This window comes from Micromonospora lupini str. Lupac 08, assembly GCF_000297395.2.
Lineage (GTDB): Bacteria > Actinomycetota > Actinomycetes > Mycobacteriales > Micromonosporaceae > Micromonospora > Micromonospora lupini.
On record NZ_HF570108.1, the window covers coordinates 6862972 to 6903736 of the forward strand.

At 72.8% G+C, this 40765-nt stretch carries 41 protein-coding genes (1 of these 41 cut by a window edge); 13 read left to right on the plus strand and 28 right to left on the minus strand.

The window, feature by feature from the left end:
* On the minus strand, nt 1-27 hold the 5' end (the start) of the coding sequence (locus tag MILUP08_RS32530) for a DUF397 domain-containing protein (protein WP_039907034.1). The gene continues 156 nt to the left of window position 1, outside the view; only the first 27 of its 183 coding nucleotides appear in the window; its start codon is at nt 25-27; its stop codon lies beyond the left edge, outside the window.
* Nucleotides 18-830, minus strand: coding sequence for a helix-turn-helix domain-containing protein (locus tag MILUP08_RS32535; protein WP_007465969.1), 813 nt, complete (start codon nt 828-830; stop codon nt 18-20). Before MILUP08_RS32535 ends, MILUP08_RS32530 begins: the two co-directional genes overlap by 10 nt.
* Before the next feature lie 408 nt (nt 831-1238).
* On the opposite strand from MILUP08_RS32535, the gene MILUP08_RS32540 reads away from it, so the two are divergent.
* Nucleotides 1239-1526 (plus strand): hypothetical protein, encoded by a 288-nt coding sequence (locus MILUP08_RS32540; RefSeq protein ID WP_007465973.1) that lies wholly within the window; start codon nt 1239-1241, stop codon nt 1524-1526.
* Nucleotides 1527-1578: 52 nt separating this feature from the next.
* Here the strand turns inward: MILUP08_RS32540 and MILUP08_RS32545 are convergent, their stop codons facing one another.
* On the minus strand, nt 1579-2001 hold the full coding sequence (locus MILUP08_RS32545; protein WP_007465975.1) for a MarR family winged helix-turn-helix transcriptional regulator: 423 nt from the start codon (nt 1999-2001) through the stop codon (nt 1579-1581).
* Nucleotides 2002-2177: 176 nt separating this feature from the next.
* On the opposite strand from MILUP08_RS32545, the gene eno reads away from it, so the two are divergent.
* Entirely contained in the window at nt 2178-3497 is a 1320-nt protein-coding gene (gene eno, locus MILUP08_RS32550; RefSeq protein WP_007465977.1) for a phosphopyruvate hydratase, read from the plus strand.
* Nucleotides 3498-3514: 17 nt separating this feature from the next.
* Here eno and MILUP08_RS32555 read toward each other — a convergent pair whose 3' ends face one another.
* The 5 genes from MILUP08_RS32555 to MILUP08_RS32575 form a co-directional block, all read right to left on the minus strand.
* Nucleotides 3515-4924 carry a class II fumarate hydratase gene (locus MILUP08_RS32555; protein WP_193376594.1) on the minus strand — a complete coding sequence of 470 codons (1410 nt, stop codon included), beginning with the start codon at nt 4922-4924 and terminating at the stop codon, nt 3515-3517.
* A gap of 35 nt (nt 4925-4959) precedes the next feature.
* Nucleotides 4960-7938 (minus strand): AfsR/SARP family transcriptional regulator, encoded by a 2979-nt coding sequence (locus MILUP08_RS32560; RefSeq protein ID WP_007465981.1) that lies wholly within the window; start codon nt 7936-7938, stop codon nt 4960-4962.
* A gap of 255 nt (nt 7939-8193) precedes the next feature.
* The gene (locus MILUP08_RS32565; RefSeq protein ID WP_007465983.1) at nt 8194-9861 is read right to left on the minus strand and encodes a fumarate hydratase; all 1668 of its coding nucleotides are present in this window, start codon (nt 9859-9861) and stop codon (nt 8194-8196) included.
* Between the two features lie 114 nt (nt 9862-9975).
* On the minus strand, nt 9976-11424 hold the full coding sequence (locus tag MILUP08_RS32570) for an outer membrane protein assembly factor BamB family protein (protein WP_007465986.1): 1449 nt from the start codon (nt 11422-11424) through the stop codon (nt 9976-9978).
* A 79-nt stretch (nt 11425-11503) separates the two neighbouring features.
* Nucleotides 11504-12010, minus strand: a complete 507-nt coding sequence (locus MILUP08_RS32575; protein ID WP_007465988.1) for an Lrp/AsnC family transcriptional regulator — start codon at nt 12008-12010, stop codon at nt 11504-11506.
* A gap of 131 nt (nt 12011-12141) precedes the next feature.
* Between MILUP08_RS32575 and hppD the strand changes: the two genes are divergently transcribed.
* The 4 genes from hppD to hisC are packed head-to-tail and all read left to right on the plus strand — an operon-like array spanning nt 12142 to nt 16268.
* Entirely contained in the window at nt 12142-13347 is a 1206-nt protein-coding gene (gene hppD / locus MILUP08_RS32580; protein WP_007465990.1) for a 4-hydroxyphenylpyruvate dioxygenase, read from the plus strand.
* An 11-nt stretch (nt 13348-13358) separates the two neighbouring features.
* On the plus strand, nt 13359-14105 hold the full coding sequence (locus tag MILUP08_RS32585; RefSeq protein WP_007465992.1) for an RDD family protein: 747 nt from the start codon (nt 13359-13361) through the stop codon (nt 14103-14105).
* 37 nt (nt 14106-14142) lie between these two features.
* The gene (locus tag MILUP08_RS32590) at nt 14143-15168 is read left to right on the plus strand and encodes an RDD family protein (RefSeq protein ID WP_007465994.1); all 1026 of its coding nucleotides are present in this window, start codon (nt 14143-14145) and stop codon (nt 15166-15168) included.
* Nucleotides 15165-16268, plus strand: coding sequence for a histidinol-phosphate transaminase (gene hisC / locus MILUP08_RS32595; RefSeq protein ID WP_007465996.1), 1104 nt, complete (start codon nt 15165-15167; stop codon nt 16266-16268). Before MILUP08_RS32590 ends, hisC begins: the two co-directional genes overlap by 4 nt.
* Nucleotides 16269-16334: 66 nt before the next feature.
* On the opposite strand, the gene MILUP08_RS32600 is transcribed toward hisC, so the two are convergent.
* From MILUP08_RS32600 to MILUP08_RS32645, 9 genes are all read right to left on the minus strand, one after another.
* Nucleotides 16335-17411, minus strand: coding sequence for a hypothetical protein (locus MILUP08_RS32600; protein ID WP_007465999.1), 1077 nt, complete (start codon nt 17409-17411; stop codon nt 16335-16337).
* Nucleotides 17412-17436: 25 nt separating this feature from the next.
* Nucleotides 17437-17979 (minus strand): hypothetical protein, encoded by a 543-nt coding sequence (locus tag MILUP08_RS32605; RefSeq protein ID WP_007466001.1) that lies wholly within the window; start codon nt 17977-17979, stop codon nt 17437-17439.
* A gap of 58 nt (nt 17980-18037) precedes the next feature.
* Nucleotides 18038-18532, minus strand: coding sequence for a hypothetical protein (locus MILUP08_RS32610; RefSeq protein WP_051065861.1), 495 nt, complete (start codon nt 18530-18532; stop codon nt 18038-18040).
* A 305-nt stretch (nt 18533-18837) separates the two neighbouring features.
* On the minus strand, nt 18838-19248 hold the full coding sequence (locus MILUP08_RS36295) for an LPXTG cell wall anchor domain-containing protein (protein ID WP_007466007.1): 411 nt from the start codon (nt 19246-19248) through the stop codon (nt 18838-18840).
* Nucleotides 19249-19347: 99 nt separating this feature from the next.
* A complete protein-coding gene (locus tag MILUP08_RS32625; RefSeq protein ID WP_007466009.1) occupies nt 19348-20604 on the minus strand; it encodes an outer membrane protein assembly factor BamB family protein in 1257 nt (418 codons plus the stop codon).
* Nucleotides 20605-20688: 84 nt separating this feature from the next.
* Nucleotides 20689-21171: an SRPBCC family protein gene (locus MILUP08_RS32630; RefSeq protein WP_007466011.1), complete on the minus strand. Its 483-nt coding sequence runs from the start codon at nt 21169-21171 to the stop codon at nt 20689-20691.
* A gap of 140 nt (nt 21172-21311) precedes the next feature.
* On the minus strand, nt 21312-21521 hold the full coding sequence (locus tag MILUP08_RS32635) for a DUF397 domain-containing protein (RefSeq protein ID WP_007466013.1): 210 nt from the start codon (nt 21519-21521) through the stop codon (nt 21312-21314).
* Nucleotides 21522-21808: 287 nt separating this feature from the next.
* The gene (gene fahA / locus MILUP08_RS32640) at nt 21809-23005 is read right to left on the minus strand and encodes a fumarylacetoacetase (RefSeq protein WP_007466015.1); all 1197 of its coding nucleotides are present in this window, start codon (nt 23003-23005) and stop codon (nt 21809-21811) included.
* Entirely contained in the window at nt 23002-23871 is an 870-nt protein-coding gene (locus MILUP08_RS32645; RefSeq protein WP_039907041.1) for a hypothetical protein, read from the minus strand. Before MILUP08_RS32645 ends, fahA begins: the two co-directional genes overlap by 4 nt.
* A 94-nt stretch (nt 23872-23965) precedes the next feature.
* Between MILUP08_RS32645 and MILUP08_RS32650 the strand changes: the two genes are divergently transcribed.
* A complete protein-coding gene (locus MILUP08_RS32650) occupies nt 23966-25132 on the plus strand; it encodes a homogentisate 1,2-dioxygenase (protein WP_007466018.1) in 1167 nt (388 codons plus the stop codon).
* 178 nt (nt 25133-25310) lie between these two features.
* Here MILUP08_RS32650 and MILUP08_RS32655 read toward each other — a convergent pair whose 3' ends face one another.
* The 4 genes from MILUP08_RS32655 to MILUP08_RS32670 are packed head-to-tail and all read right to left on the minus strand — an operon-like array spanning nt 25311 to nt 28086.
* Nucleotides 25311-26339: a tetratricopeptide repeat protein gene (locus tag MILUP08_RS32655; protein ID WP_007466020.1), complete on the minus strand. Its 1029-nt coding sequence runs from the start codon at nt 26337-26339 to the stop codon at nt 25311-25313.
* Between the two features lie 10 nt (nt 26340-26349).
* Nucleotides 26350-26832 carry a 2-C-methyl-D-erythritol 2,4-cyclodiphosphate synthase gene (gene ispF, locus MILUP08_RS32660; protein ID WP_007466023.1) on the minus strand — a complete coding sequence of 161 codons (483 nt, stop codon included), beginning with the start codon at nt 26830-26832 and terminating at the stop codon, nt 26350-26352.
* A 16-nt stretch (nt 26833-26848) separates the two neighbouring features.
* On the minus strand, nt 26849-27544 hold the full coding sequence (gene ispD / locus MILUP08_RS32665; RefSeq protein ID WP_007466024.1) for a 2-C-methyl-D-erythritol 4-phosphate cytidylyltransferase: 696 nt from the start codon (nt 27542-27544) through the stop codon (nt 26849-26851).
* 56 nt (nt 27545-27600) lie between these two features.
* Nucleotides 27601-28086 carry a CarD family transcriptional regulator gene (locus MILUP08_RS32670; RefSeq protein WP_007073334.1) on the minus strand — a complete coding sequence of 162 codons (486 nt, stop codon included), beginning with the start codon at nt 28084-28086 and terminating at the stop codon, nt 27601-27603.
* 328 nt (nt 28087-28414) lie between these two features.
* Here MILUP08_RS32670 and MILUP08_RS32675 point away from each other — a divergent pair, with 328 nt between their 5' ends.
* Entirely contained in the window at nt 28415-29104 is a 690-nt protein-coding gene (locus MILUP08_RS32675) for a hypothetical protein (protein ID WP_007466030.1), read from the plus strand.
* Nucleotides 29105-29189: 85 nt separating this feature from the next.
* Here the strand turns inward: MILUP08_RS32675 and MILUP08_RS32680 are convergent, their stop codons facing one another.
* From MILUP08_RS32680 to MILUP08_RS32695, 4 genes are all read right to left on the minus strand, one after another.
* Complete coding sequence (locus MILUP08_RS32680) at nt 29190-29807, minus strand: hypothetical protein (RefSeq protein ID WP_007466032.1); 618 nt, start codon at nt 29805-29807, stop codon at nt 29190-29192.
* 32 nt (nt 29808-29839) lie between these two features.
* Nucleotides 29840-30889, minus strand: coding sequence for a type III polyketide synthase (locus MILUP08_RS32685; RefSeq protein WP_007466035.1), 1050 nt, complete (start codon nt 30887-30889; stop codon nt 29840-29842).
* 94 nt (nt 30890-30983) lie between these two features.
* Nucleotides 30984-32150: an acyl-CoA dehydrogenase family protein gene (locus tag MILUP08_RS32690; RefSeq protein ID WP_007466038.1), complete on the minus strand. Its 1167-nt coding sequence runs from the start codon at nt 32148-32150 to the stop codon at nt 30984-30986.
* A gap of 41 nt (nt 32151-32191) precedes the next feature.
* Nucleotides 32192-32965, minus strand: coding sequence for a class I SAM-dependent methyltransferase (locus MILUP08_RS32695; RefSeq protein ID WP_007466041.1), 774 nt, complete (start codon nt 32963-32965; stop codon nt 32192-32194).
* A gap of 46 nt (nt 32966-33011) precedes the next feature.
* Here MILUP08_RS32695 and MILUP08_RS32700 point away from each other — a divergent pair, with 46 nt between their 5' ends.
* The 4 genes from MILUP08_RS32700 to disA all read left to right on the plus strand — a co-directional run bounded on the left by MILUP08_RS32700 (nt 33012) and on the right by disA (nt 37668).
* The gene (locus MILUP08_RS32700; RefSeq protein WP_007466043.1) at nt 33012-33851 is read left to right on the plus strand and encodes a UbiA family prenyltransferase; all 840 of its coding nucleotides are present in this window, start codon (nt 33012-33014) and stop codon (nt 33849-33851) included.
* A 139-nt stretch (nt 33852-33990) separates the two neighbouring features.
* The gene (locus MILUP08_RS32705; RefSeq protein WP_007466045.1) at nt 33991-34812 is read left to right on the plus strand and encodes a hypothetical protein; all 822 of its coding nucleotides are present in this window, start codon (nt 33991-33993) and stop codon (nt 34810-34812) included.
* 85 nt (nt 34813-34897) lie between these two features.
* On the plus strand, nt 34898-36355 hold the full coding sequence (radA, locus tag MILUP08_RS32710; protein WP_007466048.1) for a DNA repair protein RadA: 1458 nt from the start codon (nt 34898-34900) through the stop codon (nt 36353-36355).
* 131 nt (nt 36356-36486) lie between these two features.
* Entirely contained in the window at nt 36487-37668 is a 1182-nt protein-coding gene (disA, locus tag MILUP08_RS32715; protein WP_007466050.1) for a DNA integrity scanning diadenylate cyclase DisA, read from the plus strand.
* Nucleotides 37669-37674: 6 nt separating this feature from the next.
* Here disA and MILUP08_RS32720 read toward each other — a convergent pair whose 3' ends face one another.
* The 3 genes from MILUP08_RS32720 to MILUP08_RS32730 form a co-directional block, all read right to left on the minus strand.
* Nucleotides 37675-38424 (minus strand): hypothetical protein, encoded by a 750-nt coding sequence (locus MILUP08_RS32720; protein ID WP_007466051.1) that lies wholly within the window; start codon nt 38422-38424, stop codon nt 37675-37677.
* A gap of 118 nt (nt 38425-38542) precedes the next feature.
* A complete protein-coding gene (locus MILUP08_RS32725; RefSeq protein WP_007466053.1) occupies nt 38543-39139 on the minus strand; it encodes a peptide deformylase in 597 nt (198 codons plus the stop codon).
* Nucleotides 39136-39648: a glycine cleavage system transcriptional repressor gene (locus MILUP08_RS32730; RefSeq protein ID WP_007466054.1), complete on the minus strand. Its 513-nt coding sequence runs from the start codon at nt 39646-39648 to the stop codon at nt 39136-39138. The genes MILUP08_RS32725 and MILUP08_RS32730 overlap by 4 nt, the downstream gene beginning before the upstream one ends.
* Nucleotides 39649-39744: 96 nt before the next feature.
* On the opposite strand from MILUP08_RS32730, the gene MILUP08_RS32735 reads away from it, so the two are divergent.
* Nucleotides 39745-40656 (plus strand): HhH-GPD family protein, encoded by a 912-nt coding sequence (locus tag MILUP08_RS32735; RefSeq protein WP_007466055.1) that lies wholly within the window; start codon nt 39745-39747, stop codon nt 40654-40656.
* Nucleotides 40657-40765 lie beyond the last annotated feature (109 nt).

Genomic DNA, 40765 nt, shown 5'->3' on the forward strand with positions numbered 1-40765 from the left:
GCGCCACCAGGCCCGGGTCAACTCCACGACTCCGCCACTTCCCTCAACAGCTCGATCGACTCCTGAGGTGGCAACGCCTCTCCGAGGGTCGCCTCCCAGGTCCACTGTAGGCGGAGCAGATCGACTGGTCGGTCGAGTTCCTGGCCACCTATCTGGCCACCAAGGTAGGCAAGGTCGCTGTGGTCGTCGAGCGTGGCAAGGATGAAAGGCCCGTTCAGACCGGGGTACTCCTCGGCAGATCGCGGCACGACGTGTACCTGAACCCGTGGATGCTCGGTCGCCAAGCGGGCCAGGTGCAGCGCCTGCTCGCACATCACCTTGCGACCGCCGACGCGCCGCCGCAGCACCGACTCGTCAAGTACAGCGACCACATGCGGCGGCCGGTCCTCGTAGAGGACCCGCTGGCTGTCCATCCGGTCGGTCAGCCGACGCTCAACCTCGTCGGCATCGAGCAACCTGTCCGATTCGAAGACGGCACGAGCGTAGTCCTCGGTTTGTAGCAGGCCAGGGACATGCAGCGGGTCGAACCAGCGCAGCGCACGCGCCTCCGCGAGGATCCTGCGCCAGCCGCGTAGCCAGGGCTGCGCCTTGTCGAGGCTGACAAGTTCGGTGGACATCCGGCCGAAGAGGCCGCCGGTGTCCAGGGCGCGGTCGACGAGTTCCAGGTACTTGGCGGTGGGCGCCTGTTGACCCAACTCGACCGCGCTGACCATCGACGGCGAGTAGTTCACCGCCTTGGCCAGCTCGTCCTGACTCCAGCCCCGGCGGGCGCGCGCCCGGCGCAGCTCCGCGACCAGGAACGCCGCCGCCGTCATCTGTCCATCGGCCATGCCCTGCCGCCCTCCACCCCGCCAGCGATCATCTCCAGCCGGCCACCACCGACGTCACCGCCGGCGAACAGGGCAGCTACGACGACGAGGCCAAACCCTTCCGACCGTAGTCGTCCGATCACCAGACTGTGAAGCGCGGCACCGCTCCCCGTCCCCCGGGCCCGGCGGTGCCGCACGGGACCGCCCGCTCCCCCGTGCCGGGCGGTCCCACCCCCGGACCAAGCCGACCGACCACACAAGATTCCGCTCGATGGTGGATGTAGTGGGGTCCTGGCGTTCGGACACCACTACATCCGGGATCGAGCACGATCTTGTGGGTCGGTGCCGACACCGGGGCGCCACGGCACCCGCCACCGGGCGCGCGGGGTGATAACGCCAAACGCATCAGCTCCAAAGGAAGGCCGCAGCATGCCCCGGACCGCCCTGGACGATCGCACTGCGACGCCTCGTCGACCGCACCTGCCGCTGCGTCCACTCTGGCTCTGCCGGGTCTGCGCCGGGCCTTGGCCGTGCGCGGTCGCGCGGCTCACCCTTCGGCAGGAGTACGCCCACGACCGGATCGCATTGAGCATCTACCTGTGCACAGTCCTGCACGACGCGGCGGCGGACCTGTACCGGCTCAACCCGCACGACGGTCCGGACCCCACGGCGCTCTACGTCCGCTTCCTCGGATGGGCGGCACTGCCCGACCGCTGACGCTCGCCGCCGAGAGCCGCGCCGAGGGCAGCCCTGCCATCGAGGGAAGCGCTCAGTGCCTGGCGAGCCGTTCCAGCAGGGCGGCGCTGCGGGCCAGCAACGCCCGCTCCTCGTCGGTGAGTTCGGCCTCGATGGCCTGGGCGAGCCAACCGGCCCGGCGGCTGCGCTCCGCTTCCAGCGCGGCCCGACCCGCGTCGGACAGCTCGACCAGCGACTTGCGGCCGTCCGTGGGGTGCGCCCGACGGGTGACCAGGTCCTGTTCCAGGAGCAGGCCCACCGCCCGGGCCATCGACTGGGGGCGTACGCGCTGGTCGGCGGCGAGGTCACTGGTGGTCATGGCGCCGTCGCGGTCGAGGGCGCCGAGCACGGCGATCTGACCGAGCGGGATGCGGTCCTCGTTCTTGACGCGCCGGGTGAGCTTGCCCATCGCGGTCCGCAGTTCGGCGGCGATGGCGGCGGCTTCCGAGGTGGGCACACGGCACTTTACCCCGTTCGTCAGCGCCGCTGGACACCTGACCTGCACAGCAATGCTGTTCAGCGGGGCTGTTCAGCATGACTGAGCAGCATTGCTGTAGGGTTTGCCGCTGTCGGGCTCAGCGCCAGCGTTGTCGCAGCTGGGGCCACGGCACACGACAACGAAAAGGACCTCCCATGTCCGCACACACAGCCGCACACACAGCCGGAACCGTCACCGGCGCCATCGAGACAGTCACCGCCCGCCGCATCCTCGACAGCCGGGGCAACCCCACCGTCGAGGTCGACGTCAGGTTGGCCGACGGGTCGCTGGGCCGGGCCGCCGTCCCCTCCGGCGCCTCCACCGGTGCCCGGGAGGCCGTCGAACTGCGCGACGGAGACCCCGCGCGCTGGCACGGCAAGGGCGTCGACCGCGCGGTGGCCAACGTCAACGGGGAGATTGCGGCGGCCGTGCGCGGCCGGGACGCGGCGGACCAGGCGGGTCTGGACGCCGCACTGATCGCCCTCGACGGCACCGCCACGAAGTCCCGGCTCGGCGCCAACGCGATCCTCGGCGTCTCCCTCGCCGTCGCCAAGGCCGCCGCGACGGCCAACAACCAGCCCCTCTACCGCTACCTCGGCGGCGACGACGCCCACCTGCTGCCGCTGCCGATGATGAACATCGTCAACGGCGGCGCCCACGCCGACAACCCGCTCGACTTCCAGGAGTTCATGATCGTGCCGGTGGGCGCGGACACGTTCGCCGAGGCCGTCCGCATGGGCAGCGAGGTCTTCCACACCCTGCGCCGCGACCTGCTGGCCGCCGGGCACTCCACAGGCGTGGGCGACGAGGGTGGCTTCGCGCCCGAGCTGCGTACCGCCGAGGAGGCGCTCGACTTCGTGCTGAGGGCCATCGACGGCGCCGGCTACCGCCCCGGCACCGACATCGGCCTGGTCATGGACCCGGCGTCATCGGAGTTCTTCCGCGACGGTGTGTACGACTACGCGGGCGAGGGAGTGCGCCGCACCCCGGCCGAGCACGCCGACTACCTGACCGCGCTCATCGACGCCTACCCGATCGTCTCCATCGAGGACCCGATGGCGGAGGACGACCTGGACGGCTGGCGCGAGCTGACCGCCCGCGTCGGTGACCGCTGCCAGCTCACCGGCGACGACGTGTTCTGCACCAACGAGACGCTGCTGCGCGAGGGCATCCGCACCGGCGTCGGCAACTCGGTCCTGGTCAAGGTCAATCAGGTGGGCACCCTGACCGAGGCGCTGGCCACGGTGGCCACGGCCCAGCGGGCGGGCTGGACCGTCGTCATGTCGCACCGCTCCGGCGAGACGGAGGACACCACGATCGCGGATCTGGCGGTCGCCACCGGCTGCGGTCAGCTCAAGACCGGCTCGCTGTCCCGCTCGGATCGGACGGCGAAGTACAACCAGCTGATCCGGATCGAGGAGGAGCTGGGCGACTCGGCGCGCTTCGCGGGCCGCTCCGCGCTGCGCCGGGCCTGAGCAGCGCGAGGCGCTGGTCAGGGATGGGTCATCCGGAGCAGGTCGAGCACCTCGTCGAGCTGGGTCTCGGTGAGCTTGCCCGAGTCGACGTGACCTCGGGAGATCACCACCTCCCGGATGGACGCCTGCTTGGCCAGCGCCTCCTTGGCGATCGAGGCGGCCTCGTCGTACCCGAGGTAGCGGTTCAGCGGGGTGACGATCGACGGCGACCCCTCGGCGTACGCCAGGCAGACCTCGGCGTCCGCGACCAGGCCGGCCACCAGGCGGTCGGCGAACAGCCGACTCGCCGCGGCCAGCAGCCGGATCGACTCCAGCAGGTTGCGGCCCATCACCGGCAGCATGACGTTCAGCTCGAAGTCGCCCTGTGAGCCGGCGAAACCGACTGTCGCGTCGTTGCCGATCACCTGGGCGCAGACCTGCCGCATCGCCTCGGCCACCACCGGGTTGACCTTGCCCGGCATGATCGACGAGCCGGGCTGGAGGTCGGGGATGCGCAGCTCCCGCAGGCCGGCACGGGGGCCGGAGCCCATCCAGCGGATGTCGTTGGCGACCTTGTAGAGGCCCACGGCGATGGTCCGCAACTGCCCCGAGGTCTCCACGAGCGCGTCGCGGGCGCCCTGCGCCTCGAAGTGGTTGCGCGCCTCGGACAGCGGCAGCCCTGTCGACTCGCGGAGCCTGCCGATCACGGCTGCGGCGAAGCCGAGCGGCGTGTTGATCCCGGTACCCACGGCGGTGCCGCCCAACGGCAGCTCGGCCAGCCGGGGCAGCGACCCCTCCAACCGCTCGATGCCGTAGCGGACCTGGGCGGCGTACCCACCGAACTCCTGCCCGAGGGTGACCGGGGTGGCGTCCATCAGGTGGGTACGCCCCGCCTTCACCACCGTCTCGAACTCGGCCGCCTTGCCCTCAAGCGCCTCGGCGAGGTGGGTAAGCGACGGCAGCAGATCCTCCGCGATGAACTGGGTGGCCGCCAGATGGATCGAGGACGGGAACACGTCGTTGCTGGACTGGGAGGCGTTGACGTGGTCGTTCGGGTGCACCGGCGAGCCCAGCTCGCGGCTCGCCAGGGTCGCGATCACCTCGTTCGCGTTCATGTTTGACGACGTACCGGAACCGGTCTGGAACACGTCGACCGGGAACTGGTCGTCGTAGCCGCCGTCGGCCACGTGCGCGGCGGCGGCGGCGATGGCCGCGGCCACGTTGGCGTCGATCACGCCCAGCTCGCCGTTGACCTCGGCCGCCGCGCCCTTGATCTGCGCGAGCGCCTTGATCTGGGCCGGTTCGATGCCTCGGCCGGAGATCGGGAAGTTCTGCACCGCGCGCTGGGTCTGCGCCCGCCACAGCGCCTCGGCGGGCACCTCCACCTCGCCCATCGAGTCGCGTTCGATCCGGTAACCGGTCGCTTCTGGAGTCGTCACGCGTACCATCCTGCCGCGCCCGTGGCCGACTCGCAGATGATCCGTCAGCCCAACTCGGCCAGTAGCCGTTCCACCTCGTGCTGCTCCGGCGACTCGATCTCGCGGAACAGGGACAGCGCCCGGGTCAGGTGCGCGCGCGCCGCCGCCGGGTCGGTCGGCAGCAGGCAGCGGGCGATCCCCTCCAGCGCCCGGGCCTGCTCGTATCGGGCACCCATCGCGGCGGCGTCCGCAAGCACCCGGCGGTGCAGGTCGAGCGCGCTCGTCACGTCCCCCTGATCCAGGATGGCCCGCGCCAGCAGGTTGCGCGAACCGCACTGGGCGACCCGGTCCCCCACCTCGGTCATCGCGACGAGGGCGGCGCGGTGCAGGTCGGCGGCGCGTTCCGGGCGGCCGGCCTCCCGCTCCATCATCCCGATCTCGTTGAGCACCTCACCCTCACCGAACCGGGCGCCCACCTGCCGCTTGATCCGCAGTGCCACCCGCAGCAGGCGACGGGCGGGTCCCACGTCACCCATCCGATGCCTGATCATCCCGAGGTGTCCGAGGGCGCTGCCGATGCGGCGCACGCCGCCGACCTCACGGGCGATCCCCAGGTGCCGTCGGGCGGTGCGCAGCGCCTCGTCGGTGCGGCCCCACAGCAGCAGGGTCATCGACAGGTTGTTGAGTTCGTTCGCAAGCGACTCCTTGTCGCGCATCCGCGTCGCCAGCGCCCGGGCGCCGTCGTAGCACTCCCGGGCGCGGCGGAACTCGAACCGGGCGGCGTACGAGGTACCCAGGTTGCCCAGGGTGTTGCGGTACTCGCGGCGCAGACCGAGCCGGCGGAAGATCTCCAGCGACCTCTCCATCACCTGGGTCGACTCGGAGAAGTTACCCAGCCGATGGTGAGCCGACGCGAGATAGTTGAGCATCGTCGCCACCGCCCGGTCGTCGCCCAACTCCTCGGCGGCGCGCAGTCCCGCGGAGTGTGTCTCGATCAACTCGTCCAGGCGGCCGCTCTCGAACTGGGCGTGCCAGCAGGCCCTCGCCAACTGCCAGCACTGCTGGAGGAACCCCTCGGTCTCCGCTAAGCGGACCAGGGCGGTCCACAGGGCAAGGTTCTCGTCGAGCCAGCCTCGACCCTGCTCGGCGACGATCGTGACCAGGTCAGCACGTATCGGCGCAGCCACCACGATCAGTGAGTAGGCCGAGGTGAGTTCCCTCTTGCGGGCGATCGCCGTGGCGACGTGCAGGTGATGATCCAGCAGACGCTCGATGGCGTTCCGCCGCTCGCCTGCCCGCTCCGGCTCGGCGACCAGCGTCCGCGCGTACTCCCGGACCAGGTCGTGCAACCGGTACCGGCCCGGCTCCGCCTCCTCCACCAGGTGCGCGTCGACCAACTCGTCCAGCAGGTCCTGCGCGTCGGGCAGGGTCAACTCGGCGAGGACGGCGGCGACCGCGTTGTCGAACCGCACCCCCGGATGCAGGCCCAGCAGTCGGAACGCGCGCTGCGCCACCGGCGACACCTGGGCGTACGAAAGGGCGAAGGCCCGACCGACGGACCTGTCACCCGCCTCGAACTCGGCCAACGGGTCCGGTCGGGTGCTGAGCCGCTCGGCCAGGTCGGCGATGCGCCAGCGGGGCCGGTGCGCCAGTCGGGCACCGGCCAGCCGGATGGCGAGGGGCAGGTGACCACAGCGTCGGACCACCTCGGCGGCGGCCTCCGGCTCGGCCGCCACCCGGTCGACACCGACCACGTGTCCCAGCAGCTCGACGCCCTCGTCCGTGTCAAGCACGGGTAGCGACGACGGTCGCCCCTCGTCCACCCCGACCAGCCGGCGACGGCTGGTGATCAGAATCAGGCAGTGCGAGCCGTTTGGCAGCAGCGGAGTCACCTGGTCGGCGGTGGCCGCGTTGTCCAGCACGAGCAGGGCTCGTCGGCCGGCCAGCTCCGTGCGCCAGAGCGCCAACCTGTCGTCCTGGTTGGTCGGCACCCGCTCGGCAGGCACACCGAGCTGCCGCAGCAGCGTGGCCACCGCCGCGGCCGGCGTCAACGGGGTGCGCTCGCTGTGCCCGTGCAGGTCGATGTAGAGCTGGGCGTCCGGGTAGTCGTCCGCGAGGGCGGTGGCGACGTGCACGGCGAGGGTGGTCTTGCCGCTGCCGGCCATTCCGTCGATGAGCTGGATCCGCGCCCCAGCCTCCACGTCCTTAACCAGACGGGCAAGCGTCTGCTGCCGGCCGGTGAAGTCACCGATCGCCCGAGGCAACGAGCGGACCGGCGCGATCGGCCGGGCCTCCCGACCGGCCAGGGCCAGGTCTCCGGCGAGTACGCGCTGGTGCAACTCCTGCAACTCGACGCCCGGTTCGATGCCCAACTCGTCGGCGTAGGAGCGCCGGCCCTCCCGGTAGACCGCGAGCGCGTCCGCCTGTCGACCGACCGACGAGAGGGCCAGCATCAGTTGGGCGCGCAGGCGCTCCCGCAGCGGGTGCTGGTCGACGCTCTCGGCGAGCTCGTCGATCAGCTCGGCGCCGCGGCCGAGGCGCAACTCGACGTCGACGCACTCCTCCAGCGTGGTGAGGCGCTGCTCGTCCAGTGCCTGTGCACGGCGGCGGACGCTCCGGCTCGGGATACCGCCGAGCGCCGGCCCGCGCCAGAGGGCCAGGGCGTCGCGGTAACCCGTACGGGCGTCGACCAGGCGACCGGCCGCGGCGGCGGCACGGGCCGCCTCCACGCCCCGGACGAAGACCTGGGCGTCCAGATCGGAGGGTCCGGTACGGACGCCGTACCCGGCCGGGTCGGTGACGATGGTCTCCGGCGCCAGGCCCAGCTCGCCGAGGCGACGCCGCAGGCGGGACACGCAGGTCTGCAACTGGGCCCGGGCGGTCGCCGGCGGGCGGTCCTCCCAGACCGCGTCCACCAGCTCCTCGACCGGCACCAGCCGGCCGGCGCGCAGCAGCAGCATCGCGAGCACGATCCGGTCCCGACCGGCGGTGACGGTGGACCCGCCACCGCCGACGCGCAGAGGCCCCAGGATCCCGAACCGCATCTGCTCCCCCGCGTCGATGGCGCAACTTCCAGCAGCGTAGCCCGACGATCACAGATCGCCGCAGTCTGGTGATAGTGATCTGAGAGCGGATCGAGTGCGATGAGCCGCAGACTCGGTCCGGGTTGTCGGTGACGACATCCGACGGGGGCGGTGCGCCCCTCCCACCCCAGGGGCGGGGCGCACCGATGTCGGAGAGCACGACGACAGAAGGGGTGCCGGGCGAGTTCGCCCGGCACCCCTTCGCGTACGTGTCGGTCAGCGGCGGCCGACGGTGAGCACCGGCTTGGTGACCTCGGCGAAGAAGTCGTTGCCCTTGTCGTCGACCACGATGAAGGCCGGGAAGTCCTCCACCTCGATCTTCCAGACCGCCTCCATGCCCAGTTCCGGATATTCGAGAACCTCGACGTGCTTGATGCAGTCCTGGGCGAGTCGGGCCGCGGGGCCGCCGATCGAGCCGAGGTAGAAGCCGCCGTGCTGCTGGCAGGAGCGGGTCACCTGGCCCGAGCGGTTGCCCTTGGCCAGCATCACCTGCGAGCCACCGGCGGCCTGGAACTTCTCCACGTACGCGTCCATCCGGCCGGCCGTGGTCGGGCCGAACGAGCCGGAGGCGTACCCCTCGGGGGTCTTCGCCGGGCCGGCGTAGTAGACGGCGTGGTCGCGCAGGTACTGCGGCATCGGCTCGCCCGCGTCCAACCGCTCGGCGATCTTGGCGTGGGCGATGTCGCGGGCCACCACCAGCGGGCCGGACAGCGACAGTCGGGTCTTCACCGGGTACTTGGACAGCTCGGTGCGGATCTCGTCCATCGGCCGGTTCAGATCGACCCGGACGACCATCTCGGCGTCGAGCGAGTCGTCGGTGACGTCGGGCAGGAACCGCGCCGGGTCGGTCTCCAGTCGCTCCAGCCACACACCCGACGGGGTGATCTTGGCGACGGCCTGCCGGTCGGCCGAGCAGGAGACGGCGATCGCCACCGGGCACGAGGCACCGTGCCGGGGCAGCCGGACCACCCGCACGTCGTGGCAGAAGTACCGGCCACCGAACTGCGCGCCGATGCCGAAGTTGCGGGTCAGCTCCAGCACCTCCGCCTCCAGCTCGAGATCGCGGAAGCCGTGCGCGCTCATCGAGCCGGAGGTGGGCAGCGCGTCGAGATACTTGGCGCTGGCGTACTTCGCGGTCTTCAGGGCGTACTCGGCGGAGGTGCCGCCGATGACGATGGCCAGGTGGTACGGCGGGCACGCGGCCGTGCCGATCAGCCGCAGCTTCTCCTCCAGGAACTGCATCATCCGCGTCGGGTTGAGCAGCGCCTTCGTCTCCTGGTAGAGGTACGACTTGTTGGCCGAGCCGCCACCCTTGGCCATGAACAGGAACTTGTACGCGTCGGGGTGCCCGTCCGGGTCCTCGGCGTACAGCTCCACCTGGGCCGGCAGGTTGCTGCCGGTGTTCCGCTCGTCCCACATGGTCAGCGGGGCGAGCTGGGAGTAGCGCAGGTTGAGCTTCGTGTACGCCTGGTAGACGCCCCGGGAGATGGCCTCGGCGTCGGCGCCGTCGGTAAGCACGTGCCGACCGCGCTTGCCCATCACGATCGCGGTGCCGGTGTCCTGGCACATCGGCAGCACCCCGCCGGCCGCGATGTTGGCGTTGCGCAGCAGGTCCAGTGCGACGAACCGGTCGTTCGGCGACGCGGCCGGATCGTCGATGATCGCCCGGAGCTGGGCCAGGTGCGCCGGGCGCAGGTAGTGCGCGATGTCGTGCATCGCCTCGGCGGTCAACGCGGTGAGCGCGGCCGGCTCCACGGTGAGGAAACGACGGCCCCCCGGGCCGTGTACGACGTCCACGCCCTCGTCGGTGACCAGGCGATAGTCCGTCTGGTCGGGACCGGTCGGCAGCAGGGGGGCGTACGAGAATGCGGCGGCACTGCTCATGAGCGGCAAGCCTAGGGCAGACCGGTCGATCATTCCCACCCGCCGGGCTGGGTCTGGGACGCCGCTCTCATCCGTCGGGCCCCGCCGCGCTCGGGACGTCGGCGTCCCGCCCGCTCAGCCGTCCTTGCCGCCGGCGGGATCGGGACAGAGTTCCCTCTTGGGCCCACAGCCGTCGTCGCCGTCGCCGTCGTTGCCCGATCCGGGGCCGGTCCCGCCGGGGCCGGGGTTGCCACCGTCGCCGGGCGGCGGGACGGGGGCGCCGCCGGTGGCGCCGAAGCGGACGTACCCGATCTCCCGACCCTCGCCGATGATCATGCCTTGCGACCCGACCGCGAGGGCGTTCGCGGAGGTCCGCAGGACGGCCAGCTCCCGGCCCGTGCGGGGATCCACGGCCACCAACCGCGACGGCTTCTCGTCGGCGAGCACCGCCGCGTACGGGGTGAGCGCGGCGCCGGCCTTGGCACTGGCCGGGCGGGTCCACCGCACCCGGTCGGCGCCGAACTCACGCGACACCACCGAGCGCTTGTCGGCGGAGCGGAACACCGCGTAGCGGTCGTCGACCGCGACGAGCTTGGTGCTGGCCTCGCCGACCCAGAGCAGCCGCCCGTCGTACCCGTCGATGACCGCCTCGCGGCCGTCCGGACCGACGCCGATCAGCACGTTGCGCGCTCCCTGCGGGTCCTCGCGCTGGACGCAGCCGGCGGTGTCGGCGGTACGCAGGTTGACCCCGGCCCGCTGCCACGCCTCCTGCCCCGTCGCCGGGTCGCGCGCCGAGATGGCGAAGTAGCAGGTGCCGTCCTGGGAGCGGGCGGCGATCCGCAGCATCCGACCGCCCACCACGGAGAGTCGCTCGTCCCGGCCCGGCTCGACGTTCTGCAGCACCCGGCCGGTGGCGGTGTCCACGACGTGCACCCGGCCGTCGACGGGGAAGCCGAGCAGCGGGGGCACCGGCTCGGGCCCGGCCACCCCGTCGTCGATGCGGGTGGAGGTGAGTCGGCGGGTGCCACGCAGTCCCGGGTTGTCGGCGAGCAGGCCGCTGTGCACGCCGGGCAGGAAGGCCGTCCACAGTGGGGTGGTGCCGCGCGGGTCCCACGCGCTCAGGGTGCAGTCGGTGGCGTCCGTGCAGCGGGCGTCCAGCAGCAGGTTGCGGTACGTCCAGACGGCCACGGCGTCGTCGTCGCGCCGACGGGTCGCCCCGGTGGTCGGGTCGAGCAGCTCGTACCCCTTGACCAGGAGCTTGCCCACGGCGACGACCGGGTCGCGGTCGCCGCCCGCGACCGCCGACCAGTCCGCCTTGCGTTCCCAGAGCTGGGCGCCGGTGGCCAGGCTGCGGGCCTCCACCCGGGTGCGCTGCTCGACCACCACGGCGTCGCCGGCGATGGTCACACTGCGCGGGGTGCCGCCGACCCGCTGCTGCCAGACCACGTCCGGCTCGGAGATGGGGTCGCTGCGGTCCACCCACTCCCACAGCCCGGGGAACGGGTTCCACACGCCGGTGGCGGCGAGGGCGACGACCACGGCGAGGCCGAGCAGCAGCCCACCGCGCACGCTCCCCTTCGCCACCCGCACACCGTAGCCACGTTCTCGGATCTTCCGTACGCCCCGCGCCGCCGTGTCGCCGCGCTTTCTGGGCCCGGAGGTGTTACGTGGGTGTTCGTCCCTCGACCCGGACGGCGCTGCGGACGAGCGGAAGCGTGCGGTAGGGAATCTGCTCCGCCAGCGCGATGATCGTCGACGCGCGGGTGATGCCGGCCGACGAGACGATCTGGTCGATGACCCGTTGCAGGTCGGTGTTGGAGCGGGCCACGATCCGGCAGAGCAGGTCGCTGGAGCCGGTGATGGTGTGCGCCTCCAGCACCTCGGGGATCGCCGCGAGGTGGGCGGTGACCGGGTCGTGGCCGTGCCGTTGACTGATCTCCAGGGTGACGAAGCTGGTCACCCCGAACCCGATCGCGGCCGGCGAGATCTCCGGGCCGAAGCCACCGATGACACCCCTGTCGACGAGCTTGTCCAGCCGGGCCTGCACGGTGCCCCGAGCCACCCCGAGCCGCCGGGAGCACTCCAGCACTCCGATCCGTGGTTCCTCGGCGAGCAGATCGATCAAGCGCACGTCGAGGCCGTCGAGCTGTACAGCCTGCTCACCCTTCACGGGTTCACACCATACCGAATGCACAACCTGACCAGCATTTACGTCGACAGTTGCCCACTCGACGCCCGCCCCGCGATCCTTCGGTCAGAAACCCGGCCCACGAGGCCGGCCGGTACGCGAGGGAGACCACCATGACCCAGGCGATCGACCGACCCCAGTCGACCGAGGACGTCGACGTCGACCGGCTCGTCGGCGCTGTCGACCACGACATCAGCCACGACCCGTTCCCCGTCCGTGGGCTCGACCACGTGCACTTCCTGGTCGGCAACGCCAAGCAGGCCGCGCACTACTACTCCACCGCCTTCGGCATGACCTGTGTGGCGTACCGGGGCCCGGAGCAGGGCTACCGGGACCACGCCCAGTACGTGCTGACCAGCGGCTCGGCCCGGTTCGTGCTGACCGGCGCGGTCCGCCCGGACGCCGACGGCGCCGAGCACGTGGCGAAGCACAGCGACGGGATCAGCGACATCGCGCTCGAGGTGCCGGACGTCGACGCCGCGTACGCCCACGCCGTCGCCCAGGGCGCCACCGGCGTCGTCGAGCCCCACGAGGTGAGCGACGAGAACGGCACCGTCCGGATGGCCGCCATCGCCGCGTACGGCGACACCCGGCACACCCTGGTCGACCGCTCCCGCTACCGCGGCCCGTTCCTGCCCGGCTTCGTGGCCCGCGGCCCGATCGTCGACCGGCAGCCGATGATCGACGCCGGCATCCAGCCGAAGCGCTTCTTCCAGGCCGTCGACCACGTCGTCGGCAACGTGGAGCTGGGCCGGATGGACGAGTGGGTCGAGTTCTACAAGCGGGTGATGGGCTTCTCCAACATGGCGGAGTTCGTCGGCGACGACATCGCCACCGACTACTCGGCGCTGATGAGCAAGGTCGTCGCGAACGGCACCCGGAAGGTGAAGTTCCCGCTCAACGAGCCGGCGATCGCCCGCAAGAAGTCGCAGATCGACGAGTACCTGGAGTTCTACCAGGGCCCCGGCGCCCAGCACATCGCCGTCGCCACCAACGACATCGTGGCAAGTGTCGACGCGATGCGCGCCGCCGGCGTGGAGTTCCTGGACACCCCCGACTCGTACTACGAGGACCCGGAGCTGCGCGCCCGGATCGGCAACGTGCGGGTGCCGATCGAGCAGCTCAAGGCGCGCAAGATCCTCGTCGACCGGGACGAGGACGGCTACCTGCTGCAGATCTTCACCAAGCCGGTCCAGGACCGCCCGACCGTCTTCTTCGAGCTGATCGAGCGGCACGGCTCGCTGGGCTTCGGCAAGGGCAACTTCAAGGCCCTCTTCCAGGCCATCGAGCGGGAGCAGGAAGCCCGCGGCAACCTGTAACACTGTCGAGCGTGACGCAGCCTCCGTCGTACCCGACGCCGCCGGTCGGTGGGCCTCCGCCCGCCGCCGGCGGCCTCGCGCCGCCGCCCGGCCCACACCCCCAGGGGTACGCCGTGCCGCCGCACCACGTCCCACCCGGGTACGCCGTGCCGCCGCAGTACGGCCCACCCGGGTACGCGGCGCCGCCGTGGTATCCCGGCCCGCCCCAGCCGATGGCCCCGCCGCCGACGGTGAGCCCGGGTGGCCAGCCGCTCGCCAGCTTCGCCGACCGGCTGCTGGCCTGGCTCATCGACACGGCACTGGCAACCGCCGTCTCGCTGGTGCTGTTCATGCCGGTCTTCCTGGTCCTGTGGTGGCGGATGTTCAGCGAGATGACCCGGACCAACCCGGACGGGACCTTCGTGGAACCCGACCCGGCCACCTTCTTCACGACCTTCTTCCTGCCGATGCTGCTGGCCGAGGCCGGGCTGCTTGTCGTGCTGCTCGGGCTCTACTGGCTCTACCACGTGGAGTACCTCAAGCGTGACGGCCAGACGCTCGGCAAGAGGATCATGAAGCTCCGCGTGGTGCCCCTCGACCCGACCCGCACGCTCGACCGGCGGATGGCCGGCCGGCGGTGGCTGGTGCAGTACCTGGCGTCCTCGGTCGTTCCGGGCCTGAGTTACGCCGACGGGCTGTGGCAGCTCTGGGACAAGCCCTGGCAGCAGTGCCTCCACGACAAGGTCGCCGAAACGATCGTCGTTAAGGTGGCTTCGTGAGCGAGCGAACCAGCAGGCACGGAAGCGGAGCGCCGGCGTGAGTGTGCAACCTGGCTGGTACGTCGACCCCGCCGACACCGAGACCCGGCGGTACTGGGACGGCGAGGGCTGGCTCGGCGCGCCCATTCCCGTCGACGCCACCCCGCCGGACGGGCCGCCGCCGGCCGAGCCGCCGCCCGCACCTGTCACCCCGGCCGCGCCCGCCGTCGCCCACCAGGTGGGCACCGCGCCGGGCCGGCCCCCGCACTCCGGCCCGACCCCGCATACCAGTCCGCACCCGGGCCCGGGTTGGGGCCCGCAGGCCGGCCCGCCCGGCTGGCCACCACCGGGCACGCAGGGCACCCCACCGGGTACCCCGCCCGGCTGGACGCCGCAGGCCGGTCCCCCCGGCTGGCCGCCGCAGGGCGTGCCGCCCGGCTGGGCACCGCCCGGCGGTCCTCCCGGCTGGCTCGGCCGACCGCCCGAGCCTCGGCCGCACGGGCTCAGGTTGGCCGGTTACGGCCGCCGGCTCGTCGCCCGGCTGATCGACTTCGGTGTCGTGTTCGCGCTTAACGTGCTTGTCAACGGCTGGTTCGTCTGGCGGTGGCTGGACGAGCTGATGCCGTACTGGCGGGAGGCGTTCCGGCGCGGCATGGAGGGCAACACCTCCACCGAGGGGATGCCGCCGATCAGCGAGCAGACCGGGCTTCTCCAGGTGGTGATCGTGGTGATCGCCACCGCGCTGTGGCTGGCGTACGAGGTGCCCGCCATGGCCGCCAGCGGGCAGACCATCGGCAAGCGGGTGATGCGGATCCGCGCGGTCCCGATCGCCGCCGACCAGCCGTTGGGCTTCGGGCGGGCGCTGAGCCGGTGGACGACGCTGGGCCTGCCCACCCTGCTCTGGTACTGCGCCGGGCTCGGCCTGCTGCTGCAACTTGTCGACTCCCTGTCCCCCCTCTTCGACCACCCGCTGCGTCGGGCGCTGCACGACAAGCGCGCGCAGACGGTGGTCGTCGAGGTCCCCGCCCAGACCACTCCCCCCGCCCCGGACGACCACCCCCAGCCCTCGGGAGACACCCCATGACCGACTCCGGACGTCACCAGCCGGCGCTGCGACTGACCCGCGCCGACCTGGACGCGCTGCCCAACTACGTGCCGGGGCGCAGCCCCGCCGACCTGGCGCGCGAACTGGGTCTGCCGGAGGCCATCAAGCTGGCCAGCAACGAGGTGCCGTACGGGCCGCTGCCGGGTGTCGTCGAGGCGGTCACCGAGGCGGTCACCACCTCGCACCGCTACCCGGACATGGGCGTGGTCGCGCTGCGCGACGCGTTGGCGCAGCGCTACGGCGTGGACGCGGACCGGATCGCCACCGGCTGCGGGTCGGTGGCGCTCGCCGAGCACCTCGTCCGGGCCACCTGCCTGCCCGGCGACGAGGTGCTCTACTCGTGGCGGTCGTTCGAGGCGTACCCGATCATCGCGGCGACAAGCGGCGCGACGAGCGTGCGGGTGCCCAACGACGCCGGGCACGGGCACGACCTGGCGGCCATGGCGGCGGCGGTGACCGACCGGACGCGGATGATCCTGGTCTGCAACCCGAACAACCCCACCGGCACAGCCGTACGCCGGGTCGAGCTGGACCGGTTCCTCGACGCGGTGCCGGACGACGTGCTTGTGGTCATCGACGAGGCGTACCGGGAGTTCGTCACCGACGCCGAGGTGCCCGACGGTCTCGACTACCTGAACCGGCCGAACGTGGCGGTGCTGCGCACCCTGTCCAAGGCGTGGGGCCTCGCCGGGCTGCGGATCGGCTGGCTGGTCGCCCAGCCGGTGGTGGCGGCGGCGATCCGCAAGGTGGTGACGCCGTTCTCCACGAGTACGGCGGCCCAGGCCGGGGCGCTCGCCGCGCTGACGCAGGCCGGCGAGATGGAGCGCCGCTGCGCGCTTGTCGTCGCCGAGCGGGACCGGGTCACCGAGGCGCTGCGCAAGTTCGTGCCCGACGTGCCGACCAGCCAGGCCAACTTCGTCTGGCTGCCGCTTGGCGACCGGGCCGTGGCGTTCGGCAAGGCGTGCGAGGCGCGCGGGGTGATCGTCCGGCCGTTCGCCGGGGACGGCGTGCGGGTCACCATCGGCACTCCGACCGAGAACGACGCGTTCCTGACCGCTGCGGAGGCGGCGCTGACCTGAGCGGCACGGCCGATCAATGTTCCGGGCCGCCTCCGTCCACCATGCGACGGAGGCGGCCCGTTGACGTCAGGCGGGCACGGGGTGCCTCGTCCGCCTGCGGTAGGCGTACGCGACGAGCAGCACCAGCACCAGTCCCGAGGCGACCAGACCGCCGGTGAGGACCTGGCCGGACCGGTCGGACCGGTCGGACGTGTCGCTGACGGCGGCCGGGGCAGCGCCGAAGGTGAGCGTTCCACTGGTGTCACGCTTGGTCCAGCCGCTGGCCAGATCGAGCTTCCCGGTCCAGGGGCCGTCCGGAAGGCGAGGGTCCAGGACGACCCGGACCGTGGTGGTGCCGCCCAGGGCGAGGGTCTGCGCCTCGGCACGAATCGGGCCTGCCGTCAGCCCACCAGGGCCGTCGCGCAACCGCAACTCGCCGGCAAGGTCCAGCGCCCGCTTGCCGGTGTTCCGCACGTCGGCGGTGACGACCGGGGTGCCGTCCGGCATCCTCGATCCGGTCAGCCGACCGATCTCGAAGCCGGAGACCGGTTCGCCACCGGGGCCGACCGACAGGTAGACCCGGATGCCCACCCGGCCGACGTTGCGGACGGTCTGCCCGCCGTCTCCGGACACCTCGGCCCAGATGACCGCGTACCGCTCGCGCTGCTCCGCCTTCGCGGGCACCGCGATGGTCACCAGCAGTTCGGTTTCCTGGTCGGCGTCGAGCTGGAGTTTCCCGTCGTCGACGTGGATCCAACTGCTCAGCTCGTTCTCCGTCCGGTCCGCAGCGAAGGAGAAGCCTTCCGTCGTGACGTCGGCGGCAGCCGCGTAGACGGCTATCGCGCGGCGTACCTCGGAGGTGTTCTGCACGACGATCCGCCGTTTGATCGTCGTACCGGGATGCACATGGTCGACGATGTACCTGCGCGCGCGGCTGTCGGCGCGGCGTTCGACCGGGGCATCCAGGAGACGGATGCCGACCGACGAGGCCGGCCCGACGGCGGTGGGATCGGGCGAGGGACGTTCCGCCCGGTCCGGGCTGCGCTCTCCGTCCGGCGCCTCCTGACCGGCCTCCGGCAGGTCGGGCGCGTGGACGCCGACCGGCGCGGCCGACGCGTACGGTGTGGCCAGCACGGTCGCCCCGACCGTGACCAGGGCGGTCACGGTCAGGGCGAGGGCGCGAGCCCGCTCATGCCACCGAATGGGTTACCACCGCCGTGTAGGTGCCGGTGACGGCGGCAGGCGGGATCTGGACGTTGATCGTCGGGTTCCACGTCGCCGTGTTGTTGCCGCTGCCGCTCGTCTTGCTGAAGGCCACGCGGGGAATGCTCAACGCCACCGCCTGGGCGGCGGTGAGCTGGCCGGGCACGAAGGTGCCGGTGCCGGTGGTGGCGGTCGCCGGGCCGGACCAGTATTCCACCAGGCCGGGAATGATGGTCTCTGCCGCTCCCCCACCACCTGTCGTGAAGCCGGTGCTGGTGACGGTGGCCGTCCAGGTGGCGGCCAGCGCCGCCCGCGCGTCGTTGACGGTCACCGGGCCGATCTGGCCGGTCAGGGTGCCGCCGACGAAACCCGCGCCCAGGTTGATCGCCGGCGGAGCGGTGATGTCCAGGTTCGCGGTGCCGATGGTGAACGTGACGATGGTGTCGTCGGTGGGCGCGGCCGCGGCCGGCGCGGCGAGGGCGAGCACTGTGGCTGCCGACGCGGTCAGGGTAAGAAGTGTCTTCCGCATGAGACAGACCGTAATCGGTCATAAAGCACGTCAAGCCGCTTTCCGGACAAAGCACCTGTTAGGCGACGGAGTGCAGGACGGTAGCCGTGTAGGTGCCATTGACGAGGCCCGCCGGCAGGTTGATCCGCAGGGTCGGATTCCAACTGACCGTGTTGTTGCCGTTGCCGGCGGTCTTGCGGAACGCGACCCGACTCACGTCGAGCGGGACCGCCTGGGCGGCGGTGAGCTGACCGGGGACGAGAGTTCCCCCGCCGGTGGCCTTGACGATCGGCCCCGACCAGTACGACACGAGCGAGTTGGCCACCGTCCGGTTGACCCCGCCCGCTCCCGTCACGAAGGCGGTCGAGGTGACGGTGGCCACCCACGTGGTCGATTGGTTGCCGCGGAAGTCGGCCACCTCGACGGCCCCCAGTGCACCCGTCAGCAGGCCGCCCGGGAAACCCGCGCCCAGGTTGACGGCCGGGGGCGCGGTGATGTCCAACCCCACCGCCAGCGGAGCCGGCAGCTCCTCCACCGCGCCCGGCGAGCCGCTCGTGAGCGGTGTCGGAGCCACGCCGGAAGACCGGCCGAGATCCGCCGACGGGGACGAGAACGCCGTGCTGCCGCTCGGTGAGGGCGAAATCGGCCGGGCGGTCACTGGGGGCGTGCTGCTCGGCGTCGCCGCGGGGGAGGCGGCGGGCGACGGTGACACGACTGGCGTTGCCGGGGCCGGGCTCGGCGTGAGCCCGACACTGACGCCGAGCAGGGACGTCAGGAAGGCGGCTAGCATGGGCATCTTACGACTATAAGTTCTAGTTGTCCGTATTGTCGGGCCTCGGGTAACTCACCGCAGCAGTCCGCGAGCCCCTCTGCGAGTCGTCAGGTCCGCCGGGGACGCCGGGCCACCAGCAGCCCGCCGAGCAGCAGCAGGCCCGCACCCAGCCCGGCGAGCCACCCCACAGATCCACCATCGTCGCCGGTGACCGGCAGGTGACTTCTGGTGGGGTGCGGGGTGGGGTGGGTGGGGTGCGGAGTCGGTTCCGTGGGGTGCGGGGTGGGCGTCGGCGTCGGCGTCGGCGTCGGCGTCGGCGACAGGGTCGGCGAGGCGGTCGGCGAGGGCAGCACCTCGAAGATCACGTTGGTTCCCGCCGAGGGTGCGGCCTGGGCCGCGGAGGCCGCGTTCAGCGCCGCGCCGTCCGGGATGAGCATGGGCGACGCCACGAGCAGCAGCCCGGCCGCCGCCGCGAGCAGTCCTCCGACGAGCGCCGACCTGCCGACGGCCTTTGCCATGACGACCCCTCTCTCCGGAGAACCTCAATCCCGAGAAAAGTACCTTTTTCGGTCATCCAGGGCGGGTGTTTGATCCCCTCGGAGAGCAACCTGACCCGATCAGGTGGCGGCCAGGATCACCGCCTCGGAGGTCAGGTAGTAGCGCTGGTCGTCGCCGCTCGGGTCGACCGGCTCGCGCAGCCGTTCCACAGCGACGTAGCCGTCCTCGGCGGCTACCGCTCCGGGCGCCCAGCCCGTGCCGTCCGAACCGACGTTGAGCGTGTAGCGGGAGAGCAGCGCACCGGTCACCGGGTCGAGCGTCACCAGCTCGTTGGCCTCGGTCAGCAGATGCACCCGGCCGGGCTGCACCGCGAGCACCCGCGTCGGTCCCAGGCCGGGGAAACGCCACAGCTCGGCGCCCGTTCGCGCCGAACGGCCCACCGCCACCCCGTCGACGACGGCGACGGCCTGGTCACCGGCCAGGGTGGCCCCGGCCGGGTCCAGCGTCGGGGCGGCAAGCGGCGCACCACTGCCCAGCAGCCAGCCGCGACCACCGGCGTCCCCCGGGCCGGCCGTCCGCAGGGCCAAGCAACCCGACCGGTCGGTACGACAACCGAGCGGGGTGACCACCAGCCGATCCGCGCCGCCCGGCGGTCGCCACCGCTCACCCACCACGCCCGTCGCGGCGTCCCGGAACTCGATCGTGGCCGGCCCGGCGCAGGTGTCCAGGCCGATCACCTGCCCGGTCGCCGTGGTGCCGAGGTCGCTGCGGCAGCCGCCGGGCAGGTCGACCCGCCACAGCTCCCGGCCACCGGCCACGTCCACCCCGCGGGCCTGCGTCTCCCCGGTGACCGTCAGCACCGTCCGGCCGTCCGCGAGGTCGGCGAGGAGGAGCCCGCGCGGGTCCCAGACCGTGGCGGCCCCGGTCCGCCGGACCACCGCCGTGCTCCGGGCCGGCACCGGGCCGTCGCCCCGCCACCGCACCCGCCCGGTGGACGCGTCGAGCGCGACGAGCCGGCCGTCGGACCAGCGACTGATCACGGTGCTGCCGCTCGCCACCACCCCGGTCAACTCCGCCGGCCAACGCCGGTACGACCAGTAGGGCGTGGTCCGGTGTCGCCCGTCGACCGGCCGGTCGGCGTAGACCTGGCGGTGGGCGGCGTACACCCGCAGCCTTCCGTCCACGATCAACGGGGCGACCGGCAGTCGACCGACCACACCGGCGGCGGGTCGGGGCGCGGCCGGCTGATCACCGCGCGCCGGCGTGCTCACCTCGGCCGGCGCGAGCACCCGGTGGACGATGACCGCGACGGCCGCCACGGCGAGCAGCACCGCCACCGCCAGCACCAGTCGTCCTCGGCCCCTCGGGAACCCCATGCCGCACCTCCGCCCGGCACCCTACCCAGCGCAACCGATCGGACCCCGGCCAGGTCGTACGGGCCGCGGTGCGGGGTGGGAGGGTCAGGCCGCCTCGACCGAGCCGAGGGTGCCGGCCGCGACGGCCAGGTCGGCGAGATCACGCCGGAGCGCCACCTCGACCGCCCGGGCGGCAAGACCACCGAGCAGCAACGCCACCACCCGGCCGTACGGATCGGTGGGCACCGCCTCCTGTGTCACGGTGACAGCCGTGCGGGCGCGGCGGCGACGCCGGACCGACCGCAGGCTCCAGGTGATCCGGTAGTCCGCACCGGCGCCGGAGGAACACAGCACCAGCCGCTGCGGCGCGAGCGCCTCCACCACCAGGAACTCCTCGGTGAGGGTGCCGCCGCCCGGCTGGGCGCGCTCCTCACGCCAGGCGGTGCCCGGCCCGAACGGGCCCGGGGTCAGCACCTCGACCGGGCCGGCCGCGGTCAGCCGGGTGGCCCGACCGGGCAGGTCGGTCAGCAGGCACCAGACGTCGACAGCGCGCGCCTCGATGAAACCGGTAACCGCCACCGTCGACATGCCACCCTCCCGTGTCGTCGACGGTACGCGCGGTGAGGACCGGACGAGGCCCCCGGGCGGAATTTCCACCACCCGGAGGCCCCGCTGTCCGTTTCGGCGGTCGCCCGGCACCGATCGTCGACCGGCGCCCGGCGTACCGGTCAGCGGTCGAAGCGACCGCCCCTGATCGCGCCGATGAACGCCGTCCACCCCGGCGGGCTGACTGCCAGCGTGGGGCCGGCCTGGTCCTTGGAGTCGCGGAGAGCGACCAGACCGAGGACGTCGACCAGGTTGTCCGCCACCTCCACGCAGAGCCCCTGGTCGTTTGAACGGCTGCTGGTGCGCCAGAGCGCTCCGGTGAGATCGTGCATAGTCGTTACCTCCGTGTGCGTCGGGATGCCCCCCGCCACCCACGGCCGGGCGAGATCCGGCCGTACGGATGGCGGGGCGACGTGGTCCGGATGACCAACGGGGTAACCAGGCTTGGTGATCGCACAGACGGTGCGAGCACGAATCTCATCGATGAGACAGGTGGGCGCTCACGCGCGAGCGGAGGCGCCCGCGCTCCCGGCGGGCCGGCCCGGCGGGCCGGCTCAGCGGGCCGGGTCGGCGGGCCGGGTCGGCGGGCCGGCTCAGCGGGCCGGCTCAGCGGGCCGGCTCAGCGGGCCGGGCGGATCGTTCCGGTGACCTCGCCGAGGGCGATTGTGGTGCCGTCCGGGCCGGGCGCGGTGGCGGTGAGGGTGACGGTGTCGCCGTCGGCGAGGAAGGTACGGCTCTCGGTGCCCACCTTCGCGGGCTCGGCCCCGCCCCACGTCAGCTCCAGGAACGAGCCCACCTGGGAACGGTCCGGGCCGGAGACGGTGCCCGAGGCGTACAGGTCGCCGGTGCGCAGGGACGCGCCGTTGACGGTGAGGTGCGCCAACTGCTGGGCCGGGGTCCAGTACATGCCGGCGAACGGCGGCTCGCTTACCCGTTCGCCGTTCCACTCGACCGCCAACCGCAGGTCGAGCCCCAGGTGCGGCACGTCGCGCAGGTAGTCGACGACCGGCGGGTCCTGCTCCGGCGCCGGCACGAAGGCGTCGGCCAGGGCGTCCAACGGTGTCACCCAGGCCGAGACCGAGGTGGCGAAGGACTTGCCGAGGAACGGGCCGAGCGGCTGGTACTCCCACGCCTGGATGTCGCGGGCCGACCAGTCGTTGACAAGCACCACTCCGAAGACGTGGTCGGCGAAGTCGTCGACGGACACCCGGGAACCCAACGCGCTGGGCACGCCGACCACGAAGCCGACCTCGGCCTCGATGTCGAGGCGTACCGACGGGCCGGTGACCGGACCCTCGGCGGACGCCCGCTGGCCGGTGGGCCGGGTCACCGGCGTGCCGGAGACGACGACGGTGCCGGCCCGCCCGTGGTAGCCGATCGGCAGGTGCTTCCAGTTGGGCAGCAGCGGTGGCTGACCCGGCCGGAAGATCTGCCCGACGTTCGACGCGTGGTGCTCCGAGGAGTAGAAGTCGACGTAGTCGGCCACCTCGAACGGGAGCAGCAGCTCCACGTCGGTCAGGGGCACCAGCAGCGGTTCCACCGCCGGACGGTGCGTCACGTCGGTCAGCAGCTCGACGATCCGCTGGCGCACCGCTGTCCACTGTGGTCGCCCCAGCGCCATGAAGTCGTTGAGGGTGGGTCGGCACAGCGCGCCGGCGGCGAGCACCAGCTCGGCGGTCTCCGCACCGGCCAGGTCGAACACCCACGACCCGATCCGTACGCCGATCCGTGGCAGGCCCCCGCCCGTGGAGAACACCCCGTACGGCAGGTTCGTCACGCCGTACGGCGAGCCGTCAACGCCGCTCACCCAGGTCATGCGTCGTGCCCCCCGTTCACCAGCCCCAGCCGGATCAGATCGGTAAGTGGTTCCAGGATGCTGCACGAGCCGAAGCCGACCCAGAGTGGGCGCGGCGTGTCCAGCCGTTCGTTGGCGCGTTCGAGCAGCGGGCGCGGGTCGAGCGCGGTCAGCAGCTCGGCGACCACCCGCACGCTGTCCCCGTCGGCGGCGGCGAGCGTCGCGGCCAGCACGTTGGCGTAGCCGTGGTGGGTGAACCCGGTCTCCGGGTCGAGGTGGCGCACGGCCTGGTGCAGGCCGGCGGTGAGCTTGAACGGCAGGGCCCGGTCCCGGCAGGCGCAGATCACGGCGGCCAGCTCGGCGGGGGTGGGGAACAGCTCGGCGGCCAGCCCGCCGGTGCGGAACTTGGCGGCGATCGGCACGCCGTCGGCGCGGGCGGCGGCGAGCGCGTCCAGCGCACCCAGCAGCCCGAAGGTCAGCGGAAGCTCGGCGTAGACGGCTTCGACGTCCGGCATGCCGTCGGTCAGTCGCACCAGCTCGGCGACGCCGGGCAGCGGATCCTCGCCGCGCTTGGCGACCGCCACCTCGACCTGCCGTGCGGTCACGCCGTCCGCGGCGAGGAACGACAACGCGACGGGCAACCGACCGATCCCGGTGTCGCCGATCAGCCCGACCACCAGGCCCTCGGCCGGGTCGACGAGACCGCTCAGCTCGCCGGCCGCGACGGTCGAGGCGGGCACGAGCAGCGGGCCGACCAGGTCGGCGTACCAGGAGGCGCGGTGGCGGCGGTGGGCGACCAGGGCGTCGGGCAGCGCGGCGCTGCCCGGTGGGAAGACGGCGGCGTCGTCCACCAGGCCGTGGAGGAGCGCGGGCACCTGCGTTGACACGGAACAAGAATGTACGGGACGCTACAAGGAACGGACAACAGCGTCCGATTATCGGACGCCTCCGGCCGGTGCACGGGATATATCGGGAGGCGAGATGCCGTACTACCGCAGCGTCGGCGAGGTGCCGCGCAAGCGCCACACCCAGTTCCGCCAGCCCGACGGCAGCCTCTACGCCGAGGAGCTGATGGGTCAGGAGGGCTTCTCCTCCGACTCGTCACTGCTCTACCACCGGCACGCGCCCACCGCGATCCTGGCCGCCGACGAGTTCACCCCGCCGACGTTCACCCGGGCGCCGAACCTGCCGCTCAAGCCCCGCCACCTGCGCACCCACAAACTCGACGCGGGCGGCGCCGACCCGATCCTCGGCCGGCAGTACCTGCTCGCCAACGACGACGTCCGCATCGGGTACGTGCTCGCCGACCGACCCTCCCCGCTGTTCCGCGACGCCACCGGCGACCACTGCCTCTACGTCGAGGCGGGCACCCTGCGGGTCGAGTCGCCGTTCGGGGCGCTGGAGGCGGTCGCCGGCGACTACGTCGTCATCCCCACCTCGACCATCCACCGGCTGGTGCCCACCGGTGACCAGCCCGCCCGGCTGCTCACCGTCGAGGCGGCCGGGCACATCGGCCCGCCCAAGCGCTACCTCTCCGTCCGTGGCCAGTTCCTGGAGCACTCGCCGTACTGCGAGCGCGACGTCCGCGGCCCGGACGCCCCGCTGCTCGTCGACGGCGAGGAGGTCGAGGTGCTGGTCCGCCACCGTCGTGGCTGGACCCGCTACGTCTACGCGAACCACCCGTTCGACGTGGTCGGCTGGGACGGGCACCTCTACCCGTGGGCGTTCTCCATCCACGACTTCGAGCCGATCACCGGCCGCATCCACCAGCCCCCGCCCGTGCACCAGACGTTCCAGGGCCCCAACTTCGTGATCTGCTCGTTCGTGCCCCGCAAGGTCGACTACCACCCGCAGTCGATCCCGGTGCCGTACAACCACCACAACGTCGACTCCGACGAGATGCTCTTCTACACCGGCGGCAACTACGAGGCCCGACGCGGCTCCGGCATCGAGCAGGGCTCGATCTCGCTGCACCCGTCCGGCTTCACCCACGGCCCCCAGCCGGGCGCCGCCGAACGCTCCATCGGCGCGGACTACTTCGACGAGCTGGCCGTCATGGTGGACACCTTCCGGCCCCTCGACCTGTGCGACGCGGCCCGCGCCTGCGAGGACGAGGGGTACGCCTGGACCTGGGCGCGTTCTGTTTAGTCGCTCTTTGGGTTTTCGCCGGAGCCTGAACCGTTAGTCGCCCTGGGGTTTTCGCCGGAGCCCGACCCGCTCTGGGCGGTCAGGCTTGATCCCGACGCGGGTCGGGCTCCGGCGAAAACCTGACGTGGGCGAGCTAACGGACGCTTGTTGAGCTGTTGTGGTGTTGCCGGAGATTGGGTTAGCGGAACGTTGTTCTGGTGAAGATGGCGAACTCGGCTATCGCGGTGGCGATGATCGCCAGCACCAGCGGCCACGGCGAGCCGACCACCGCGTACACGAGCAGCAGCGCCGGCGCGGCGGCCACCGCGTAGATCGCCAGGGCCATCGTGCGGTCCGCCTGCAGCATGGCGGGCAGGACGGTCCTGGTGAGCCCCGGCAGGCGAGCCGCGAGCTGCCAGACCACGACGCCGCCGGTGAGGGCCGCGAGCACCGCCAGGACACGGGAGAACCCGTCGTTCGTGGAGGCCGCGAACGCCACCACCACCGCAGCGACCAGGGACCAGCCCGCGCCGTAGAGCACCAGGCGGTGCAGGCCGTGTGCGAGGGTCCGCGGGGAGTCGATCCGGCTCGGGCCGAGCGTCACCGCCTCCGCCACCTGCTCCAACGCCTCCGACCAGCGGCGCTGCTCCAGGCGCAGGACGCCGACGTCGTGGCCGACGTCGGCGAGGCGCGGATCGAGCCGCAGTGCCTCCCGGTAGGCCCGCTCGGCCAGGTCGAACAGCTCCAGCCGGGCCGCGACCAGGCTGAGCACCAGGTGCGCCTGCGGCTCCTGCGGGGCCAACTCCACCCCACGCCAGGCCGCGTTCAGCGCCGGCTGCCCGTTGCGCGAGTCGGCCAGGATCGCCGCCGCGCTGCGCTGGGCGTACGCGTCGGTGGGCCCGAGCGCGAGGAGCCGGTCGGCGGTGGTCGCCGCGTCGGCGTAGCGCCCCAGGTCGACAAGTGCCATCGCCCGGACGACGAGCGCCGGCAGGGCCTCCGGCACGGCGGCCACGGCCGCGTCGGCGGCGGCGAGCGCATCGACCGGCCGGTCGGCGGCGAGGTGCACCCGGGCCAGCATGGTGAGGGCCTGCGAATCCGCGGGCTTCAGCGCGAGCGCCTCGGTCAGCTCGCCGGCAGCCTCGTCGTGGCGGCCGAGCTCGGCGAGGAGCTGGGCGCGTTCGAGATAGCCGTCGCCGGCGAACCGGTCGGGGGCGCTTTCGGTGGACATCGCGGCGAGCCTAGGCGGCCGGCGCGTCGTACACCAGGGCGACCGCGATGCCCGCCAGGCCTTCCTCGCGGCCGGTGAAACCGAGCCCGTCGGTGGTCGCGGCCGAGACGGTGACCGGGGCGCCGACGGCGTCGGAGAGCACCTGCTGGGCCTCGGCCCGACGGCGGCCGATCTTGGGACGGTTGCCGACGATCTGCACGGAGACGTTGCCGATCTCCAGGCCGGCCGCCCGCACCCGGCGGGCCGTCTCGGTCAACAGCGCCAGGCCGGACGCCCCGGCCCACTCCGGCTGGTCCACTCCGAAGGCGGCGCCGAGATCACCGAGGCCGGCGGCGGAGAGCAGCGCGTTGCAGGCGGCGTGGGCGGCGACGTCGGCGTCCGAGTGCCCGGCGAGACCGTCCTGGTCGGGCCAGAACAGGCCGGCCACCCAGCAGGGCCGGCCCGGCTCGAACGCGTGCACGTCGGTGCCGATGGCCACCCGAGGAACGATCATGAGCAGAGGTTACGCGTCAGCCGTCGGCGGCGAGCAGGTGCTCCGCCAGTGCCAGGTCGAACGGACGGGTGATCTTCAGGGCGTACTCCGAGCCGGGCACGCAGCTCACGGCGACGCCCTGCTTCTCGACCAGGCCGGCGTCGTCGGTGAGCGGGTCACCGGCCGCGGCGTGCGCGGCAGTCAGGACGGACCGGCGGAAGCCCTGTGGAGTCTGCACCGCCCGGAGGGCGGCGCGGTCGACGGTGCCGAGCACCACCTCGTCGGCGTCGACCTCCTTGATCGTGTCGACGACCGGCAGGACGGGGATCACCGCGGCCCGGCCGTCCCGGACCGCGGCGGCTACCGATTCGACAAGCTCGGGCGGGGTCAGGGCGCGGGCGGCGTCGTGCACCAGGATGATCGTCGGGCCGGCCGGCACCGCAGCCAGCGCGGCGGCGACCGAAGCCTGCCGCTCGGCCCCACCGGGCACCACGATCACCGGCGCCACCGGCGCCAGCAGCTCACGGACGCCCGCCACCTCGGCCGCGGGCGCGGCCACCACGATCGTGTGCACCGACGCGGCGGCGGCGAGCCGGCGCACGGCGTGCACCAGCAGCGGCTCGCCCGCGAGCAGGCGCAGCGCCTTGGGTCGGCCGGGACCGAGTCGTACGCCGGCGCCCGCCGCAGGCACGAGGACCGCGACGTCACCGCGCGGATTGAGCTGCGCGGTCACGTCGCGGTCCTCGGTGGTTTCTTCGCTACGAAGTGGGTACGACGATGCTGTGCGGACTAGGCCTCGGTGAGGACCTTGTCGAGCAGCGTCTCCGCCTCGTCCTTGGTGCTCTTCTCAGCCAGCGCGACCTCGCCGACGAGAATGTCACGGGCCTTGGCCAGCATCCGCTTCTCGCCTGCGGAGAGGCCCCGCTCCCGCTCCCGGCGCCACAGGTCACGCACGACCTCGGCGACCTTCAGCGGATTGCCGGAGGCCAGCTTTTCCAGGTTGGCCTTGTAACGCCGCGACCAGTTGGTCGGCTCCTCGGTGTGCGGAGCCCGGAGAACGTCGAAGACCTTACCGAGGCCCTCTTCGCCGACCACCTCACGGACGCCCACGATCTCGGCGTTCTCGGCAGGCACCCGGACCGTCAGGTCACCCTGCGCGACCCTCAGGACGAGGTATTGCTTGGGCTCGCCCTTGATGACCCGAGTCTCGATTGCCTCGATGAGTGCGGCCCCGTGGTGGGGGTAAACAACGGTCTCGCCGACACTGAAAACCATAGGTTCGAAACCCCTTTCGCTGTGTCTAGGGTAACACGCTCAGGCAACGATGTCTCACCGATGTCCTGACCGTTGGCGCAGCTCAGGGCCCCTGTGAGAGGTCTTTCTTCAGCTTGACAGGCGGTCAAACCGATGGTTCGAACACGCTCCGTAACGCACGGATGACTTCCCGATACGGGTGAACAGAACGTCGAGATCAAGGGCTATGCGCTCCTCCCATGGTATCCCGCCCGGCGGAACCGCGCCCAGGTGTAGCGGGAGGTGCCCCCGGTGCGGGACGCTTGAGTCCGAGTCACACGCCGCTCACGAGACGCTTCCTGGGGGTCCGATGGGCAAGCCGGACGCAGAGGGCCACGGGCCGCCCGACGGGCTGCCCGACCTGCCACCCGAGTGGGGCCGTGTCGTCGTCCCCGACGACGCCTCGGCCCTGGCCAGCGAGGCCGCGCAGGTGCGCCGCGAGCTGCGCCGGGCGGCCGGCCGCCACACCGGGCACCACGCCCTCACCCTGCCGCTGCTGGTTCTGCTGGTGGCGCTGCTCACCACCCTGGCCGGCCTGCTCGCCGTGACCTGGCCCCGCGCCGGCCGGGGCACCGACCGACCCTCCCCGGCACCCGCCACGCCACCGGCGGCGCTCACCGGTCGGGCGTTGCCCGCGCTCGACCTGGTCGACGCCTCCCAGGCGCCGGTGCCGCTGCGCGGCCTGCTGCCCGCCATGATCATCCTGGTGGACGGCTGCCCCTGCCCGGAGCGGGTCGTCGAGGCGGCCGCGGCGGCGCCCAGCGGTGTCGCCGTGATCACCGTGGCCGGCGGCCGCACGGTCGAGACCCCGCCGCCGGCGAACGGCGTCCGGGCACTGGCCGACCCCGCCGGCGGGCTGCGCGCGTTCGTGGGCCAACCGGCCCGCCCCGGCACGCTCACCGCACTGCTTGTCGACCGCGCCGGCGTGGTGACCCGGGTGCTGCCCGACCTGGGCCCGGTCGAGGCGTACCGGCAGGACCTCACCGCCCTCGCCGCCTGACCTTCCCGGCGGGCGAGGGCCACGCGACCCGTCTCTCTGGAGGATGCGCGACCCGCGCCAACGAGAAGCCCCCGTGGGCGCACCCTCAGGGTGTGCTGACGAGTTGCGCCTCGACGTCGATGGGCTGGTCGCCCACGGTCGACAGGGACACCAGGAACGGCCCGCTGCCGGGCCGCACCTCGGCGGTGGCCACCGTGCCGTCGCAGTCGATGCGCGGCGGACCGGCTATCTCGGCTCCGGTGCTGGTCACGGCCAACATCCCGGGGCGGGTGCACCGGTACTGCAGCACGTAGTGGGCACCACCGTCGTCGGTCGCCTGCCTGGTCACGCCCTCACCCGGCGCGAGTTCCCGCTGTTCCCGCCAGATCGTCTCCCGGAAGACGGGCAGATCCCCCGGAGCGTCCTCGGAGCCGAGGGTCTCCCCCGTCTGCGGGTCGACGGCCGAGCGGCTTTCGAACTCGACGACCTCGCCGGACTCGGGATTGATCCGAACCGTCACCCGATCCTCGGGCACCCCCGAGGCCACCAGTCGCTCCAGGGCGGTGCTGACCGACGGCCCGGCGCTCGGTGTCACCTCCGCACGAGCCGAACCGGCCGCCGTCTCGGGAGCGGCGGCACGCCACCACCAGCCGCCGACCGCCAGGGCGGCCACGGCCACGCCGGCCAGCACCGCCGACCGCAACCGGTCGTCCGCCGCATCCATGTGGTGAGCGTACCGGTCGGGACGGAGGACGTTCAGTCCTGTCGATCGAGCAGAGCGGCGTACAGGGTGAGGCCCGGGCCGAACGCCAGCATGACGATCCGTCGGGGCGCCGGCGTCGACCGACTCAACCGGTCCAGGATCAACAGGACCGTCGGCGAGGAGCAGTTGCCGTGTTCGTCGAGCGTCGCCCGGGACGCGGCCAACGCCTCCGGCGGCAGGGCCAACTCCCGCTCGACCACGTTGAGGATGCGCGGCCCACCCGGGTGCACGGCCCAGCCGTCCACGTCGGAACTGACGCCACCGTGTCGGGCCAGCAGGCCGTCCACCAGGTCGCGGACGTGCCGGGAGAGGACCTGCGGCACCTTCGGCGACAGCCCCATCCGGAAACCCGCGTCGGTGACGTCCCAGGTCATGTGGTCGGCGGTCGAGGTGTCGGTGACCGAGGTGACCTCGCGCAACGCGTACCCCCGGCCGCCCGGCACCACCACGGCGGCGACCGCGGCGTCCGAGAAGAGCGCGTGCGACACGATCTGCTGGGTGTCCACCCGGGCGGTGGACGGCTGGATGTGCAGGCTGGTCAGCTCCGCGCAGAGCAGCAGCGCCGGACGGCCCCGGGCGGTGACGAAGTCACTCGCCGCGCCCAATCCCGGAAGCGCCGCGTAGCAGCCCATGTGGCCGATGAACATCCGCTGGGTGTCCGCAGCCATGCCCAGGTCACGGGCGAGCAGGATGTCCAGCCCCGGGGTGGCGTACCCGGTGCAGGAGCAGACGATGAACAGGCCGATGTCACTGGCGTCCAACCCGGCCGCCGTCAACGCACGCCCCACCGCCTCCTTGCCCAGCGGCAGCGCCTCCACCTGGTAGCGGCGCATCCGGCGCTCGGTCGGCCAGTCCGAGACGTCCTCCAGCAACGGGTTGACCGCGGCCTGGCGCCGGGTCACCCCCGAGTTGGCGAAGATCCGCTGGGCCAACGACCGGGTGGTGCCGGAGAAGTGCCGGGAGAAGAAGCCCTCCCACAACTCGTCCTGCGAAGCCGACGGCGGCTGCGCAGCCCCGAGCCCCGCGATCACTGGTACGGACACGATCCCCACCTCTCGTCAGATGCTGTCCTCCCCCTGGCCGTCCCACCGGCCACCGCGGCCGGCTCCTCCCCCGTACGTGCACCGCCGCGCGGCCTCACCAACGCGGTGCCGATCCGTCGCGGTCCGGGTCCCCGCCCAGCGCGGCGATGCCCAGCCAGTCGGCGCAGACGTCCGAGGTCGCCGGGTGCAGTGAGCCGCAGCGGGCGTCCCGATAGAGCCGCTCCAACGGATGGCCGCGCCGGGTCGCCGACGTCCCCGCCGCCTCCAGCACCGACGCCGCCACCTCGGCGGCCGTGGTGCCGGCCAGCAGCTTCGCCCGCCACACCCAGCGGTTGGTCTCCGCGTCACCCGGGGCGTCGTCCACCCGGCGGGCCGCCTCGGCCACCACCAGTTGGGCCGCCGCCGTCGCCGCGTCCGCCCGGCCCAGTCGGGCCCGCACCGCCGGCAGGCCCGCGAGATTGCGCGCGTTGAGATGCTCGGCCGCCGCGTCGATCGCCGCCCGGGCCACCCCCACGTAGACGGCCGCGTAACTGGCCACCAGCCAGTGCGGCATCAGTTGGGCGACCACCAGCGCCAGCCCCTCCACACCGCCGAGCAGCCGGTCGGCCGGCACCGTGACGTCCAGGTGCAGATCGTGCGACGAGGTGGCGCGCATGCCGAGGGCGTCCCAGGTCGGCTCGACGGTCAGCCCGTCACCGGCCGGCACCAGGAACTGCGACACCACCGACTGGTCGGTGGAGCCGCGCGCGGCCACCAGGTACCCGTCGGCGTGCCCCGCCCCGGAGCAGAAGGTCTTGCTGCCCTTGAGGTGCCAACCCTCGTCGGTCGGCTCGTAGACGGTGCTCAACTGGGACAGTCGGGCACCGGCACCGCGCTCGCTCATCGCGACGGCGTACCAGGAGCCCTGAGCCGCGGCGGCGAGCAGCCGGTCCCGGGCGGCCAGCGCCTCGTCCGGGACACCCAGCGCCTCGGCCAACTCCTCGGTGACCGCGCCCAGCGCGCCGGTCACCGAGGCGTGCATGTTGAACACCAGCGCGGTCGCGCCGTTGCCCCGGGCAAGTTCGGTGGCCACCGCGGCGTACTCGGCGAAGCTGGCGCCCAGGCCACCCAGCGCGCGGGGCACCATCAACCCGAACAGGCCGGCCTCCCGGAGGTCACGGAAGTCGTCGACCGGAAAGGAGCCGTCCCGGTCGTGCTCCGCCGCCCGCGCGGCGAACCGCGGCGCCAACCGGCGGGCCGCCTCAAGCGCGTGCACCGTCATATCGCTCCCTCCTCGGCGTCCCATACCCCGCCACGAGCCGACTATCCTCTGCGGACCCCCCGGCCCTGGTACAGCACGGCGGTGGACCGGGTCGGCACGATGCGCGGAGCACGGCCGGGAGACGTCGCGCCCGGCGTCCGCGCCGCGCGCGCCCGCCGCACCAGCCAGGCGACCAGGCCGCCGACCTGCGGTCGGATGCCGCGCAGACGCAGCTCGACACCGTGCCGGGCACACTCGGCCACGAGGGCGCGAGCGTCCACGAACAACCGTGGATCGTGGATGCCGCGCGGCACCGTCGGCAGCCGCTCGGCGATCCGCACCGCGACCAGCCTCGCCAGCGCCGTGTCGTTCAGGGTGTCCAGCACCAGCACGCCGCCCGGACGCAGCAGCCGGCACGCCTCGGCCACCGCGCGCGGCCAGTCCGGCACATGTTCCAGCAGCTCACCGGCGGAGACCACGTCGGCACACCCGTCGGGCAGCGGCACCGCGGTGACGTCACCCTGGACCACGCGTACCCCGTGCCCGGCGGCCTGGACCAGCGCCGAGCGGGTCAGGTCGACCCCGACGTGCCGGTATCCCTTACCGGCGAGGTGCGGCGCGAGCAGCCCGGCGCCGCAGCCCAGATCGACAAGGACCGCGTCCGGGCGGGTCGCCGGCGGCACGAGCGCCGCACGGGCCGCGGCCAGCCAGTGCAGCATCGCGAACGCGCCATCGGGACGCCACCACTCGCCGGCCAGGTCGTCGTACTGGCGCGGGTCGTTGCGCGGCAGCACCCGGGGACCGGTGGACGCCGCGGCCGCAGCCACGTCTCGCATGGCACCGAGCGTGGCACGACTGCTCGGTAACGACCAGACTTCCCTTATGTCGTCGAGGGTGTTAGGGCTGGTCAGAGCGAGCCATCCGGAACCGGCCGCCGCGGTGACCACGGTGTCCGGTCTGCTGGCCTGGGGAGTGGGGCACCGACCGGCGGGAATCGTCTCGGTGGTGCTCGCCGTACTCGCCAGCCAGCTCGCCGTCGGTTGGACCAACGACGCGTTGGACGCCGAGCGGGACGCCACTGTGGGGCGTACCGACAAACCGGTCGCCGCCGGCGCGGTGGGCCGGCGCGTCACGGCCTGGGCCGCGGCGGTCGCCGCGCTGGCCTGCCCGCTGCTGGCGCTGACCACGAACCCCACGGCGGCGCTCTGGCTCACGGTCGCCCTGGTCTCCGCGCTGCTCTACGACTGGCCGCTGAAGGCCACCGTTCTCTCGGTGCTGCCGTACGCCGTCTCGTTCGGCGCGCTGCCCGGCTTCGTGGTGCTGGCGCTGCCCGGCGAACCGACACCGCCGGCCTGGCTGCTGGCGGCGGCCGCCTGCCTGGGGGCCGGCGCGCACTTCGCCAACGTGCTGCCCGACCTGGCCGACGACGCCCGGACGGGGGTACGCGGCCTGCCGCACCACCTCGGCGCGGCGGGCAGCCGGGCGGCCGCGGCGGGGCTGCTCCTCGCCGCGACCGCCGTCCTGGTCCTGGGGCCGCCCGGGCCGCCGTCGGCCCTCGGGCTGGCGGCGGTCGGCACGGCCGCGGTCGTGCCGCCACTGAGCTGGTACGCCGGGCGCTCGGCGGTCCGGGCGGGCCGGCGGCCGGTGTCCGCCTTCCGGGCGGTCATGCTGGTGGCCCTCATCGACGTCGTTCTGCTGGTGGCGAGCGGTCGGGTGGTGTGAGGGGCACCCGGGAAGGTGGCATTGCCGGGTCCGCGTGCGGGCCTCGATCAGCTCCAACTACCCTGGAGCGCGGTCTGCGCGGGTATGGCCACCGTGCCCGGCGTGCGGCCGGGTGGGGATCGTAACGAGGAGGACCGACGTGACGCGCTCGATCAGGGGATCCCGGCGGGCGGCCCTGCTGCTGTCCGGGATGGCGGCTGCTACCAGCCTGCTCGCGTCCGGATGCGGCGCCGGCCAGATCGCCGAGACGGCGTTGAAGGAGCCGTCGGTCCAGGGCGTCAACCTCACGACGCCCAACGGCGCCTACTCGGTGCGTGGCCTGCTGGTCACCTACCCCGGCACCGAGGGTTACCGGGCCGGCCAGGACGCCCCGCTCAACGCCGTGATCTACAACGACTCGAAGAGCACCGTGACGGTCACCGTCACCACCCAGGGCGCCCGCGAGGTGGTGATCTCGGACGGCTCGGCGAGCCCGACGCCGTCCGCCTCGGAGTCGGCCTCCGCCACCCCGTCGACCGCCTCGGAGTCGGCCTCCGCCACCCCGTCGACCTCCGCGTCCGGCTCGGCCACCCCGTCGGCCCCCGAGTCCCGCTCGGCCAGCCCGTCGGCGACCCCGTCCGAGACCGGTTCGTCCTCGGCGACCCCGTCCGCCCCGGAGTCGGCGCGGGCGTCGGGTTCGGCCAGCCCCGCCGCGCCGGGCCAGCCCGCCCGGATCGAGCTGGCCCCCCTGAGCTACCTCCAGCTCAACTCGGAGGCCACCACCCAGCTGCGGCTGGTCGGCCTGACCGAGGCGCTGCGCTCCGGCCAGAACGTCGTCGTGACCTTCGACTTCGGCAACGGCAACACGGTCACCGGCCAGGCGCCGATCGCGGTGCCGCTCACCCCGGCGGCGCCCGCCTCGCCGATCATCGAGCGTGAGGGCGGCTACGAGGGCGGCGAGGGCGGCACCACCCACGACTGACCGACCCCCGACATCGACGAACGCCCCGGCGTGGGAACCACCACGCCGGGGTGTTTTCGTCGCACGAGAGGGCTAGCGTCCTGGTGTGACCACCTCCCGATCGACCTCTCCGCGTGCCGGCACGGCCGGTGCCGCCCGCGGCCGGTCCGCCACCCGCGAGCCGCGTCCGGCGTACGAGTGCGACGCCTGCGGGCACCAGCCGCCCAAGTGGGTGGGCCGCTGCCCGGAGTGCGGCGAGTGGGGCGCGGTGGTCGAGAGCACCGTCACCGGCCCGACGGTGGCCGGTCGGGTGGTCAGCTCCCGGCTGCCGTCGGAGCCCGCCCGGCCCATCGCCACCATCAGCGCGGCCCCGGCCCGCGCCGTGCCCACCGGGGTGAGTGAGCTCGACCGGGTGCTCGGCGGCGGTCTGGTGCCCGGTGCCGTGGTGCTGCTCGCCGGCGAGCCCGGCGTGGGCAAGTCGACACTCCTGCTCGACGTGGCACAGCAGTGGGCGGTGGGTGCCGGCAGCCCCTCCCTGGTGGTCAGCGGGGAAGAGTCGGTCAGCCAGGTCCGGCTGCGGGCCGAGCGGATGGGCACCCTGCACGACAAGCTCTACCTGGCGGCCGAGAGCGACCTGGGCTCGGTGCTCGGGCACCTCGACGCGGTCAAGCCCGGCCTGCTGGTGCTCGACTCGGTGCAGACCATCTCCACCACCGGCACCGAGGGCGTGCCCGGTGGCGTGACGCAGGTGCGCGCGGTCACCGCGGCACTGGTCTCGGTGGCCAAGGAGCGGGGCATCGCCACCGTGCTCGTCGGCCACGTCACCAAGGACGGCCAGGTGGCCGGGCCCCGCGTGCTGGAGCACCTGGTCGACGTGGTGCTGCACTTCGAGGGCGACAAGCACTCCTCGCTACGGCTGGTGCGCGGCGTGAAGAACCGGTTCGGCGCGGCCGACGAGGTCGGCTGCTTCGAGATGCACGAGGGCGGCATCAGCAGCCTGGCCGATCCGTCCGGGCTGTTCCTCACCCGCTACTCGGAACCCGTGCCCGGCACCTGCGTGACAGTCGCCATGGAGGGGCGGCGGGCCCTCGTCACCGAGGTGCAGGCCCTGATCGGCGCGACGGTGGCCGGCTCACCCCGTCGTACGGTCTCCGGCCTCGACTCCGCCCGTCTGGCGATGGTGCTCGCGGTCCTGCAACGGCGTACCGAGCGGTTGACCCTGCACGACCGCGAGGTCTTCGCGGCCACCGTGGGCGGCATCCGGGTGGTGGAGCCGGCGGCCGACCTGGCCGTCGCGCTGGCGGTCGCCTCCGGCGGGCTCAACCTGGCTATCGCGCCGCACCTCGTGGCCATCGGCGAGGTGGGGCTGACCGGCGAGGTTCGCCGGGTCGGGGCGGTGCCGCGCCGGCTGGCCGAGGCTGCCCGCCTGGGGTTCAAGGTGGCGCTGGTCCCGCCGGGCTGCGGCCCGGCCAGCACTGGCGCCGGGCCCGACGGGATGCGAGTGACCGAGGTCACTGACGTCCGCTCGGCGCTGCACCATGCGGCCCGCGCGTCCGCCGAGTGACCCAGCGTGTCGACGCGAACGGCGATACCGGACAGCATCGGCGCAAGTGGAAACGGTTCGAAGGGCGGCATCGTGACACATCACAGTAACCACGACAGCACCCACCGCACGGCAGTCCGTAGACTGTGCCCGTGCCGATCGACCGCGATACCACCAAGCCTGCCGGCGCGCCGCCCCAGGCCCGCACCGGCGCCGTGGGCTCGCCAGCCCGCCCGATCAGCGTGAGCGTGACCGCCGCTGCCGGGAGCGCCGGCGATCCGCTGCGGGCGAACCTCGCCCTGATGGCACCCGGCACCGCGCTGCGGGACGGGTTGGAGCGCATCCTGCGGGGGCGCACCGGCGCGCTCATCGTGCTCGGCTACGACAAGGTCGTCGAGGGTCTCTGCACCGGCGGCTTCCCGCTGGACGTCGAGTTCTCCGCGACCCGGGTGCGGGAGCTGTGCAAGATGGACGGCGCGGTGGTGCTCTCCAGCGACGGCACCCGCATCGTCCGGGCGGCCGTGCACCTGATGCCCGACCCGTCCATCCCGACGGAGGAGTCGGGCACCCGGCACCGCACCGCCGAGCGGGTCGCCCGGCAGACCGGTTACCCGGTGATCTCGGTCAGCCAGTCGATGCGGATCATCAGCCTCTACGTCAACGGCCAGCGACACGTCCTCGACGACTCGGCGGCGATCCTCTCCCGCGCCAACCAGGCGCTTGCCACCCTCGAGCGTTACAAGCTCCGGCTGGACGAGGTCTCCGGCACGCTCTCCGCGCTCGAGATCGAGGATCTGGTCACCGTCCGCGACGCGGTTGCCGTGGTGCAGCGGCTGGAGATGGTCCGCCGGATCGCCGACGAGATCGCCGGCTACGTCGTCGAGCTGGGCACCGACGGGCGACTGCTCGCCCTCCAGCTCGACGAGCTGATGGCCGGCGTCGACGCCGACCGCACGCTTGTCATCCGGGACTACCTGCCGGTCGGCCGCAAGTCCCGCACGCTGGACGAGGCGCTTGTCGAGCTGGACCTGCTCGGCGCGACCGAGCTGATCGACCTGGTGTCGGTCGCCAAGGCCATCGGCTACCCGGCCGCATCGGACGCGCTGGACGCCGCCGTCAGCCCGCGGGGCTTCCGGCTGCTGGCCAAGGTGCCGCGTCTGCCGGTGGCCGTGGTCGACCGCCTGGTGCTGCACTTCGGCAGCCTCCAGCGGCTGCTGGGCGCGACGGTGGAGGACCTGCAGGCCGTCGAGGGCGTGGGCGACGCCCGCGCCCGGGGCGTCCGGGAGGGCCTGTCCCGGCTCGCCGAGGCATCCATCCTGGAGCGGTACGTCTGACCCGGCTCAGCCGGTGATGGTGATCTTCACGGGTGCGCTGTACTTGGTGCCGACCCGCGCGAACACCTGGTACGTCCCGGCCGGCGGGAACGGGCCGGCGGCCAGTCCGGCGCCATCGCAGCGGGTGGTGTCCCGCCCGTTCCAGCCCACCTGGTAGGAGCGCTCGAACCCGGGCGTGAACGACTGGACGTCCGAGCCCTGGACCTTGCCGCAGGTGTCCGAGGACCACACCTTGTCGGCACCGGCCTTGATGAAGATCTCCTGGAGGTCGGCGCCGACGTTACGGCTGCACGTCCGCTCCGAGGTGTTCTTGATCTTCAGTTGCAGGTCGACCACCGCTCCGCGCTGCACCGAGGTGGGCCGCGCCACCGAGGTCACGCTGATCTCCGCGTCGGTGCAGGTGCCGTCGTCGACCGACCCGGCGGCCGAACCCGGCGGCGGGTCGTTGCTTGTGGTCTCGGGGCTCGGATCGGTGGCGTTCGGATCGGCCGACCGGTCCGGAGCATTCGGATCTGCGGACCCGGACGCCGACGGGGCCCCCGTCTGCGGGCTCAACAGCGGACCAGCCGGGCCGGGACTCGCCGTGGACGACGGAGTCGACGTGGGGCTCGCCCCCGCATTCGGTCGACCGCCGGAGCGGCTCGACCCGGTGCACGAGTAGAGCAGGACAATCAGGAAGAGAAGCCCCGCTCCGAGTACGACGGCGCGACGCCGCCAGTACACGGCGGGTGGCAGGGGGCCGACCGTCAGACGCATGATGCCCCCCACCGTAGCCGCGCGGCGCCCACCAGCCCGTCACGACGCGCCGGTACGCCACCGGGGCAGCGCGGCGAAACTCCACTGAGGACGGACGCGGCGGCCTTCGGGTGCCCGCTCAGAGGTAGACCTTGCGCTGGTAGACGGCGTGCGCGCCGGCCACCCGGTCCAGGAAGAGCAGCCCCGCGCAGTGGTCGATCTCGTGCTGCAACGCCCGCGCCTCGAAGCCGTCCGTCACCAACCGGACCGCCGCGCCGGTGCCCGGCAGGTCACCCTCCACCACCAGCCGACTGGCCCGCTTGACGTCCCCGGTCAGGTCCGGCACCGACATGCACCCCTCCCGCCCGGGCTTCCAGCGGGTCGCCTCCACCACCCGGGCGTTGCAGAGCACGAAGGTGCCGTGCACGGTGACCGCCTTCGGATGCCCTGTCACGTCGACGGCGAAGACCCGGGCAGCCACACCGACCTGCGGCGCCGCCAGACCCACGCAGCCCGGCGAGACCCGCATCGTGGCGACCAGATCGGCGGCCAGCCGGACCGTCTCCTCGGCCGTCGGATCGACCTCGTCCCCGGCCCGGCTCAACACCGGATGCGGAGCCGAAACGACGGCCCGCACCTCGCCCGCCACGGCCAACGACTCCGGCGTCCAGTCCCCCAGACCGGCGTACGCCTCGACGTCCCGGCCGGCGTCCGGCCCGCTCCGCCCGTCGCTCACAGCAGATCCGGGTCTGCCGGCCGGAGGGTGACCTCGACCCCCAACTCGGCGGCCGTCCGATGCAGTCGCCCGATCACCGCCTCGGCGACCCCCGACGGCAACTCGACCTCGGCCAGCACCACGTAGAGCGAACCGGCCAGCCGGGTACTCAGGTCGGTCACGTTTCCGCCGGCGTCCACCAGCACCCGCGTCATCGCCGCGACGATGCCCATCCGGTCCGACCCGTGCACCGCCAGCACGTACGGCTCGCCGGCCGGAGCCACCTCACCGTCGGGCGTGACCGCGCGTACGGTCGCCAGCAACTGACCCTCGGCGGCCAGCGGCGTCAGCGCCGTCTCCACCTCGGCGGCGTCCGGCCCGGTGCAGATGAGGGTCATCGCGAAATGCCCCCGCAGCCGGGTCATGGTGCTGTCGGTGAGGTTCGCGCCCAGTCGGGCCAGCACCTCGGCGACGTCGGCCACGATGCCCGGCCGGTCCCGGCCGATGACGGTGATCGCGAGCTCGTTCATCCGCGCATTCTGCCCGATCCGTCCATCGCCACCGCGACACCCCGCCCGAGCCGCCCATCCAGCGGGACCGGACCGCGTGACATCATCGACGGCGCCATGACTCAACCCGATTTCGCCACAGTGGTCAGCCGGTGGTTCCAGCAGCACGCCCGTGACCTGCCGTGGCGGGAACCCGGCGTCACCCCGTGGGCCATCCTGGTCAGCGAGGTCATGCTCCAGCAGACCCCGGTCGTCCGGGTGGTGCCCGCCTGGCACGCCTGGCTGGCCCGCTGGCCCGACCCGGCCGCACTGGCAGCCGACACCCCGGCCGAGGCGATCCGCATGTGGGGGCGCCTCGGCTATCCCCGCCGGGCGGTCCGGCTGCGCGAGTGCGCGGTCGCGATCGTGGACCGGCACGGCGGCCAGGTGCCGGACCGGCTGGAGCAGTTGCTGGCACTGCCCGGCGTGGGCACCTACACGGCGCGTGCGGTGGCCGCGTTCGCGTACGGGCAGCGGCACCCGGTGGTCGACACGAACGTCCGGCGGGTGGTCTGCCGGGCCGTGGCAGGTGAACCGGACGCCGGACCGGTCACCCGACCCGCCGACCTGGTCGCCACCGAGGAGCTGCTGCCGGCCGACCCCGCCGCCGCCGCGCTGGCCAGCGCCGCGTTCATGGAACTGGGGGCGGTGCTCTGCACGGCCCGGTCACCACGCTGCACGGCCTGCCCGGTCGAATCGGTCTGCGCGTGGCGGGCCTCCGGGCAGGAGCCACCGACCGGCCCGAGCCGGCGACCCCAGCGGTACGCGGGCACCGACCGGCAGGTACGCGGACTGCTGCTCGGGGTGCTCCGGGAGACCACCGGGCCGGTCCCGCACCAGCGCCTCGACCAGGTCTGGACCGACGACGTGCAGCGCGCCCGAGCCCTTGCCGGTCTCGTACAGGACGGGCTTGTGGAACCGGTCGGCACCGACTCGTTCCGACTCGCCGGCGACGGCCCGTCCGCACCAACCACCGACCTGAACGTCTAGCCCCGCAGGCCCGGTCGCCGGTCGGCGGGGGTCCTCCGGTCACCTCTGCTCTGCTTCAACCCGCGCATCACCCGGTGTCCGGATAACGGACGTTCGGTGTTGCGTCCGT

Coding starts and splice junctions, on each gene's coding strand:
- MILUP08_RS32540 (WP_007465973.1), top strand. CDS start 1,239: ATGCCCCGGACCGCCCTGGACGATCGCACTGCGACGCCTCGTCGACCG.
- MILUP08_RS32605 (WP_007466001.1), bottom strand. CDS start 17,979: ATGCGGAAGACACTTCTTACCCTGACCGCGTCGGCAGCCACAGTGCTC.
- MILUP08_RS32720 (WP_007466051.1), bottom strand. CDS start 38,424: ATGCGTCTGACGGTCGGCCCCCTGCCACCCGCCGTGTACTGGCGGCGT.
- MILUP08_RS32680 (WP_007466032.1), bottom strand. CDS start 29,807: ATGGATGCGGCGGACGACCGGTTGCGGTCGGCGGTGCTGGCCGGCGTG.
- eno (WP_007465977.1), top strand. CDS start 2,178: ATGTCCGCACACACAGCCGCACACACAGCCGGAACCGTCACCGGCGCC.
- MILUP08_RS32535 (WP_007465969.1), bottom strand. CDS start 830: ATGGCCGATGGACAGATGACGGCGGCGGCGTTCCTGGTCGCGGAGCTG.
- MILUP08_RS32560 (WP_007465981.1), bottom strand. CDS start 7,938: ATGCGGTTCGGGATCCTGGGGCCTCTGCGCGTCGGCGGTGGCGGGTCC.
- MILUP08_RS32555 (WP_193376594.1), bottom strand. CDS start 4,924: ATGGTACGCGTGACGACTCCAGAAGCGACCGGTTACCGGATCGAACGC.
- MILUP08_RS32730 (WP_007466054.1), bottom strand. CDS start 39,648: ATGAACGAGCTCGCGATCACCGTCATCGGCCGGGACCGGCCGGGCATC.
- hppD (WP_007465990.1), top strand. CDS start 12,142: ATGACCCAGGCGATCGACCGACCCCAGTCGACCGAGGACGTCGACGTC.
- MILUP08_RS32635 (WP_007466013.1), bottom strand. CDS start 21,521: ATGCACGATCTCACCGGAGCGCTCTGGCGCACCAGCAGCCGTTCAAAC.
- MILUP08_RS32690 (WP_007466038.1), bottom strand. CDS start 32,150: ATGACGGTGCACGCGCTTGAGGCGGCCCGCCGGTTGGCGCCGCGGTTC.
- MILUP08_RS32565 (WP_007465983.1), bottom strand. CDS start 9,861: ATGAGCAGTGCCGCCGCATTCTCGTACGCCCCCCTGCTGCCGACCGGT.
- hisC (WP_007465996.1), top strand. CDS start 15,165: ATGACCGACTCCGGACGTCACCAGCCGGCGCTGCGACTGACCCGCGCC.
- MILUP08_RS32670 (WP_007073334.1), bottom strand. CDS start 28,086: ATGGTTTTCAGTGTCGGCGAGACCGTTGTTTACCCCCACCACGGGGCC.
- MILUP08_RS32700 (WP_007466043.1), top strand. CDS start 33,012: ATGTCGTCGAGGGTGTTAGGGCTGGTCAGAGCGAGCCATCCGGAACCG.
- MILUP08_RS32675 (WP_007466030.1), top strand. CDS start 28,415: ATGGGCAAGCCGGACGCAGAGGGCCACGGGCCGCCCGACGGGCTGCCC.
- fahA (WP_007466015.1), bottom strand. CDS start 23,005: ATGACCTGGGTGAGCGGCGTTGACGGCTCGCCGTACGGCGTGACGAAC.
- MILUP08_RS32735 (WP_007466055.1), top strand. CDS start 39,745: ATGACTCAACCCGATTTCGCCACAGTGGTCAGCCGGTGGTTCCAGCAG.
- MILUP08_RS32695 (WP_007466041.1), bottom strand. CDS start 32,965: ATGCGAGACGTGGCTGCGGCCGCGGCGTCCACCGGTCCCCGGGTGCTG.
- MILUP08_RS36295 (WP_007466007.1), bottom strand. CDS start 19,248: ATGGCAAAGGCCGTCGGCAGGTCGGCGCTCGTCGGAGGACTGCTCGCG.
- MILUP08_RS32625 (WP_007466009.1), bottom strand. CDS start 20,604: ATGGGGTTCCCGAGGGGCCGAGGACGACTGGTGCTGGCGGTGGCGGTG.
- MILUP08_RS32630 (WP_007466011.1), bottom strand. CDS start 21,171: ATGTCGACGGTGGCGGTTACCGGTTTCATCGAGGCGCGCGCTGTCGAC.
- MILUP08_RS32650 (WP_007466018.1), top strand. CDS start 23,966: ATGCCGTACTACCGCAGCGTCGGCGAGGTGCCGCGCAAGCGCCACACC.
- ispF (WP_007466023.1), bottom strand. CDS start 26,832: ATGATCGTTCCTCGGGTGGCCATCGGCACCGACGTGCACGCGTTCGAG.
- MILUP08_RS32655 (WP_007466020.1), bottom strand. CDS start 26,339: ATGTCCACCGAAAGCGCCCCCGACCGGTTCGCCGGCGACGGCTATCTC.